45 protein-coding genes are annotated in these 50727 nt (G+C 43.4%); 20 read left to right on the forward strand and 25 right to left on the reverse strand.

Annotated features, from left to right (window positions below; genetic code table 11):
* Window positions 1–707: 707 nt before the first annotated feature.
* Both F891_RS15455 and tyrS read right to left on the reverse strand, forming a co-directional pair.
* A complete protein-coding gene (locus tag F891_RS15455; protein WP_005104912.1) occupies window positions 708–1001 on the reverse strand; it encodes a hypothetical protein in 294 nt (97 codons plus the stop codon).
* Between the two features lie 531 nt (window positions 1002–1532).
* Window positions 1533–2747: a tyrosine--tRNA ligase gene (tyrS, locus tag F891_RS15460; RefSeq protein WP_005264466.1), complete on the reverse strand. Its 1215-nt coding sequence runs from the start codon at window positions 2745–2747 to the stop codon at window positions 1533–1535.
* An 80-nt stretch (window positions 2748–2827) separates the two neighbouring features.
* Here tyrS and F891_RS15465 point away from each other — a divergent pair, with 80 nt between their 5' ends.
* Entirely contained in the window at window positions 2828–3955 is a 1128-nt protein-coding gene (locus F891_RS15465; RefSeq protein ID WP_005094877.1) for an anhydro-N-acetylmuramic acid kinase, read from the forward strand.
* 102 nt (window positions 3956–4057) lie between these two features.
* Here F891_RS15465 and F891_RS15470 read toward each other — a convergent pair whose 3' ends face one another.
* From F891_RS15470 to F891_RS15485, 4 genes are all read right to left on the reverse strand, one after another.
* The gene (locus F891_RS15470) at window positions 4058–5350 is read right to left on the reverse strand and encodes a lytic murein transglycosylase (protein ID WP_005104915.1); all 1293 of its coding nucleotides are present in this window, start codon (window positions 5348–5350) and stop codon (window positions 4058–4060) included.
* A 714-nt stretch (window positions 5351–6064) separates the two neighbouring features.
* Window positions 6065–7186 carry a 5-(carboxyamino)imidazole ribonucleotide synthase gene (locus F891_RS15475; RefSeq protein WP_004281903.1) on the reverse strand — a complete coding sequence of 374 codons (1122 nt, stop codon included), beginning with the start codon at window positions 7184–7186 and terminating at the stop codon, window positions 6065–6067.
* Between the two features lie 15 nt (window positions 7187–7201).
* A complete protein-coding gene (purE, locus tag F891_RS15480; RefSeq protein WP_005104916.1) occupies window positions 7202–7714 on the reverse strand; it encodes a 5-(carboxyamino)imidazole ribonucleotide mutase in 513 nt (170 codons plus the stop codon).
* Between the two features lie 198 nt (window positions 7715–7912).
* Complete coding sequence (locus F891_RS15485) at window positions 7913–8254, reverse strand: DMT family protein (protein WP_004647146.1); 342 nt, start codon at window positions 8252–8254, stop codon at window positions 7913–7915.
* Between the two features lie 242 nt (window positions 8255–8496).
* Here F891_RS15485 and mpl point away from each other — a divergent pair, with 242 nt between their 5' ends.
* Window positions 8497–9861 (forward strand): UDP-N-acetylmuramate:L-alanyl-gamma-D-glutamyl-meso-diaminopimelate ligase, encoded by a 1365-nt coding sequence (gene mpl / locus F891_RS15490; protein WP_005264469.1) that lies wholly within the window; start codon window positions 8497–8499, stop codon window positions 9859–9861.
* 358 nt (window positions 9862–10219) lie between these two features.
* Window positions 10220–11302 carry a zinc-dependent alcohol dehydrogenase family protein gene (locus F891_RS15495; protein ID WP_004281911.1) on the forward strand — a complete coding sequence of 361 codons (1083 nt, stop codon included), beginning with the start codon at window positions 10220–10222 and terminating at the stop codon, window positions 11300–11302.
* A 62-nt stretch (window positions 11303–11364) separates the two neighbouring features.
* On the opposite strand, the gene F891_RS15500 is transcribed toward F891_RS15495, so the two are convergent.
* Window positions 11365–11838 (reverse strand): BLUF domain-containing protein, encoded by a 474-nt coding sequence (locus F891_RS15500; protein ID WP_005104921.1) that lies wholly within the window; start codon window positions 11836–11838, stop codon window positions 11365–11367.
* Window positions 11839–12034: 196 nt separating this feature from the next.
* Here F891_RS15500 and F891_RS15505 point away from each other — a divergent pair, with 196 nt between their 5' ends.
* Window positions 12035–12382 (forward strand): hypothetical protein, encoded by a 348-nt coding sequence (locus F891_RS15505; protein ID WP_005264472.1) that lies wholly within the window; start codon window positions 12035–12037, stop codon window positions 12380–12382.
* Here the strand turns inward: F891_RS15505 and F891_RS15510 are convergent.
* Window positions 12375–12665: a GNAT family N-acetyltransferase gene (locus F891_RS15510; protein WP_004281917.1), complete on the reverse strand. Its 291-nt coding sequence runs from the start codon at window positions 12663–12665 to the stop codon at window positions 12375–12377. The genes F891_RS15505 and F891_RS15510 overlap by 8 nt on opposite strands.
* Window positions 12666–12696: 31 nt before the next feature.
* Window positions 12697–12975, reverse strand: coding sequence for a GNAT family N-acetyltransferase (locus tag F891_RS15515; protein WP_005264474.1), 279 nt, complete (start codon window positions 12973–12975; stop codon window positions 12697–12699).
* A gap of 155 nt (window positions 12976–13130) precedes the next feature.
* Between F891_RS15515 and F891_RS15520 the strand changes: the two genes are divergently transcribed.
* Together F891_RS15520 and F891_RS15525 are read left to right on the forward strand one after the other, a co-directional pair.
* On the forward strand, window positions 13131–14324 hold the full coding sequence (locus F891_RS15520) for a sugar transporter (RefSeq protein WP_005264476.1): 1194 nt from the start codon (window positions 13131–13133) through the stop codon (window positions 14322–14324).
* A 331-nt stretch (window positions 14325–14655) separates the two neighbouring features.
* Window positions 14656–15621 (forward strand): TerC family protein, encoded by a 966-nt coding sequence (locus tag F891_RS15525; RefSeq protein ID WP_005264479.1) that lies wholly within the window; start codon window positions 14656–14658, stop codon window positions 15619–15621.
* 39 nt (window positions 15622–15660) lie between these two features.
* On the opposite strand, the gene F891_RS15530 is transcribed toward F891_RS15525, so the two are convergent.
* Window positions 15661–16233, reverse strand: a complete 573-nt coding sequence (locus F891_RS15530) for a nucleotidyltransferase family protein (protein WP_005264480.1) — start codon at window positions 16231–16233, stop codon at window positions 15661–15663.
* 98 nt (window positions 16234–16331) lie between these two features.
* On the opposite strand from F891_RS15530, the gene guaD reads away from it, so the two are divergent.
* The 3 genes from guaD to F891_RS15545 all read left to right on the forward strand — a co-directional run bounded on the left by guaD (window position 16332) and on the right by F891_RS15545 (window position 18841).
* Window positions 16332–17660 carry a guanine deaminase gene (gene guaD, locus F891_RS15535; RefSeq protein ID WP_005264481.1) on the forward strand — a complete coding sequence of 443 codons (1329 nt, stop codon included), beginning with the start codon at window positions 16332–16334 and terminating at the stop codon, window positions 17658–17660.
* Window positions 17661–17884: 224 nt separating this feature from the next.
* Window positions 17885–18412: a hypoxanthine phosphoribosyltransferase gene (gene hpt / locus F891_RS15540; RefSeq protein ID WP_004647133.1), complete on the forward strand. Its 528-nt coding sequence runs from the start codon at window positions 17885–17887 to the stop codon at window positions 18410–18412.
* 171 nt (window positions 18413–18583) lie between these two features.
* On the forward strand, window positions 18584–18841 hold the full coding sequence (locus tag F891_RS15545; RefSeq protein ID WP_004281926.1) for a GlsB/YeaQ/YmgE family stress response membrane protein: 258 nt from the start codon (window positions 18584–18586) through the stop codon (window positions 18839–18841).
* A 99-nt stretch (window positions 18842–18940) separates the two neighbouring features.
* Here the strand turns inward: F891_RS15545 and F891_RS15550 are convergent, their stop codons facing one another.
* Window positions 18941–19642 carry a DsbC family protein gene (locus F891_RS15550; protein WP_005264483.1) on the reverse strand — a complete coding sequence of 234 codons (702 nt, stop codon included), beginning with the start codon at window positions 19640–19642 and terminating at the stop codon, window positions 18941–18943.
* A gap of 379 nt (window positions 19643–20021) precedes the next feature.
* On the opposite strand from F891_RS15550, the gene F891_RS15555 reads away from it, so the two are divergent.
* Complete coding sequence (locus F891_RS15555; RefSeq protein WP_005264484.1) at window positions 20022–21167, forward strand: MFS transporter; 1146 nt, start codon at window positions 20022–20024, stop codon at window positions 21165–21167.
* Between the two features lie 44 nt (window positions 21168–21211).
* On the opposite strand, the gene mnmE is transcribed toward F891_RS15555, so the two are convergent.
* From mnmE to rpmH, 5 genes are all read right to left on the reverse strand, one after another.
* Window positions 21212–22570 (reverse strand): tRNA uridine-5-carboxymethylaminomethyl(34) synthesis GTPase MnmE, encoded by a 1359-nt coding sequence (gene mnmE, locus F891_RS15560; RefSeq protein ID WP_005264485.1) that lies wholly within the window; start codon window positions 22568–22570, stop codon window positions 21212–21214.
* A 92-nt stretch (window positions 22571–22662) separates the two neighbouring features.
* Window positions 22663–24426, reverse strand: a complete 1764-nt coding sequence (yidC, locus tag F891_RS15565; protein ID WP_005264486.1) for a membrane protein insertase YidC — start codon at window positions 24424–24426, stop codon at window positions 22663–22665.
* Between the two features lie 5 nt (window positions 24427–24431).
* Window positions 24432–24752, reverse strand: coding sequence for a membrane protein insertion efficiency factor YidD (gene yidD, locus F891_RS17725; protein WP_005245550.1), 321 nt, complete (start codon window positions 24750–24752; stop codon window positions 24432–24434).
* A gap of 9 nt (window positions 24753–24761) precedes the next feature.
* Window positions 24762–25154, reverse strand: a complete 393-nt coding sequence (gene rnpA / locus F891_RS15570) for a ribonuclease P protein component (protein WP_004728981.1) — start codon at window positions 25152–25154, stop codon at window positions 24762–24764.
* Between the two features lie 29 nt (window positions 25155–25183).
* Window positions 25184–25318, reverse strand: coding sequence for a 50S ribosomal protein L34 (gene rpmH / locus F891_RS15575; protein ID WP_000831329.1), 135 nt, complete (start codon window positions 25316–25318; stop codon window positions 25184–25186).
* A gap of 660 nt (window positions 25319–25978) precedes the next feature.
* Here rpmH and dnaA point away from each other — a divergent pair.
* The 4 genes from dnaA (at window position 25979) to gyrB (ending at window position 32248) form a co-directional block, all read left to right on the forward strand.
* A complete protein-coding gene (gene dnaA / locus F891_RS15580) occupies window positions 25979–27355 on the forward strand; it encodes a chromosomal replication initiator protein DnaA (RefSeq protein ID WP_004281934.1) in 1377 nt (458 codons plus the stop codon).
* Window positions 27356–27463: 108 nt separating this feature from the next.
* Entirely contained in the window at window positions 27464–28612 is a 1149-nt protein-coding gene (dnaN, locus tag F891_RS15585; RefSeq protein ID WP_004647129.1) for a DNA polymerase III subunit beta, read from the forward strand.
* 28 nt (window positions 28613–28640) lie between these two features.
* The gene (recF, locus tag F891_RS15590; RefSeq protein ID WP_005264487.1) at window positions 28641–29720 is read left to right on the forward strand and encodes a DNA replication/repair protein RecF; all 1080 of its coding nucleotides are present in this window, start codon (window positions 28641–28643) and stop codon (window positions 29718–29720) included.
* 56 nt (window positions 29721–29776) lie between these two features.
* Window positions 29777–32248 carry a DNA topoisomerase (ATP-hydrolyzing) subunit B gene (gyrB, locus tag F891_RS15595; protein WP_005264488.1) on the forward strand — a complete coding sequence of 824 codons (2472 nt, stop codon included), beginning with the start codon at window positions 29777–29779 and terminating at the stop codon, window positions 32246–32248.
* Window positions 32249–33425: 1177 nt separating this feature from the next.
* On the opposite strand, the gene F891_RS15600 is transcribed toward gyrB, so the two are convergent.
* Window positions 33426–34589, reverse strand: a complete 1164-nt coding sequence (locus F891_RS15600; RefSeq protein WP_004728975.1) for a zinc-dependent alcohol dehydrogenase — start codon at window positions 34587–34589, stop codon at window positions 33426–33428.
* 341 nt (window positions 34590–34930) lie between these two features.
* A complete protein-coding gene (locus tag F891_RS15605; RefSeq protein WP_005264489.1) occupies window positions 34931–36862 on the reverse strand; it encodes an ATP-binding cassette domain-containing protein in 1932 nt (643 codons plus the stop codon).
* Between the two features lie 217 nt (window positions 36863–37079).
* On the opposite strand from F891_RS15605, the gene F891_RS15610 reads away from it, so the two are divergent.
* The 4 genes from F891_RS15610 to erpA all read left to right on the forward strand — a co-directional run bounded on the left by F891_RS15610 (window position 37080) and on the right by erpA (window position 41002).
* Complete coding sequence (locus F891_RS15610; RefSeq protein ID WP_005264491.1) at window positions 37080–38084, forward strand: putative solute-binding protein; 1005 nt, start codon at window positions 37080–37082, stop codon at window positions 38082–38084.
* A gap of 254 nt (window positions 38085–38338) precedes the next feature.
* Window positions 38339–39349, forward strand: a complete 1011-nt coding sequence (locus tag F891_RS15615) for a putative solute-binding protein (protein ID WP_005104963.1) — start codon at window positions 38339–38341, stop codon at window positions 39347–39349.
* A gap of 188 nt (window positions 39350–39537) precedes the next feature.
* Window positions 39538–40545 carry a putative solute-binding protein gene (locus F891_RS15620; protein WP_005264493.1) on the forward strand — a complete coding sequence of 336 codons (1008 nt, stop codon included), beginning with the start codon at window positions 39538–39540 and terminating at the stop codon, window positions 40543–40545.
* Window positions 40546–40666: 121 nt separating this feature from the next.
* Window positions 40667–41002: an iron-sulfur cluster insertion protein ErpA gene (gene erpA, locus F891_RS15625; RefSeq protein WP_004281944.1), complete on the forward strand. Its 336-nt coding sequence runs from the start codon at window positions 40667–40669 to the stop codon at window positions 41000–41002.
* 56 nt (window positions 41003–41058) lie between these two features.
* Here erpA and F891_RS15630 read toward each other — a convergent pair whose 3' ends face one another.
* The 6 genes from F891_RS15630 to F891_RS15655 form a co-directional block, all read right to left on the reverse strand.
* Window positions 41059–41436: a hypothetical protein gene (locus tag F891_RS15630; RefSeq protein WP_162924842.1), complete on the reverse strand. Its 378-nt coding sequence runs from the start codon at window positions 41434–41436 to the stop codon at window positions 41059–41061.
* A 105-nt stretch (window positions 41437–41541) separates the two neighbouring features.
* Entirely contained in the window at window positions 41542–42450 is a 909-nt protein-coding gene (locus F891_RS15635; protein ID WP_005264495.1) for a matrixin family metalloprotease, read from the reverse strand.
* Window positions 42451–42520: 70 nt separating this feature from the next.
* Window positions 42521–43351 (reverse strand): OXA-134 family carbapenem-hydrolyzing class D beta-lactamase OXA-283, encoded by an 831-nt coding sequence (locus F891_RS15640; RefSeq protein WP_004647119.1) that lies wholly within the window; start codon window positions 43349–43351, stop codon window positions 42521–42523.
* A gap of 146 nt (window positions 43352–43497) precedes the next feature.
* Window positions 43498–45438 carry a molecular chaperone DnaK gene (gene dnaK, locus F891_RS15645; protein WP_004647118.1) on the reverse strand — a complete coding sequence of 647 codons (1941 nt, stop codon included), beginning with the start codon at window positions 45436–45438 and terminating at the stop codon, window positions 43498–43500.
* A 118-nt stretch (window positions 45439–45556) separates the two neighbouring features.
* Entirely contained in the window at window positions 45557–46105 is a 549-nt protein-coding gene (grpE, locus tag F891_RS15650; RefSeq protein ID WP_004647116.1) for a nucleotide exchange factor GrpE, read from the reverse strand.
* A gap of 1002 nt (window positions 46106–47107) precedes the next feature.
* Complete coding sequence (locus F891_RS15655) at window positions 47108–47608, reverse strand: hypothetical protein (RefSeq protein WP_004647115.1); 501 nt, start codon at window positions 47606–47608, stop codon at window positions 47108–47110.
* Between the two features lie 217 nt (window positions 47609–47825).
* On the opposite strand from F891_RS15655, the gene F891_RS15660 reads away from it, so the two are divergent.
* Window positions 47826–48896: an alpha/beta hydrolase gene (locus F891_RS15660; protein ID WP_004647114.1), complete on the forward strand. Its 1071-nt coding sequence runs from the start codon at window positions 47826–47828 to the stop codon at window positions 48894–48896.
* Window positions 48897–48967: 71 nt separating this feature from the next.
* On the opposite strand, the gene F891_RS15665 is transcribed toward F891_RS15660, so the two are convergent.
* Entirely contained in the window at window positions 48968–49642 is a 675-nt protein-coding gene (locus tag F891_RS15665) for an acetoacetate decarboxylase family protein (protein ID WP_004647113.1), read from the reverse strand.
* 103 nt (window positions 49643–49745) lie between these two features.
* Between F891_RS15665 and F891_RS15670 the strand changes: the two genes are divergently transcribed.
* Window positions 49746–50318: a peptidylprolyl isomerase A gene (locus F891_RS15670; protein ID WP_004647112.1), complete on the forward strand. Its 573-nt coding sequence runs from the start codon at window positions 49746–49748 to the stop codon at window positions 50316–50318.
* The last annotated feature ends 409 nt before the right edge of the window (window positions 50319–50727 follow it).

Here is a 50727-nt window from a genome sequence, read left to right on the forward strand (position 1 = left end):
CCAATCTTGGCTCATCAATTTTCTGACAAATATTTCTCAAATAAACTTCGAGTAATTTCTACCATCAATCAATGAAAATAATTTCGATCGATCAACCAGTAAAAATCCACACAAGTTGTTCTTCATAATCTCTTAATGATCTTTCTAACACCTCGTCAGTGCTAGAAGCTGGACTTCGATATACTTAACAACTCAGCAATCCGCTTCGTTCGTTTCCGTCTATCTCGTCGGTATGGGTGCATTCTAGAGGATTTCAGAATCATTGCAACCCCCAATTCACTATATTTTTCACGTATGTCTTTTTTTTCTACAAAAATTACTAAAAAATCGCTTTTTTATCTAATTTTTAAGCGTTTTTATGCAATAAACCCACTAAACACTTCATTTTGTTTTTATAACTGAAAATTCATTTAGACCTAAAAACTATCACAATAATATTTAAAACAGTATTTTTAGCCTTTTGATATTGAAATCTTGTCTTTTATTTAAATTAGCTCGTCAAAAGAAAACCAAAATTCCCCTACCTTGCCCAACAAACCGATCTAAATCCTAGACTCCCCAATTGATGAGTTATTTTTGACGTAAAAAGCTTTTATAAAAGCCTATTCTTAGGCTGCTATATAAAAGAAGTATTCATTTTTAGTTTTCGAATCCCAAAACCATGCTTAGATCACTTATATATAGAAGATAAAGTCTGTTATTTTGCATTAAGCGACTTTTTCCTGTTGTTGCTGTCTAAGCCAGTGCTGCATAACTTCTACAATCATGTCTTTCTTGCCCTGATAATCCTCGGCAATAAAGAATAATTTCGCGCGTCGCGGTAACTGCTCTTCAATCAGGGAAAATAAAAAGTAATGCGCGGCCAGATCAAGCTGCATAAATAAAGTATAGACAGATCCATAGAGTTGCTGTTTTTGTTCGACCGGCTGGTATTCAAATAAGAATCGTAATATGCAATCGATCTGTTCATCAAAAATATCTTCTGTTGGAAAGCGATACATTCAATCACCTCTGCTTTAATTTTTTATGTTTTGCACTTTTCTTTTGGAGTCAATTGAAATGAACTCACCCTTAGAGGTCATTCACCTAAGTTCGATTTGCTGATTAATTTTAAGTTTAGTTGTTCAACAAGAAGAGTAGGCATGCAGATTTATATTTTGATTACGCAATCAGAATAAATAAAAAAGGAAGAGATCTCTCCCAAAATCTCCTCCTTAGAATTGAATCTTTACCCGATCCATTATGTCATTATTATAGTTATTCGCTTTAAAGCTTTTAAAAAGAGCCTCTTGGAAAAGAGACTTCTCAGTTGTGGAGTACTATTATTTTTACTACCCTCTAGATGCTCTAAACGAATTCTCTAGATGAATAAATCCTATACATAATAAAGATGAAAAGCAAGTGATTTGGGAAAAATTAACTCTTGTTTTCATAGGGTTTTTTTTGACTTTACTTATTTGATTTTTAAATATAGAACATCAACAAAAAAAGCAGACCGAAGCCTGCTTTTATTTCAATAACTTATCCGCTTTTTAGTCAACAAAAGTGACTTTAGCGATTGCTTTTTTACTGGCCTGAACAATCAAAGTCACGTTCTCTTTCACAGAATAGGTCGTATCTACAGTCTGCCAATCCACTTTCACTGCACCACGGCCTAATGCATCCTTAGCTTGAGCTGCATTTTTGGTTAAGCCTGCTTCACGTAAAATCGAGGTAATAAAGATTTCACCACCAAACTCGCCACGTGAAATGGTCACTTCTGGCGTGCCTTCGGGTAATTCACCTTCAGTAATGATATTACCCGCGCCTTTGTGGGCATTGGCAGCCGCTTCTGTACCATGGAAACGCTCGACCAGCTCCAACGCAAGAATCTTTTTCACTTCTTGAGGATTACGGCCTTCTGCCACTTCTTTTAATAACTGTTGAATTTCTTCAATGGTTTTAAAGCTGAGCAGATCAAAATAACGCTCAATCAATGCATCCGGCATTGAAAGCACTTTCTGGTACATCGCGCCCGGTGCATCAAATACACCAATATAGTTACCTAAAGATTTAGACATCTTGTTGACGCCATCTAAACCCTCAAGGATTGGCACTGTGATACAGACTTGTGCTTCTTGGTTATAACGACCTTGTAAGGTACGACCCATCAACAGGTTAAAGGTTTGGTCTGTACCACCCAATTCAACATCTGCTTCCAGCGCAACAGAGTCATAGCCTTGTACCAATGGGTACAAAAATTCATGAATCGCGATCGGTTGTTGATTGTTATAACGCTTGGTGAAATCATCACGCTCCAACATACGCGCAACCGTTTGCTGTGATGCCAATTGAATTAAATCAGCCGCAGTTTTTTGCGCAAACCACTCCGAGTTAAACACCACTTTGGTTTTGTTGGGATCAAGAATTTTAAATACTTGTTCTTGATATGTTTTAGCGTTCTCTAAAACCTGTTCACGTGACAATGGTGGACGTGTTGCGCTCTTGCCGGTCGGGTCACCGATCATCGCAGTATAATCACCGATCAGAAACAATACTTCATGACCCAAATCCTGGAATACTTTTAACTTATTAATGAGAACCGTGTGGCCCAAGTGCAAATCAGGCGCAGTCGGGTCAAAACCCGCTTTAATTTTTAATGGACGGTTCAATTTTAATTTCTTGAGAAGATCTTCTTCAGAAATAATTTCGTGGGTGCCTCGTTGAATGAGGGCAAGTTGTTCTTCAGCCGGCAGGAAATTTGACATCACAAAATCCAATACATCAGTTACTCAATTTGTGCGATATACTAACACTTTTTCAGCATATTGCAGGCTTAAGAATAACCATGACAGCGATCTATATTGGGGTAATGACCGGCACGAGCATGGATGGTGTCGATATTGTTGCTGCTTCTTTTGATCCACTCCAGCTTCACGCCACACTCACTTTGGCATTTGATCCTGACCTTCGGGATGAACTGATGGCACTGACTTTGCCTGATGACAATGAAATTGACCGCATGGGTAAGGCCGATGTTGCACTGGCACAAATGATTGGTCATGGTATTAATGCGCTGATTGAAAAAAATAACCTCGATAAATCCAGAATTAAGGCGATTGGCTCGCATGGCCAGACTATCCGGCATCGCCCTGAACATGGCTTCACCCTGCAAATTGGTGACCCGAACATCATTACTGAAATTACCCAGATTCCGGTGATTTCAGATTTCCGTCGTCGTGATCTGGCGGCAGGTGGTCAGGGAGCACCTTTAGTTCCGGCATTTCATCAGGATATTTTCCAGCATGACAGCATTCACCGGGTAATTTTAAATCTGGGCGGTATTGCCAATGTCAGCCTGCTACCTGCCGGCAAGCCTGAAGAGGTTTATGGTTTTGATACCGGACCGGCCAATATCCTGATGGATGCTTGGTGTTCCCGTTATACTGGCCAGCCTTTTGATGAAAATGGTAACTGGGCAGCCTATGGCACCCCGATTCGCAGTTTACTCGATCGCTTGCAGTCACACGAATTCTTCTCCAAAGAACCTCCGAAAAGTACTGGTCGTGAAGATTTCAACCTGGAATGGCTGGATGAACAGATTGCTGACTGGCGCAATGACCTGCAATACGATGAACTGGAAGATACCCCGGAAAATGTACAGGCGACTTTATTAAAGCTCACCACCCGTGCCATTAAAAAAGCCATTTACCGCTCCGGCATGGATACCGGACAGGTTTTTGTTTGCGGTGGTGGTGCCTACAACTCACATTTACTAGAGCAGTTGCGCTGGCGCCTGCGCAAACATGAATGGAGCGTACAGACTACCGCCGATCTGGGCCTCAGTCCGACCTGGGTAGAAGCTACTGCCTTTGCCTGGCTGGCCATGCGTTTTATGAATCAGCTGAATGGTAACTTGCCTGCAGTCACTGGTGCCGCTGGCTATCGCGTCCTCGGCACCATTACTGCTGTTTAAATTCAGCGAATTACTATTATCTTGCATGACTATAATAGCTACTCAAAACAGTCATCACAAAAGGTCTGCATGAATGCAGACCTTTTTTCGTTTTCAATATTTTTATTGCATCATGCGTTTGGCATTTTCATTTCTAAAAGCACGCAGAATCTGCTGACCGGCACGACCTGTAGGACTTAAGCCCAAACGCTGCTGTTCCTGACGAATCGCCTGACGGGTTTTATCTCCAATCAGACCATCCACTGCACCAATATCATAGCCACGGTTTAACAGAAATTGCTGGATCTCACGACGTTCTGCACGAGAAGTTCCCGGATCATCAGTAGGCCATGTGGCCATAAATGAACCTTTACCTTGCAGGCGATCGGATAAATGTGCAATCGCCAAGGCATAACTTTCTGCCGCATTATAGCTATAAATGGCATCAAAATTTTTAAATACCAAAAATACTGGGCCACTCGGGCCTGCAGGTGCAAGTAATCCTGCTTGAGAGGATTGTGATAAATTTCCTTGAACTAATGCCGAACCATCGGCACGTACCACCCCTTGATTGATCCAGCTACTCAAGGATTTTTTATTTCTTCGACCTTCACCGGAAACCGACATGCCTTGCGGAATCTTGACTTCAAAGCCCCAAGGTTGCCCGCTCTGCCAGCCACGCTTGCTTAAAAAGTTGGCGGTCGATGCCAGTGCATCAGGAATGCTCGAAACCAGATCACGTCGGCCATCACCATCAAAATCAACTGCAAGTTCATCATAAGTCGATGGCATAAACTGGGTATGACCAAATGCGCCTGCCCAGGAACCCTTTAATTGTTCTTCACGCACATCGCCACGCTGTAACAGTTTCATTGTGGTAAAAAACTCACCACGAAAATAACTCTGGCGACGACCTTCACAGCTCAAAGTTCCCAAAGCCTGTAATAAAGGATATTTCCCCGAAATATCACCAAAATTACTTTCGACACCCCATACCGCAACTACCGTTTCTGCAGGTACACCATAGGTAGCAGCAACACGATTGAGCACCTCACGATGTTGGTGTAGTTTTTGCCGGCCGAGCTGAACCCGTTCTTCATCCACCAAACCAGATAGATAATCCCAAATCGGGGTAGAAAATTCAGGCTGGTAATTCAGGCGTTCAATCACTGAATAATCCGGGTTTAAGTTCTGGGTATAACGATCATAGGTACTGCCGCTTACACCTCTAGCAACAGCTTGACTGCGCAAATTAGCGAGACAGTTTTGAAAATTATTTTGGGAGGCATAATTCGGGATATTTGAACTAGAGGTCAAATCAGTCGGCGTGACACGTTGACCATTAATAATAAGTTCAGCCTGTGCCTGTGAAGCAGCCAAGACCACAGAACCAATAAAAAGTGCAAGCCGTTGCATAAGACCCTTGAATATTTAGATTTTGAATTATGCTTCTACCTTAGCAGCTCATGATGAAAATTAAAGCGCCAATGCGTAAATTTAAATTCATAATTCCTACACTTTTAAATTCATTTTGTAATCTTTAAATTTAAACACGAGTTATCCACAAGCTTGTTTTAAATTCAAATCAGCAGGATTTTTAAATTTAAATTCAAAACATTTGGAATTATTTTTGAATTTAAAAAATTACTGGGGATAACTTGTTTCAGGAAAAGCGAGTCACGATCATCAACATGCTCTAATTACACTCGTTTTTGTTTTAAATTCATTTGAATAATGGGCTAATATTTTTAAATTCAAAAACTTTGAATTCATTTATCCAGTTTTAAATTTGAATTCATATTTTTTGAATTTAAAAGCGTAAGTTTAAATTCAAAGTGCGATTTAAATTTGAATTTATTTTTATGAATTTAAATTCAAAACTGCTTTCCAGTTTTAAATTCAAACTTTGATTTCAAGCTTATCTACAAGTGAATATGGCAAAATTCAGCTGTAAAAAAGGTTTTATTGGATTGTTATATTTATACTCAATTGATCAGTTTATAAGCAATTGATTTAAAAACTGATCCGACCAATGGCAGGTATTTTTGAAGAGGCGCAATCATGCCTGAAAGCAGACAAATAAAAAAGCGATCACCGAAGTGATCGCTTTTTTTATCAGCAAGTTAAAGCCTAGATGGTCATATCTTCGCTCAATGCCAATGGATTCGGTAAAATTTTCGCCAGTTGGCGGCAAAGTACAGACAATTGCGCGCTGTCATTTGGCATCAGGGTAATGTGACCAATCTTGCGGCCTTCGCGCTCTGACTTATTGTAAAGATGCAAATGTGCACCTTCCAGAGCAAGTACATCTGCAGATTTCGGATGCTGACCAATGATGTTCACCAAGACAGTTGGGCGGATCACTTCAGTTGAACCTAAAGGTAAACCTGCCACGGCACGCACATGGTTTTCAAACTGCGAACATACTGCACCTTCAATCGACCAGTGACCCGAGTTATGCACACGTGGTGCCATCTCGTTGGCATATAGGCCATTGTCTGTCACAAACAGCTCAAGGGTCAGCACACCGACATAGTTCAGATGATTCAGCAGGCGAGTGATGTATTCTTGTGCTACCGGCTGCAAGTCAGTACTGTCCGGTGCTGGCACAATCGAGTGCGACAGAATGCCGTCATGATGATGATTTTCCGCCAATGGCCAGGTTTTTACATCACCATCTTGGCCGCGTACTGCAATGATTGAAACTTCACGCGAGAAAGTCACGAAACTTTCAGCAATCAGTTCACCCGCAGGGCCCAATTCTGCCCAGGCCTGATCCATCTGATCAGCCGAACGTAAAACAAATTGACCTTTGCCATCATAACCGCCACGCGAAGTTTTCAGTACGATCGGCAAGCCCAGTTCAGCTACAGCAGCCTGTAAGCTTTCCAGTGAAGTGACCGCTTTGTACGGTGCAACCGGAATAGCCAGTTCATCAAACAAGGCTTTTTCAGACAGACGATGCTGGGCAATCGCCAAAGCCTGACGCGGCGGATGCAGTTGCTTGCTTTGCGTCAGTACATCAACATCTGCAAGTGGCGTATTTTCAAACTCAAGGCTAAATACATCTGCACTGTTAATAAAGTCTTGCAGACCATTTTCAGCTTGGCTCGAAATCACCGGACCCAAAGCAGCAGAAGGACAGTCTGTGCTGGCTTCAAAAAATGTACATTGAATATTTAATGGAAGTGCCGCTTGCGCCATCATACGACCCAGCTGACCGCCACCAAAAATACCGATGGTTTTATCCATAATCTGTGTCTCGACTTAAGCTTGGCCTGGAATATTGTTGCTTGCCACTTTATCTGTTTGCGCTGCACGGAAATCTGCAACATTTTTTGCGATCTCTGGACGGGTCAAACCCAGAATTTGCGCAGCCATAATGGCAGCATTGGTGGCACCGGCAGGACCAATAGCCAAGGTACCAACCGCAATCCCGGCTGGCATTTGCACAATAGACAGCAATGAATCAATACCGTTTAAAATCGAAGATTTCACAGGTACACCCAAAACTGGAAGATCAGTTTTCGCCGCACACATACCCGGTAAATGCGCTGCACCACCTGCACCAGCAATAATCACCTGAATACCACGATCACGCGCTTGCTCAGCATATTCAAACAGGCGGTCTGGAGTACGATGTGCAGAAACAACTTCGGCTTCAAATGGGACACCAAGCTGCTTGAGCATATTGGCAGTGTGTTCGAGAGTTGCCCAATCTGATTGAGAACCCATGATAATACCTACGAGAGGAGTATCTTGTGCAGCAGCCGCATTCATTGCAAATTTTCCAGAGATTAAAGTGAGAAAAGATAAATCTCGACGAGAGAGCCAAGCTTGAATAGGAGTGCGTATTATAGACTGAAAACTCAGCTTCATAAAATTTAACGGTTAAAGCAAGGCTCGATTTTTCTTGTTTTTTTATCGAATTTTCAAAAACTGGAATAAAAATAGGGGAGTAGCCGCAGTTACAGCTATTCAGGAACTGCGGAATACAAAATAGACACATCCACACAGACATAAAGCAGCCCAGAGATAATCCAGTTTAAAGGGCTGTTTAAACATAAAAATCATAAAAGGAACAAAGACTAGTAAGGTCACGACTTCCTGGGTGATTTTCATTTGACCGACTGCCAGGCCTTGCTGCGCCAGTAATTTGGTCGCTGGAATCATCAGACTATATTCAAACAGGGCAATGGCCCAGCTGAACAAAATCGCTTGCCAGAGCGGTGCATCATGCGGCAAAAATTTTAAATGCCCATACCAGGCCAGGGTCATAAAACAGTTGGCAATTACCAGAAGAAATAAAGCCGGCAGCATTTGCATGCACTCTGCAAAAAAGTCGAACTTATTTTACGGTTTATTTGGCGAAAAGATATTGCATCGCTTTGAAATTTTCTTTGAATTTATCCGTGAAACAGGATTTAAAAAATCCCACAACAAGGCCAGAATTTTCACTATCTTTTCAGCTAAAGCCTTGCTATCGTTGCTTGCAAATTGAATAAATCATGACAACAGCACCAATATAAAGTGATGGGTCAGACAGGAACGGAGTAAAGTAGATGCATCTGCATATTTTGGGTATTTGTGGCACCTTTATGGGCTCGTTAGCGCTACTTGCACGCGATCTGGGCCACCAGGTAACAGGTTCAGACCTGAATGTGTATCCACCCATGTCGACCCAACTTGAAAATGCGGGCATCACTTTAATGCAGGGTTATGACCGCAGTCATTTACAGCCTCATCCGGATCTGGTGATCGTCGGCAATGCCATGAAGCGTGGTATTGATGCAGTCGAATATATGCTGAATGCAGGTCTGCCTTATATTTCAGGTCCGCAGTTCCTGGCTGATCATGTTCTGCAAGGTAAACACGTGCTGGGTGTCGCCGGAACACATGGTAAAACCACGACCACCACGATGCTGGCTTGGGTACTGGATCAAGCCGGTCTGGAGCCAGGTTTTCTGATTGGCGGTGTGCCATTGGGCTTTTCGGAAAGTGCGCGTCTCGGTGGTGGGAAATATTTCTGTGTCGAAGCCGATGAATACGATTCTGCTTTCTTCGACAAGCGTTCCAAGTTCGTGCATTACCATCCAAAAACCGCAATTTTAAATAACCTGGAATTTGACCATGCCGATATCTTCGATGATCTAGCCGCAATTCAAAAGCAGTTCCATCATCTAGTTCGTACCATTCCAAGTGAAGGCCGGATTATCGCGCCGATTACTGAAAGCAATATTGATGAAGTGCTGGAGCAGGGCTGCTGGACACCTGTAGTGCGCACCAGTCTGGATGCCAATGAAAAAGCTGAGCTGTATGCAGAACAATTGTCAGCAGATGGTTCACATTTCAAAGTGCTGCAACAGGGCGTGGTCAAAGGCGAAGTACAATGGAATATGACTGGACAGCATTCGGTGGCCAATGCCTTGGCCACGATTGCTGCCGCTGAACATGTCGGCGTATCGATTGAAACTGCCTGTGAAGCACTATCGAATTTTGGTGGGGTGAAACGCCGTATGGAACTGTTAGGCACAGTCCGTGGTATCGAGGTTTATGATGATTTCGCCCATCATCCGACGGCGATTGATACGACCTTAGAAGGTGCGCGCAAACGTCTAGGGGAACGCAAACTCTGGGCAATTATTGAACCACGTTCCAATACCATGCGCATGGGCAGTCATAAAGATGGCTTGGCTCATTCAGCACGTCTGGCCGATGAAGTGATCTGGTATCAACCGGAAGGACTGGACTGGGATCTGCAACCGGTCATTGAGGCTGCGCCAAACAAGGCCAAAGTTGCACGCACACTGGATGACATCATTCAGACCGTGGTAGCAGAGGCAGGCGAGGGCGATGCCGTAGTAATTATGTCGAATGGTGGTTTTGGTGGTTTGCATCAGAAGCTGATTACTGTTTTACAAGCATAAAACAGATTTAAGTGAAGTGAAGAAGCCCGCCTAGCGGGCTTTTTTTAGCATATTAAAACGTTGATTGAGAAAAAGTGAACCGTTGTTCTGATCCTGCAATCCTATGATTTAAATATTGACCCAAATAGCAGATTTATCTCTGAACCCTCCCTGATGATCTTTTGTTGCAATCTGTACACAAGACTCATTGCAGCGCCATATCACTCAAGGCACAATCGAGAAGAACACAGGTATCTATAGGCCTGAAAGCCAGATCATAAATCAGCCCATCGCTGTCACTATATAAAAGCAATCGAGGCGTTCATTATTCTCGCTGAGTCAGGTCATTCTCATTCCTCATTCCATTAGGAGATGTGTCATGACAACGATGAAAGCGATGGTCTATTACGGCGCAAATGATATCCGCTTTGAAGACCGCCCAGTTCCCACCATTTTGCATCCCAGCGATGCCATCATTAAACTGGAAAAAGTTACCATCTGCGGTACCGACTTGGGTATCTGGAAAGGTAAAAACCCGGAAATTGAGCAGGAGGCTACGCGTAAAGAGGGCAGCTTTAAGGGACGTATTTTAGGTCACGAAGGTATTGGCATTGTGGAAGAAGTTGGTTCCGCCGTGCAAAACTTTAAAAAGGGCGACCGGGTGATTATTTCCTGTGTCAGCCGCTGCGGAACCTGTGAAAACTGCCAGAAACAGCTCTATGCCCATTGTCGCAATGAAGGCGGCTGGATCATGGGTTATATGATTGATGGCACCCATGCCGAATATGTACGCACGCCCTTTGCCGATACCTCACTCTATCATTTACCCGATGGCCTGAATCAAGATGTGGCCGTATTCCTCTCAGATATCCTGCCAACTTCACATGAAATTGGGGTGCAATATGGCGATGTCAAACCAGGCGACAATGTCGCGATTGTCGGGGCAGGGCCAATCGGCATGAGTTGTCTGCTCACCGCACAGTTTTATTCACCCGCCAATATTATTATGGTGGATATGGATGATAATCGGCTGGAATTTGCCAAGACTGTCGGCGCGACGCATATCATCAACTCTGCCAAAGAAGATGCCATTCAAAAGATTCTAGAGATTACCGATGGACGCGGGGTCGACTGTGCCATTGAAGCAGTGGGGGTGGAGCCTACCTGGAATATTTGCCAGCATGTCGTGAAGGAGGGCGGGCATATTGCCAACGTCGGCGTACATGGTAAACCGGTGAGTTTTGAACTGAACAAACTCTGGATTAAAAACCTGACCATCACCACCGGCCTGGTGAATGCCAATACCACAGGGATGTTGCTGAAAACCTGCTGTTCCGGCAAATTGCCCCTAGAAAAACTGGCGACCCATCATTTTAAATTTTCCGATTTTGAAAAAGCCTATGATGTCTTTAAACATGCCTCTGATGAAAAGGCCTTAAAAGTCATGATTGACATGACCTAATCCACATCAGACAAAAAAGTCCGCCATGCGGACTTTTTTATTTTCAGCTTTGATCCATCAGATCAAAAATAGGGGACATAACCACGCTGCTTATAACCTTTTGGCGATGCCAGACTGGCCTGATTTTCTTCCAGGCGATACAGTACTTTGAGGAATTCGGCAATTCCTGACTGCTGTAAGGCATGCGGATCAAATTGCTTCAAACCTAAACGTGAAAATAAAGAAGAAATTTCACTGTGTTTATGCACATATTTCATTGACCATTCCGAGAAATGGGAATGCTCTACCAGCGCATCTGCAAAACGCAAGATATTGTGATGGCGGGGATCCCGACAAATGCTCTGAAATAAACTTTCCACTACTTCAGCCTGACCTTCAAGGCACTGGAAAAATTTGCCATGGGAATAATACAACACCCCATGAATCTGATGCTGAACATTGAACTTCCGGGCAGTGGCCAAAATATCGCTCAGATCTTGTAACAACTCTTGTTCAGATTCTATGCGTTCACTGGCATAGCAAAGCTGTAGCATCATGCCATCTCACTAGAGGGAAGAATTAAAACCACAATTTAATCAATAATTTTAATTTAAGTCGACCATTTTTTAAGCAAATATCCGTTTTTGCTTACATGGTTTTCAGTTTGCATTTCGGGATTAAACTTTTAACAATAGTGCCTAAATTATTAAACGAATATTTTCATACACCTACCACAAGCATAAGGATTACTTGATGTTAAAAGATCTGATTTTAACCCTCGCCTTGTTATGTGTGTGTTTTATCCTGATGATCACTTTAAATAACTGGCAATTCAGTGCTCAAACCAATTTGCTGATCAGTTCAATTTTTATTAGCTGGACGATCTTGAAATTTGTTGGGCATCGTATTTATTTTCATGCCAGTTACCTGCTGATCATGGCAATTTTAGTGATGCTGCAACAGTTTGAAGAAATTTTCTGGGCGATGACCGGGGTGATGGCAGGTTTCGGTTTATATACCCTGTTACAGGTTATATTGATTCCTGCCTTGAAAGAAAAACTGCATTTATCTTTCGGGAAATCCTCTTGGGTAGTTAAATAGCCGTTGCTGCGACATCTGCCAGACTTCGGTCACGTTTAAACATGACATCCACATAGGAACATTGCGGGATGATGGTTAAACTTTTTTCACGGGCAAAATCAACCAGTACATCCAGCATTTTTCGGGCAATACCTTGGCCACGCAGGGAATCATCGACCCAGGTATGATCGGCAATGATGACGGCATCGCCCCGCCATTGATAAGTAATCTCCGCCAGGCGGCGTCCTTGATCTTCCATAAAAAATACACCACCACGTTTTGAATCTTGATATTTAATTTCCATACAAATCTAAACCTTTGTTGTCATTTTAAAATTATAAAACATCATTAAAGCGAGGCTCTCGCTCGAACACGGATTTGGCAAAAGGGCATTTTGGAATAATCCTGATGCCGTGTTCATGGGCAAAATTCACAGCGGCCTCGACCAGATAATACCCGACGTGCTGGCCGCGTAGACTGTCATCGACCCAGGTGTGTTCAATCACTAATTGATCTTCATTTACTCTGGAATAACTCATTTCTGCCAGACGTTTTTCATTTGGCTCTACAAACCATAAACCTCCAGTGTCCTGTTGCTGATGCTCGATCAACATGCCGATCCTCTCCTTGTTTTTAAGCCAGACTGACATATTTTTCCCTGCTCTATTGTTAGATTTCTTTTAAAGGATTGTGAATCTGTCCTTCTGACCAATACCGCATTTTGCTCAACAGGTTTAAACTGCCGGCCGGTTCTTTTTATCAGATATGTATGTCTAGCTCTTCTTCCACCTCTTCGGTGACACGTCAATGGGTTTGTGTGATTGCTTTAGCCTCTGCTGCCTTTATTTTCAATACCACCGAATTTATCCCGGTGGCGCTATTAAGTGATATTGGTACCAGTTTTGCCATGTCACCGACCCAGGTCGGGTGGATGCTGACAATTTATGCCTGGGTCGTGGCGCTGCTTTCTTTGCCAATGATGTTACTGACCAAAAATATTGAACGGCGTTTTCTGCTGATGGCTTTATTTGCGGTGTTTATTTTCAGTCATGTACTGTCCTATTTTGCCTGGAGTTTTAGTATTCTGGTGCTGAGCCGGATTGGTATTGCCGTGGCGCATGCACTGTTCTGGTCAATTACGGCGTCGCTTGCCGTGCGGGTTGCGCCAAAGGGCAAAGAGTTTCAGGCACTGGGCTTATTGGCTACCGGTACCGCCATGGCGATGGTTCTGGGAATTCCCTTTGGCCGGATGGTCGGGGAGGCCTATGGCTGGCGCAATAGTTTTGCCTTGATCGCAGTTGTGGCGGGCGTAGTCTGCGTACTGCTGGCCAAAACCTTACCTTTATTGCCAAGTGTCAATTCAGGTTCACTCAGCAGTTTAAAGAGCTTGCTGAAACGTCCCAGCCTGATGCTGGTCTTTGCGCTTACCGTGCTTGTGATTAGCGCACAATTTACCGCCTATAGTTATATTGAACCCTTTGCGCTGAATATTGCGCAATTCAGCTCTGCGCAAACCACCAGCTTATTGCTAATTTATGGCGCTGCGGGTCTGATCGGCTCTTACGTATTTGGCCGCTTTGCACCGCATTTTCCCCGACTCACCATTCCGCTATTTACACTCGGGCTAGGGATCTCGCTACTGTTATTGCTGCCACTGTCTCAGGGTGTATTTCAGCTTAATAGCTTGGCGTTAATCTGGGGCATCAGCATTATTGGGTTTAGTCTGGCTCTACAAGCCAAGACCTTAAATCTGGCTTCTGATGCAACCGATGTCGCCATGGCAATTTTTTCAGGTCTGTACAATGTCGGGATTGGTGGCGGTGCCTTACTCGGCGGTCTGGTAACGGCACATATCGGATTACATAGTATTGGCTGGGTAGGAGCAATCCTGGCCAGCTTGGGTTTTCTGATCAGCTTATACCTGATTCAGCGTCCGGATTTCTTAGGTAAGAAAGCGCCTTGAAGCATGATTTTTGTAAATGAAATTGTAGTCTTAGCAAAAATCTGTCATGCTTGCTGCACATTGAGCTACCGCTCAAATAAAATTTAGTTTGAACAAGGGGAGTAGCCTCCTCCAAGCGTTTAAGAATGAAATTTCAATTTTTAAACGTGTCAGAATATCGTCATTACACTTTGCAAAAAGTCGGTATCTGAGCATCTTGAAGTCACACTTTATATAAAAAAGTGGAACAGTAAGATGTAGGCAAGACCTTGATCATGTTGTTATAGATGTTTTTCATCTGGCAACTGGTCAAGGTTTTTTTATGGCTAGTTGTCCGATGTGGAGAATTCACATGGAAACCATTGGTACACTCTGGCTGTATCTCGTCTTTTTCGCGATTGTCGCAGTCATGCTGATAATCGATTTTGTCGGCTTTAAGCATCAGCATGGTCAGGAAGTTAAAGTCCGTACTGCTGCCTACTGGAGTATTGCCTGGGTCAGTGTCGCGACTTTATTTGGTGGCGGCTTATGGCTGTATCTGGAGCAGACCGCAGGCACGGCAATTGCCAATGCCAAGGTCATGGAATACTTTGCCGGTTATCTGCTGGAAAAATCCCTGGCGATTGATAACGTCTTTGTCTGGCTGATGATCTTCGCGGCCTTCGCCATTCCACCCGCACTGCAACGCAAGCTGCTGTTATATGGCGTACTGGGTGCGATTGTGCTCAGAACTATCTTTATTTTTATTGGCGCGTGGTTCGTGCAGGAATTCTCCTGGATTCTATATATCTTCGGTGCGTTCCTGGTGTATACCGGCTTCAAATTCCTGCGTGGTCAGCATGAAGAAGACAGCAATATTGAAGATATGGCGATTCTGAAATGGCTGCGTAAACATATGCGTATCACCCCGCAACTTCAGGGCGACAAATTCTTTGTACGTCAAAATGGTTTGCTCTGGGCAACGCCGTTGTTCCTGGTCCTGATCCTGGTTGAAGCCTCTGATGTGATCTTTGCCGTCGATTCTATTCCGGCTATTTTTGCCGTCACCACCGATCCCTTCATTGTCCTTACTGCAAACTTGATGGCGATTTTAGGCCTGCGCGCGATGTTCTTCCTGCTCTCGGGCGCAGCCTCAAAAATGCATTATCTGCCTTATGGCCTCGGGATCATTCTAGTCTTTATCGGCTTTAAGATGCTGATGCTAGATGTGTTCCATATGCCGATCTGGATTTCTTTGAGCTTTATTGTGATTGTCCTGACTGTGACCGCGATCTTGTCGATTCGTCATAGCAAGAAGCATAACGAAACCACCCTGTAAAAAGTAATCATAAAAAAAGCCTGCATCAGCAGGCTTTTTTTATGGTTCTATCAGGGATAATTTAGGCCATTTTTGCAAAAACTGTTTGCTTAGCATACGTTGTTCGAACACGGCATAACTGACTAAATTCGGATTCCAACGCAGCTTTAACTCAAATAGATCTGCTAAACCGAAAGGGGCGATCAACTCCAACTCATCATCTTTCAGGCGCAGTGCCAAGGCCGTGACAGTTTCTGGCCATAATGACAGCGCATGATCAATTGAAGTTAAAGGCTCACTACTTTCATTTTGATCGGTACGATACCACTCATGTACAAAGGCTTGATTGGTCACATCCCAACTGATATCTGGAAAATAGTCTTTTAACTGATCTGCAAATTGCTGTTCTATAGCGCGAGCCTGCTTATTTTTGTCATAGAAAATTACATCGACCTCAGTATGATTCATTTCATATTTCCATCCATGTAAATGCGCCCAGATCACATGACGTAACACACCCGCTGCGACATAAGCGTCAGAGTGCAATTGTGCCAACTGAAGCAAGATGCGCATTAAGGTCGGCTGCGCACGCACGATCTGTTGAAATTGATCATGATCATTGGATGGGGTCATAGAAGAATCGGGATCGCTATTTAAATATGAATGTTCATACAAACATGGCAATTTTTTCAGCTACAATCAATCGAAAAAATTAAAAGCGTAGGTTTAAAATGTCTTCTGTAATTGCAACGACAGCGATCCGTGGTCGCTTCCTCGACATTCAGAATACAGTTGCCCAAGCACGTGATATACACGACCAAGTGCGATATGTAGAAGATGGTTTAGTCATCATTCAAGAGGGTAAAATCCAGTGGTTTGGTCCTTGGCAAGAAGGGCAGTCACGACTTCCTATCAACGCTGAATTACAGCACTATCCAGATCAATTGATTGTTCCCGGGTTTATCGACACCCATATTCATTTCCCGCAAACCGAAATGATCGGGGCGTATGGTGAACAACTGCTGGAATGGTTAAATACCTATACATTCCCCACTGAAATCCAGTTCCAAGATGCATCCTATAGCGAAAAAATTGCCGAATTTTTCGTGCAGGAATTGCTTAAAAATGGCACCACGACTGCACTGGTCTTTTGTACCGTTCATCCTGAATCCGTAGATGCTTTATTTAATGCCGCAACCACACGCAATATGCGTCTGATCGCAGGTAAAGTCCTGATGGATCGTCATGCACCGGAAGCACTAACAGATACAGCAGAAACAGCTTATACAGACTCTAAAGCACTGATTGAAAAATGGCATGGACATGGGCGGAACCTGTATGCGATTACCCCACGCTTTGCACCGACCTCAACACCTGAACAATTACAAAAAGCTGGGCAGCTCAAAGCCGAATATCCGGATGTGTATGTGCATACCCATTTAAGTGAGAATAAGAATGAAATTGCCTGGGTAAAAGAACTCTTTCCTGAACGTGAAGGTTATCTGGATGTTTATCATCATTATGGTTTAACCGGCAGCAAATCCGTCTTCGCACATTGTGTGCATCTGGAAGATGAGGAGTGGAATTGTATGCATCAGACCGACTCCGCCATTGCCTTTTGTCCGACCTCAAATCTATTCCTGGGCAGTGGCTTATTTCCCCTGAAAAAGACTTGGGACAAAGGGGTCAAAGTCGGCTTAGGTACAGACATTGGGGCGGGGACATCATTTAATCAGCTGCAAACCCTGAATGAAGCCTATAAGGTGCAGCAGTTGCAGGGCGAAAAACTCTCTGCCTTTGAGGCCTTGTATCATGCCACTTTAGGTGGTGCCAAAGCCTTGAGCCTGGATGATCGCCTGGGGAACTTTAATATTGGCAAAGAAGCCGACTTTGTGGTTCTGGATCTCAATGCCACTGCCTTACAGCAGTTACGCCAGAGCAAAGCTAAAAATATTGAAGATGCGTTTTTTGCACTGACCATGCTTGGTGATGACCGTAATATTGCAGCCACCTATGTCTATGGAGCAGCCGTTTATGTCAAAGCAGCAGCCAGTGAATAAAACAAAAAAATCCCGCCGTCGCCAATACTTGATCCTGTCTGCAATGGCACTGGGCTGTGTTTTTTTATTGAAACGCGATTCAGCAGCGGCTAAAAAATGATTACATTTACAGCCAGCAAAACAGGTGCATCTCTGCTAGGGATGTATTAAAATTGCGACGTATTCAGGTGTTGCAGGTCAACACCTTTTTTATTTTGCTATTTTTACTTTTTAGGTATCTACCCATGACCGTTCAAATGAGCGTAATGATTTCCGCTGAAGAAATTCAAGCTAAAGTCAAAGAGCTTGGTGCTCAAATCAATGCACACTATGCCAATAGTGACAAAGAACTTGTGCTCATCGGTTTATTACGTGGTTCAGTGATTTTTATGGCTGATTTATGTCGTGTGATTTCAAAACCGCATGAATTGGATTTCATGACTGTGTCCAGTTATGGCGGTGGCACGGTATCGTCACGTGATGTAAAAATCCTGAAAGATTTAGACGGTGAAATCCGTGGTAAAGATGTGCTGGTGGTTGAAGATATTATTGACTCAGGCAACACCTTAAGCAAGGTACTCGAAATCCTGCAAACCCGTGAACCTAACTCGATTCAACTGTGTACTTTGGTAAGTAAACCATCGCGTCGTGAAATCGATTTGAAGGTCGAATTTATGGGCTTTGAGGTTGAAGATAAATTTATCGTGGGTTATGGCTTGGACTATGACCAGAAGTACCGTCACCTGCCATTTATTGGTGAAATCGGTCTTTAAAATCAGGTTGAAAAAAGTGGCATAAGCCACTTTTTTATACCTAAAATACAGAAAAAACCGGGAACAAAAAATAACATCTCGTTTCAGGATTCAACTTTTTATGATCCTGACTTTGTTTCAAGATGATTAAACAGATGTGAAAACAAAGACATGATAAGAAGGAGTATGCATATGTGGACAATTATTGTGGCGATCGTCATTGGTTTTGTAGCAGGTCTAATTGCACGTGCCATTCATCCGGGTAATGACAAGGCAGGCTTTATCATGACCACCTTGCTGGGTATTGCCGGCTCCTTGTTGGCGACTTTTGGTGGTCGTATGCTCGGTCTTTATTCGGCAGATTCTGCAGCAGGTCTGATTGCTTCTGTGATTGGTGCTGTGATTATTCTGTTTATTTATAATATGGTGACCAAACGCCGTACAGTCTAAACCATTCAGATGTTTCTGAGGCTGATTTGACGACCTGAATAAAAAAGCACCGGAAAAGGTGCTTTTTTATATTGAGCGACTGATAGCTTTATTTAATTTTTATAAATTGAATTCTTTAAAAATCTGCTCAATCTGCTCTGCCGGATAGGCGCCCATCACCTTAAAACCATTGGAAAAAATAATCGCAGGTGTACCATTCACCCCCATAGACTGAGCCAGTTTTTTATTCCGTTCAATCGGATTGGCACAAGTTTTTTTCGATTTAGGTTGAATTCCTTGAGCAATCAGATCTTCCCATGCCTGAGCTGGATTAGACTCGCAATACACCTGTTTTGAAGGAGCAGCCGACTGGGGTTTTAAAGGAAGAATAAAGGTATAAATGGTCAAGTCATTCAGTTTTTTCAGCTCTAGCTCAAGCTTTTTACAATACGGGCAATTTGGGTCAGAAAAGATCGCAATCTGACGTTTACCCGTACCTCTTACACTTTTTACAGCATCCTGAAGCGGTAATTTTTTCCAGTCGATACTATTTTGTTTCAGCATTAAATCACGGGTCAGATTATGTTGATCCTGAATCCGCAGCATTGGGCCGGCAATCAGATGCTTGGCATCTTCATTCAGATAAACCACTTGGCCCTGCATGGAGCCACTATAGATGCCTTTCATCTCCGTAGTCTGAATATTTTCAATTTTTAAATTGGGACTGTTTTTTGCCAAGTTAGTTTGTACCGTATCAATATTGGCAAATGCAAAGCTCGAAATGAATGTACTTAAACTAATGATCAGTGTTTTTTTTAACATGAATGTTCTACATGAATTGGATAGGAATATGCTTCGATTCTAATCGCTCTGCTTTTAAATTTCTCAAACATTTATGTTACTGTTTACACTCAGTTAAATAAGCTCATAATGTTTCACGTGGAACACCATGTATAGCGTTAGCTTGAACTCCAATCCATCTAGAAAACACATCAATATTCATAATAAATAATTGTTTTATATAGCTAAAATATTTTAAATGATAAATATCTTACTCATTCAACCTTGACCGATTTTCTGCATCCATTCTAAACTGCAGACACTTTTTATTTTCCTCGCTACGCCCTGACATGGATTGGCCAAGGATCAACACTATAACGGCATTTTCATGACAATAACGACCAGCTGGCGACCGTTCTTGATGGTCAGCCTGGCTTTAATGATGGGAACGATTGGTACTGCTTTGGCCAGTCCGCTTTATCCGATTTATCAACAGCTCTGGCATTTGCTTCCCAGCCAGATCACCTACATTTTTGTCGCCTATATGTTTGGCTGTCTCTCGACCTTGTTGTTTTTGGGCAGAACCAGTAACAGTATCGGATTTTTACGGACCCTGCAAATTGGTCTGGCCCTGATCACGCTGGGTCTGATCATTTCCGTTTTTGCCCAGAATGCACTGATCCTCTCAATTGGCCGTTTTATTATTGGGATTGCCTCGGGCCTAATGACCACTTCTGCCATGATGGGCTTGATGCATACCATCCCAGAAAGCCATAAACACACTGCACCACAACTGATTTCAATCATCACCGCAATGGGTTTTGGTTTGGGACCCTTGGTCGGTGGTGTGATTGCGCAGTTTTCCGCTGCCCCTTTGGTGATGCCATATTTACCGATTATTCTGGGTGCCGTGCTGTGTCTGATTGGCCTGTTCTGGATCAAAGCACCCAAGTTTGAGGCACAGCCCTTTAGCATGGCGCCTAAACTGCAACGACCTGAAGCGCAGTTTCATCGGGTATTTATGATTATTGCAGTGACGGCTTTTAGTGCCTTTGCCGCTTTTAGCCTGTTTGCTTCACTGTCGCCGTCCTTTGTCCGCAATATTTTACCTTGGCATGGTCCTCTGGTCAGTGGGCTGGCCATTACCAGTATTTTAGTAGTCTCAGTGATCGTGCAGTTTATGGCCAAAGCCGTCGCAGCCTCTAAATGTCTGAATATCGGCCTGATGATGATGTGCTTGAGCCTGATGATTTTGGCGCTATGTATGTATTCGAAAATCAGCCTGCTATTTTTTATCAGTGATATTTTCTTTGGGATCGGCCATGGTTTTGCCTTAATGGGAGCTTTTGCACTGATCCATCAAATGACCAGCTTAGACAATCGTGCAGCCGTCATGTCAACCTATCTGTTTATTGCCTATCTGGGCACTATTGTTCCCATCATTGCCGTGGGTTATCTGGCCGATCACTGGGGACTGGATTTCGCCGTGATCAGCTTTTGTATCGCGATCAGTCTATTGTGTTTTGCGCTGTGGTGGGCGTATCAAAAATCCCGCCTACTAGCCTAAAAAAAGCCCTCAGTTGAGGGCTTTTTTGATGTTTTATTAAATAATTATTTACCAATACAAAATGAACCGAAGATCTTGCCCAGCAGGTCATCTGCACTGAAATCACCCGTGATCTCACCCAAAGCATTTTGCGCCAGACGTAAGGATTCCGCTACCAGTTCACCGGCGTTATACACCACCAGTTGCTCACGCGCTTCAGCCAGATAGAGCTGAGTGCGCTTCATTGCGTCTAAATGACGGGTACGTGCGATAAAGGTGTCTTCCTCAGGCTGGAAGCCTGCATGCGCTGTAATCGCTTCTATGAGCGCCTGAACGCCAGTTTCCTGCTTGGCAGAGACTGCGATATGCCGGAAACCATTTAAATCTCCAATCACGGCTTCAGCACCGGTCAGGTCGCATTTATTGCCAATCAGCATCAAACGTTTCGGTTCTATATGTTCAGCAAAATATTCCTGGGCGAGTTGCAGCGGATCTTCGCCCTGGCTTAAGTCATAGACCAAGAGCAATAAATCGGCCTGTTCGATTTCTTTAATTGCGCGGCGGATCCCTTCTTTTTCCACGATATCGCCAGTTTTACGCAAGCCCGCAGTATCGGTGAGGGTAATCGGCAGACCATTTAAGGTAATTTTTTCATGCAGGACATCACGGGTGGTACCGGCAATATCGGTCACAATCGCGCGTTCAATTCCAGCTAATGCATTCAGTAAGGAAGATTTACCGGCATTCGGTTTACCTGCAATTACCACCTGTAAACCTTCACGTAACAATTGACCTTGACGTGCGGATTGCTGTACTTGAGTGACTGCACTGGATACGCCATCCAGCAGATTTAAAATTTTGCCATCTGCGAGAAAATCAATTTCTTCTTCCGGAAAATCAATTGCAGCTTCCACATGCAAACGCAGGTGAATCAGCTGCTCAAGGACTGCATTGACTTTGGTCGAGAAAGCCCCTTGCAGTGAACGTACCGCAGAACGTGCAGCCGCTTGCGAAGTTGCATCAATCAGGTCGGCAATTGCTTCAGCTTGTACCAGATCCAGCTTGCCATTTTCAAAGGCACGCATCGAGAACTCACCGGCTTTAGCCGCTGTAGCTCCGAGCTCCAGCAAACGGCCAAGCAGGGCATTCTGAATCACCGGACCGCCATGACCTTGCAACTCGACCACATCTTCGCCGGTAAAAGAGTTTGGATTCGGGAAGCAAATCGCCAGTCCTTCATCCATGACTTCACCGGCTGCATCATAGAACTGGCGGAAACCGGCAAAACGCGCTTTAGGCAGCGCTTTTTGGGTCAGTTGCTGGGCAATCTCATAGGATTTTGGACCAGACAGGCGAATCACCCCAACGCCGCCACGTCCTGGTGGAGTTGCAATCGCAGCAATAGTTGTGGTTCGGTTGAGCATAAAATTCACCTGCAAAGACTCAAAAGTACAGCCAAAAAAAATCCGCCTAAGATTACCATCTTAAGCGGATTTATTCAGCCTATCCGTACAACTTAGTTGACTGGAGTGGCCTCATCACGTTTCGCGCGATCTTTGGCAACAGACTTGTTAATCAAAGTTTGTTGCAGAATCGTGATCAAGTTGTTGACGATCCAGTACAGAACCAAGCCTGCCGGGAAGAACAACAAGAATACGGTAAAGATAATCGGCATAAACTTGAAGACTTTTGCCTGCATTGGATCCGTCGGTTGTGGATTTAACGACTGTTGGATATACATCGTCAAGCCCATCAACAACGGCAGGATGAACCAAGGATCCATTGAAGACAAATCCTGAATCCACAGCATCCATGGCGCATGACGCAGTTCCACAGATTCCATCAATACCCAGTACAAGGCCAGGAAAATCGGCATTTGTAATAACAGCGGTAAACAGCCGGCAAGCGGATTGACCTGTTCACGTTTGTACAATGCCATCATTTCTTGAGAGAAGCGCATGCGGTCTTCACCGAACTCTTCTTTCATGCGTTGCATTTCTGGCGCAATCACACGCATTTTCGCCATCGAGCGATAGCTCTTCGACGACAATGGCCACAGGATCAGTTTCACCAGAACGGTCAACAGAATAATTGCCCAGCCCCAGTTACCCACCAGACCATGGAAGAATTCAAGACCCACGAACAGTAATTTCGCGATTGGCCATAACCAGCCATAATCAACGGTCTGGTTTAAACCTGCAGCCAAATCTTTCAGTTCTGACTGGATTTTTGGACCTGAATAGAAAGTCGCATCAATTTCAGCCACTGTACCTGCAGGCACATTAAATGTCGGTGAGGTAAAACCGATGATGTTCATGTTATCGGTTGATTTACGTGATTCAAGCTTGGCGCTATAAGCTTCGCCATTGCCTTGAGTCAACTTCAGCTGACCTGGAACCCATGCACTGACAAAGTAGTGCTGTACCATTGCCACCCAACCACCTGTCGCTTCAGTACTGACTTTTTCTTCAACAAAGTTGTCGAATTTAAGCTTGTTGTACTGCTCGTCCGGGGTACCCCATGCACCGCCCAGGAATGTTCCCAGCGTGAAGATCCCCTGATCGGATTTGCCTGGATCTTCCGAGTTATCGCGTTTGATCTGACCGAACATCTGACCTTGCCAGGTCTGGCCACTGCGGTTAACCACTTTGTGATTTACCACGACCGGATATTCACCTTCAGTGAAATTGAAGGTCTTGATAATCTCGATCCCGTCAGCGGTTTTAAACACTAGCGGTACAGACAATACTTTCAGGTTTTCACCATCTTTGGATTTGACTGTTTTCGCATCTGCCAGGGTATAAGCAGTTTTTTCCAGCTCATACATTGGACGGCCGTTACGGCTGCTGTCCGGTCCATTCAGACCGATCAGGCCAGACTGGGCGACATAAGTACGTTTCGCATCGCTTTCCAGCATCACGAACGGCTCATCGCTGTCTTTGTTCTTGTCATGATTGAGTAATTCAATACGAACAATATCACCACCCTTAGGATTGATCCAAAGGTGATAAAGGTCAGTTTGTACTGAAATAAGCTGCTGACTTACAGGTGCTGTGGCATCCGTGGCTTGCTGTGCTGGCACATTTGCTTGTGGCAGATCAGAGGCAACTGTAGCCGTCTGACCATTTGGCAAATCTGCAGATACGTCATGCGAAACAACAGCAGTTTCCTGCTGCGGTTTTGTTTCAGCATTTCCATAATCTTTTTGCCACGCCAAAATGAGCAAATATGCGACAACAAACATGGCTCCGAGAATTGCAATCCTGGCCCATTGTTGCATATGTATTACCCCAAGTGGTGAGAGTGATTTTGGTTCAATAAACGATCACGAAAGGGTACAGCAACGTGAAGCGTTTGAGAATCTATTTGCTGAAATGAAATAAAACGAATCGCTTTTGAGGGAACAGGATCATATCCCCAGCCCCCCCACGGATGACAACGGCAAATACGCTTAGTAGCCAGCCACACTCCACGCCCAGCGCCATGCATCTGGACTGCTTCCAAGGAATATTGAGAACAAGTTGGAATATAACGACAGCGCGGTCCAAGAAGAGGACTAATCGCAATCTGATAGAAACGGATCAACCAATGCAGTAAACGTACCATTGGCCAACTCTACTTTTGTGGGGAGGGGGCTATTTTTGAATGCTTTTTGGCAAGACGGTTCAGTTTCTGCCAGGCAAATTGTAATTGCTGGTGCAATTCTGCATTAGGCACTGCTTCAACACCCATTTTTGGCATGATTACAATGTCTAAGTCATCTAATTGCTGTTGATGCAGGCGAAAACTTTCGCGAGCAAGTCGTTTTACTCGATTTCTTTCGTGTGCACGTCGCACTTTCTTCTTGGCAACAACTAAACCCAAACGGCTATTTGGCAGTTCGGAATGTTTTGCAAGAAATAAGAAATGGGGTTGATGCACTTTAAAAAGCGCACCATCAAAGACACCTTTATAATCGGCAGCACAGCGTAATCGGAACTCTGTGCCAAAACTATAAAGTTTTGTCATAACACCCAAAATCGTCTTAGCGTAACTGATTAAACAGTTAAGCTATGACGACCTTTTGCACGACGGCGAGCTAATACTTGACGACCAGCTTTAGTAGCCATACGAGCACGGAAACCATGAACACGCTTACGCTTTAATTCAGACGGTTGGAATGTACGTTTCATATTGAAACTCCAAAAAATGATCTTTCTGTGAAGGTCCGCGATTTTAGTGCTCATTGCTTGAGCTGTCAATGCAAAAGCGGTTTTCTTTTAAAATAAGATCAAAAAAGATAAAGACCCTGGTTTTTCAAAGAACTGAATAAAAAATAGTTCAATTCAAGTTAATCACAAATTAAGTTATTGTTATATAAATATATATAAGTTATAAACAACTCTATCAACAAAGTTATCCACATGTTATCCAGAGTTTAAATTTAACTTACGGTTTTGAATTTAAATTTGAAGTTTTTTGAGTTATCCACAAAAACTAGTGATCCTATAAATAAATTCAAATTTATAAATTTAAATTTATTACTATTAGGGAGCACTTTTTCTATGGATAAGCCACTTTTTATTTAATTAAACATAAACTTATATTGTGGATAAAACTGTTTCTATTAATTTTATACTTTGTGGATAACTTTATGATATATTTTATCCACAGCTTGCGGATAAACTTATCCACACTGGGTTTTAAATTTAAATTCATACATGTTGATTTCTTTTTGCACAGTTTTTGTGGAAATTGCCATGACAGATGTGGATAACTTGGTTAGAATGGCGACCCGCTTTTGGTCGCGGTCATCTTTTTTGAATGAACAATGGAATGAATAGGGGATTCACATGCTTTGGACGGACTGCTTAAATCGCCTGCGACAAGAGCTCTCTGGAAATGTCTTTACAATGTGGATTCGCCCATTGGTTGCAGAAGAGCTGGAAGACAGCTTGCGTTTGTATGCACCTAATCCTTACTGGACGCGTTACATTCAAGAACATCATCTGGAACTGATCACGATTTTGGCAGAGCAATTGTCTGAAGGACGGGTACGCAAGGTCGAAATTTTGGTCGATTCACGTCCAGGGGCGATTTTATCTGCCAGTGAACAACCGGCAACTACGACTGCGGCATTGACCTCGACACCGATGCCGGTGCCGAAACCGAAGAAAGAAAAAGAAGACAGCGGCAAAAATAGCCGTAGACGTCAGTTGAATCCATTGTTTACCTTCTCGCTGTTTGTGGAAGGCCGATCTAACCAGATGGCGGCAGAAACCTGTCGCAAGGTACTGACCCAGCTGGGTGCTTCACAGCACAACCCGTTATTTTTATATGGTCCGACCGGTCTGGGTAAAACCCACTTGATGCAGGCTGTGGGCAATGCATTGTTGCAGGCCAAGCCGAATGCCCGAGTCATGTACATGACTGCAGAAAGTTTTGTGCAGGATTTTGTCAGTTCGTTGCAGCAGGGCAAAGTCGAAGAGTTTAAGAAAAACTGCCGTTCTCTGGATTTATTACTGGTTGATGATATTCACTTGCTGGCCGGTAAAGAGGCCAGTCTGGTCGAATTTTTCTACACCTTTAACGCACTTTTGGATGAATCCAAGCAAATTATTTTGACTTCGGATCGTTATCCTAAAGAGCTGACAGAGCTGGATCCACGTCTGGTTTCACGTTTTTCTTGGGGCTTGTCGGTCGGGGTTGAACCGCCAGATATTGAAACCCGAATTGAAATTCTGCTGAAAAAAGCAGAAAGCAACCAGGTCGATTTACCACGTAACTGTGCGCTGTTTATTGCCCAGCAGGTGGTGGCTAACGTGCGTGAGCTGGAAGGTGCGCTGAACAAAGTGGTGGCGATTTCACGTTTTAAAGGTACGCCAATTGATCTGGATGTGGTGCGTGAATCTTTAAAAGATGTGCTGGCAATTCGTGCCCGTACCATCAGTACTGAAAATATTCAGCGTGTGGTGAGTGAGTATTTCCGGATTCCACTGAAAGAACTGGTCGGTCCAAAACGTACCCGGATTTATGCCCGCCCACGTCAGCTGGCGATGGGGCTGGCACGTGAATTAACCGGCGACAGTTTTCCGGAAATTGGCATGGCTTTTGGCGGTCGTGATCACAGTACCGTGATGCATGCCTGCGAGAAAGTACAAAGCCTGCGTGAAGAAGATCCGATCTTTAACGAAGACTATAAAAACCTGCAGCGTCTGTTGCAAAGTTGACCTAAATCGCTCAAATTCTATTCTTGCTATGCGGCTGCTTTTGCCGCATAGTAAACCGTCAAAAAATCACTTTTTCTATATTAATCTTCAGCTTTAGAGGAATGCACTGTGCGTTTAAAAATCGCGAAAGAAAGCTTACTGAATGTTCTCTCACATGTCGTAGGAGCGGTTGAACGTCGCCATACCTTGAATATCCTGTCTAACCTGAAAATTCAGGTGACTACGCAAGCATTGACCGTGACCGGTTCCGACCTGGAAGTCGAACTGGTGGCGAGTACAGCACTGGCTGAAGGTGCATGTCTGCAGGAAGGCGAGACCACAGTTCCTGCACGTAAGCTGATTGATATCTGTAAGTCACTTCCTTCAGCGGCATTGGTGGATTTGCATATTACTGAAGATCAGCGCTGCATCCTTAAATCAGGCAACAGTCGTTTTGTACTGGGTACCTTGCCTGCTGATGATTATCCATTACTGAACACTGAAAACACCCAAGGCACGCAAGTGACGGTGACACAGCGTGAACTTAAACGCCTGTTCGAAAAAACCGCCTTTGCCATGGCAGTTCAGGATGTGCGTTTTTACCTGACCGGTACTTTGCTGGAAATTGATGCCAATCAGCTACGTGCTGTGACCACCGATGGCCACCGCCTAGCACTGTGTGAAACAGCAGCACAATCCACTGCAGCACAGCCGATTCAGGCAATTGTGCCACGTAAGGCCGTTGCAGAATTACAGCGCCTGCTCAGCGTTGAAGATGAGCAATTATCTCTATTGATTGGTCGTGAACTGCTCAATGTGACCATCAATATGCCAAGCCGTGACAAGGAACAGGCGAACATTACCGTGCGTTTCACTACCAAGCTGATTGATGGTAAGTTCCCGGACTACCGCCGTGTGATTCCACGTGGGGGCGACAAAGTCGTGATGATCGCACATGACGTGTTCAAGCAGTCTTTGCAGCGTGTGGCGATTTTAAGTAATGAAAAACTTCGCGGTGTGTTTCTGAACTTCAATGCTGATTCTTTGCAACTTCGTGCCAATAACCCGGAGCAGGATGAAGCGATTGAAGACCTGGCGATTCAATATGCCGATTCACCGCTAGAAATGTCCTTCAATGCGCAGTATCTGATTGAAGTCCTCGGTGTGCTGGATGGCGATGATGTGTCAATGACTATGACTGAAGCGAATCAGTCTGTCTTAGTACAAGACCCGGCGCATACTGATCAGACTTATGTCGTCATGCCGATGCGTGTTTAAGCCGCGGCTTCTGATATTCATATAAGACATGCATATTACGCGTTTACATATTGAGCGTGTGCGGAATTTAAAGACGGTTGCTCTCCACGGATTGCAGCCGTTTAATGTTTTTTATGGGCAAAATGGTTCAGGTAAAACCTCGATTTTAGAGGCGATTCATTTACTGGCTGCCGGTCGTTCCTTCCGTACTCATATTCCCAAAAATTATATCCAGCATGGCGCGCAGGATGCGATTGTATTTGCACAGTCTGCGACTGAAAAAATTGGCATGCAAAAAATGGCCAGCGGGGAGCAACTGATCAAGGTCAATGGTGATCTGGTCGCAACCCAGGGACAGCTGGCCAAACTGTTGCCCTTGCAGCTGATTGATCCGCAAAGCACCGATATTATCGATCATGGTGCTAAACCACGACGCCAACTCCTTGACTGGTTAATGTTCCACGTGGAACCAGAGTTTTATCATGCCTGGCAATATTATTCTCGTGCGCTGAAACAGCGAAATAGTTTGCTCAAAAGCAAACGCTTTCTCAGTCTGTCAGATCTGGAACCGTGGAACCAGATGCTCAGTGAATATGGTGAAATTTTACATTCGCAACGTGTCGGGATCGTGGAACAATGGAAGCCCTTTTTTGAAGATGACCTGAAACAGTTATTACCTGATTTGCAAGTCAGTCTGGAATACAGTCCGGGCTTTCACAGTGAAACTGGCCTGCTGAATGATCTGACCAACCAGCATGAAAAAGACTGTGAGCGACGCTACACCGAATATGGTCCACATCGCGCAGATTTGCGTTTAAAGACCCCGATGGGGGATGCTGATGTGATCCTGTCGCGCGGACAGAAAAAGCTGCTGATGATCGCACTAAAACTGTCGCAAATCGCAATGCTCCATTCTTGTAATAAGGAAACTGTGGTATTATTAGATGATGTGACAGCAGAATTAGATTTAACCGCACAACAACGTTTAATTGAGCGATTGAGCCAACTTGGTAGTCAAGTTTTTATTACCACCTTAGACCATGAATCAGTACAAAAGCACTTACATGATTTGTCTATCTCATATCAGTTATTCAGTGTTGAAAACGGTATAGTTCAAGTTGTGCAATAATATTTTTTGAGTTTTACCCATCTTTGGATAGACCTATTTTTCACTAGGGAGAAACCATGAGTTCAGAAGATCAAGCTGCTTCTCAAACAGAACAAACCATTGAAAAGGCTTATGATTCCTCTAGCATCAAGGTATTACGTGGTTTAGACGCAGTCCGTAAGCGTCCGGGCATGTACATTGGTGATACAGACGATGGTACCGGCCTGCACCACATGGTGTTTGAAGTAGTCGACAACTCGATTGATGAAGCCTTGGCAGGCCACTGTGATGAAATTATAGTGACGATCCATGAAGATGAATCGGTTTCAGTATCTGATAATGGTCGTGGTATTCCGACCGATATTCACCCTGAAGAAGGCGTGTCTGCAGCAGAAGTAATTTTAACCATTCTGCATGCCGGTGGTAAGTTCGACGACAACAGTTATAAAGTCTCTGGCGGTCTGCATGGCGTTGGTGTTTCAGTAGTGAATGCGCTGTCTGAAAAACTGCTATTAAATATTAGCCGTGCGGGCAAAACTTATGAACAGGAATACCGTCATGGTGATCCTGCTTATAAATTACGTGAAACAGGTACAACTGATAAATCGGGTACAACAGTACGTTTCTACCCAAGTGCTGAAACCTTTAGTCAAACCATTTTCAATGTTGATATTTTAGCGCGTCGTTTACGTGAATTGTCATTCTTAAACGCGGGTGTACGTATTGTCCTGCGTGATGAACGCGTCAATCTTGAGAATGTTTATGACTACGAAGGTGGTTTATCTGAGTTCGTTAAATATATTAACGAAGGCAAAACTCACCTGAATGATATCTTCCATTTCACTGCTGCACAGGCCGACAACGGTATTACGGTAGAAGTTGCATTACAGTGGAATGATTCTTATCAGGAAAATGTGCGTTGTTTTACCAATAATATCCCGCAAAAGGATGGTGGTACGCATTTGGCTGGTTTCCGTGCTGCGTTGACCCGTGGTTTGAACAACTACATGGACAGCGAAAATATCCTGAAAAAGGAAAAAGTTGCGGTATCGGGTGATGATGCGCGTGAAGGCCTGACTGCCATCGTGTCAGTCAAAGTACCTGATCCGAAATTCTCTTCACAGACCAAAGAAAAACTGGTATCGAGTGAAGTAAAAACCGCTGTCGAACAGGCCATGAACAAGGCATTTTCTGAATATTTATTGGAAAATCCACAAGCAGCCAAGGCAATTGCCGGCAAGATTATTGATGCAGCACGTGCGCGTGATGCAGCGCGTAAAGCACGTGAAATGACACGTCGTAAAAGTGCGCTGGATATTGCCGGTCTTCCAGGTAAACTGGCCGATTGTCAGGAAAAAGATCCAGCTTTGTCTGAGCTGTACCTAGTCGAGGGTGATTCTGCAGGTGGTTCAGCCAAGCAAGGTCGTAACCGTAAAATGCAGGCGATTTTACCGCTGAAAGGTAAGATCCTGAACGTAGAGCGTGCCCGTTTTGACCGCATGATTTCGTCTGCTGAAGTCGGTACGCTGATTACCGCACTGGGCTGTGGTATTGGTCGTGAAGAATATAATCCAGACAAGCTGCGTTATCACAAAATCATCATCATGACCGATGCTGACGTGGATGGTTCACACATCCGTACGCTGCTGTTGACCTTCTTCTTCCGTCAAATGCCGGAACTTGTGGAACGTGGTCATATTTATATCGCACAGCCACCGCTGTACAAGCTGAAAAAAGGCAAGCAGGAACAGTACATCAAGGACAATGATGCACTGGAAACTTACCTGATTTCGAATGCGATTGATGAGTTGGAGTTGCATATCAGTGCAGAAGCGCCTGCGATTCGTGGTGAAGCACTGGCGAATGTGATTGCCGATTATCAGACTTCCCAGAAGAGCTTGGCACGTTTGACTCAGCGTTATCCTGCGAGTCTGCTCGATGCGCTGCTGTCACTGGAAGGCTTTAAGCTGGATCAGCTGGAAGACAAAACCTATGTGGAAACATGGGGTGAGAATCTACGTGCAGCGATTGAAGCCATTCAGCCAACATTACGTCCAGAATTAACTCTGGAGCGTTTTGAAAAAGAACTGGCAGATGGTCAAAAAACTGCAAGCTGGTTGCCACGCATTACCATTTATGTGCATAACTTGCCACATAGCTACTTGTTAGACTCTGTGCTTCTAGGTTCAAGTGAATATGTACGTTTATTGAAGAACTCGAAGAGCTGGTTCAGCCTGCTTGAAGAGGGTGCATATTTACAGAAAGGCGACCGCAAGATTCAGGTCAACAATTTCCATCAGGTTTGGCAGCATATCTTGCAGGACTCACGTCGTGGCATGATGATCCAGCGTTATAAAGGTCTGGGTGAGATGAATGCGGAACAGCTGTGGGAAACCACTATGGATCCAGACAATCGTAATATGCTGCAAGTAACGGTAACGGATGCGATTGAAGCCGATCGTATGTTCTCTTGCTTGATGGGCGATGACGTAGAACCACGTCGTGCTTTCATTGAAGAAAATGCCTTGAATGCAGACATTGATGCCTGATTCCTCAGGATAAAATCAAACATAAAAAAAGCGCCTTTCGAGGCGCTTTTTTTAGACCAATTTTTTACTCATATCCTGTGAGCTAGGCAGAATAAAGTAATTTTGGACAGATTTTTAGATATAGGATGGAGTTCATTTTAGTTGTTAAAAGCCAAGTTGAATAAGCCAGACTGGCTTCAAGTAAGGCTATATGTATAGATCACCAGCTCGAAAAATATGTGAAATCTGAAGCGAGTGTATTGTGATAAACACGATGAGTTTCAGAACTTCTAAGATAATTTTTGAATAGGAAAGTGAGGTGGAAGAACGCTCTTTATACGATGAAGAGTGTGTACGCAGTCCAGAATGCTTGGTGAAAACTATATTAGTCAAAGTGATATTTAAAGATACGGGTAATAAAAACAGATCGAATACGTCATGTGGATTCGACTAAAAAATAATAAATAGCCTATTCAGAAGATCCAATATCTCAAAAATAAATAAAAAGCTGCTAAAACCAACTTCTAAATTTTCAATCACTTATAAGAAATTTGGTCTAATAAGCTAAATAATACCTAAATAATATTGCTTTTAAGTATATAGCAAGCCTGATCAGATATGTGGATAAGTCTGGAGTTATCCATAGTTTTTATGTGAATAATATATTATTTTTCCACAAGCTTTAATCCACGTATTGATTCTTTATTTTAAATTCAAATTTAAACCCTAGTGTCTTGTGGATAAGTGTTTTTAAATTTAAAATAGCATTTTAAATTTAAAAGGGATTTGGCGAGATATCGCTAGTATGACCAGACAATTCCTTGGATTGGTTTTAAAATAAAAAATTATTATGAATTATATACTTGTAAATATAGTGTAGTTTCTCTAATCATTGGTGTGGAACATATTTTTAATTAAAAATTTAGGGTGTAGCTAAACTACATAATCAATTTAACAATCAAGTGAACTTTCATTTTTATTTAAAATTATACTTTTATCGATTTTTGCTTAACTTTTTTAATTCTAATTTTTTATTTATTTTTTGATTTCATTATTGAAAATCTGGCACTTCTTTTATTACTCGATAGAAAAGAGAGAGGGTCGCTGAAATCTTATTGCTTAGAAACAGGAAAAAGAGGATTGATAAAATGATGATAAAAAATAAAAAAGCGCCTGACGGCGCTTTTTTAAATAATATTTATGGCGTCAGAATCACTTTACGGCAGTCTTCTTCCTTTTTATCAAAAATACGGTAACCTTCCGCAGCATCTTCCAGTTTCATGCGATGGGTAATAATCAAATCTGGAGACAGATCTCCATTTTCAATATGTTCTAGCAACTGCGGCAAGTAGTTATGCACATGGGTTTGTCCCATTTTAAAGGTTAAACCTTTGTCAAAGGCATCACCAAACAGGAAGCCATGAATTGGACCAGCATAAACTCCAGGTACACTCACCACACCGCCGCGGCGGACCGCTGCAATACATTGTCTTAGCGCTGAACCACTCGAACCTTCTAATTTCAGGTTGGTCATTACGGTTTCCAGCATGCTGCCTTTGGCTTCAAAACCGACCGCATCAATGACGGCATCGACTCCACGATAACCCGTGGTATTTTGAATGATAAATTCAGCGGCATCGACTTCATCAAAATTGACCGGAATTACTCCATAGGTTTGATGTGCGAAACGCAGACGGTAAGGATGGTGATCGACCATGAAGATCTGCTCGGCACCGAGCATCCGCGCACAGGCAGCAGCCAGCAGACCGACCGGGCCAGCACCATAAATGGCGACACTGGAACCTCGACCAACTTGGGCATTGTTCACTGCTTGCCACGCAGTTGGCAGAATATCGGTCAGGAATAATACTTTTTCATCAGGCAGGGAACCCGGCACTTTAAATGGTCCGACATTGCCCTTGGGAATCCGCACATATTCGGCCTGACCACCTGGTATACCACCATACAGATGGCTAAAGCCAAATAAAGCTGCGCCGGGTGGAATCTGTTTTTTATTCAGGATCGCACCACGACCGCTATTGGTATTTTCACAGGCAGCCATCAGTTCATGTTCACAGAAAAAACAGTGACCGCATGCAATCACAAAGGGAATAATCACCCGGTCACCTTTTTTGACTTCGGTTACTTCTGGGCCGACTTCTTCTACAATTCCCATAAATTCATGGCCGAAAATATCACCGTCTTCAGTGGCCGGAATTTTCCCCCGGTATAAATGCAGATCTGAGCCACAGATGGCGGTGGCTGTCACCCTTAAAATAACATCATCTGGTTCCTGAATCACTGGATCTGGAACGGATTCAACTCGTACATCCCGAGCACCATGATAGGTAAGAGCACGCATGCGGATTTCCTCTCTCTAGTTCAACATTAAACAGACTCGTAGCAAGGCTGCCAAAAATTAAAAAACACTTGTATTAGAGCCTTAGGATGAAACAGCGCGCTGTAAATTAATGTATGAAATAAGGCATCCAATTGTTTAAAAAATAAACTTATATAGGGTTTGCGTAATTCATGACCTTATGTGTCGAATGAATAGAAAAGAACAGAATTAAAGAAACATCTAGACGTAGATGAAAAAATACAGGGGGGAAAATGGAAGAGAAAACATTAAAAATAGTGAATAAAAAAGAGATGAACAACGTTGGTCATTCATCTCTTATCTTAAATCTTACTAAAAGAGCTTTAGAACGTCTGTTCCAGACTTTCCAGTTCCATCATCAGTTCTAGCATTTGCTCTTCGGCTGTTTCCAGTTTGGCTTTTAGCTCGGTTTGCTCATTCATCAGTTTCAGCAAATCATTTTTACGTGATGCTTCGTATAAAGCACTGTCACCCAGCAGGTTTTCAATTTCAATCAGTCGCGGCTGTAGTTTGGCCATCTGTGCTTCGCATTTTTCAATATTCTTGCGAATCGGACGACTTAGTTCCCGCTGGCGAGCAGCTTCCTTACGTTGTGCTTCCTTGTCCAGTTTGGAAATAGTCGGTTTGACTTCGACTTGGGATTTCACCGGTTCTGCTGGCTTTTGCCCATTTTTAATCATCTCAATACGGGCTTGGCGTAACCAGTCAGCATAGGCAGTAAGATCACCATCAAACTCACGGCATTGACCATTATGTACCAGTAGCAGTTCATCACAGACGCTGGCGATGAGCTGACGTTCATGCGAAACCAGAACCACCGCACCCTGAAAATCTTGCAAGGCCATAGTCAGTGCATGACGCATATCCAGGTCTAAATGGTTGGTCGGTTCATCCAGAATCAGTACATTCGGACGCTGCCAAACAATCAGCGCCAGAGCCAAACGTGCACGTTCACCACCCGAAAAACTTTCACTCGGCGTATCCATACGTTCGCCGCTAAAACCAAAGCTGCCTAAAAATGAACGTAGACTGGCTTCACTGATTTTTTTATCGGCGATACGTGCCAGCTGTAACATCGGGCTGGCATTGCCATCCAGTGCATCCATCTGATGCTGGGCAAAATAACCAATATTCAGTAGCTCTGAATCTTTACGCACGCCTTGAATCAGTTTCAGGTCACCGACCAGCGATTTAATCAGCGTGGATTTACCAGCACCATTCATCCCGAGTAAACCGATCCGGCTGTTTGGCGTGATCTGTAAATTTACATTGGTCACAATCAGCTTGTCGCCATAACCAATATCGGCATGTTCCAGTTGCAATAACGGTGAACTCATTTTGGTCGGTTCACGGAAACTGAAGGTAAATGGTGTATCGACATGCGCAGCAGACAGTTCCTGCATGCGTTCCAGTTGCTTGATCCGGCTCTGTGCCTGTTTGGCTTTGGTCGCTTGCGCTTTAAAACGGTCAATATATTTTTGCAGATGCGCGCGGGTTTCCAGCTGCTTTTCATACGCCTGTTGCTGCTGCGCCAGACGTTCACTGCGGGTACGCTCGAAAGTCGAGTAGTTGCCGGTATATAAAGTCAGTTCCTGATTTTCGATATGTAAAATGTGATCGGTAATCGCATCGAGGAAATCCCGGTCATGCGAAATCAGCACCAGCGTACCTTCATAAGCCTTGAGCCAGTCTTCGAGCCAGAGAATCGCATCCAAGTCCAGATGGTTGGTCGGTTCATCGAGGAGCAGTAAGTCTGAGCGGCTCATTAGGGTACGTGCCAGATTCAGACGCATACGCCAGCCACCGGAAAAACTTGAAACATCCAGTTGTGATTGATGTTCAAAGAAGCCCAGACCCGCCATCAATTGCGAGGCTTTGGCAGGAGCCGAATAACCTGAAATTTCATCAAAACGGCCATATAAATGCCCTAGTTCTGCATCATCCAGTTGATCTGGTTGCTCAAGTTTCTGCTGAATATCCCAGTATTCTTCATCGCCCGACAATACGAAATCAATCGCTTTCATATCCAGTGCTTTAATTTCCTGAGCCATATGCGCCACGGTCCATACCGCAGGTCGGGTCAATGAACCCGTATCTGACTCCATGCCGCCGAGCAAGGCTGAAAACAGGGTGGATTTTCCAGCACCATTGACACCGGTTAGGCCAATTTTCCATCCTGGGTGTAACTGCATCGACGCTTTTTGAAATAAAACACGTCCACCGCGACGTATAGATAACTGGTCTAACTGAATCATTGAGAAATCAAAGCTAAGAAATAAGATGCGCCTATTCTAAAGGAAAGCCCTGTGAAAATGAAAAATCTTGCGACTTTTACTGAAATAAGCCAGCTTTTAAATTCTGTAAATTTATATATTATTGACCAATAAGTTGAGTATAAGCTCTATTTTCAGCATTAACAGTTGTTTATAGTAGAACCTGATCGAGCAAAAAATACGATAGAGTAAAATAAAAATGAAAAAGGGATTTTTAGTTTTATCTGCACTGGGTCTTTTGGTGTCGACTTCAACTCAAGCCAGAGTGAATGTCTGTGTGTTTGATTTGCTGGGGAAATCTGGTGAGTCTTACAAGCTGCTGGAAGAATGGGCACTGGCAGCAAAAGGCTGGGGTGCCGAAATTCAGTTAAGCGCCTATCAGGATGAAGCCAAGGTCGATCAGGACGTTAAAGCCGGGAAATGTGATGCCTTCTATATGACCTCAATGCGTGCCCGCGCCTATAACAAATTTGCCGGATCGATTGATGCAATTGGCGGCGTGCCGAATAATGACATTGCCATGAAAGCCATCAGCTATGTGCTGGATAAACGCAATAGCAAACGCCTGATCACCCAGATTGGCAAAGAAAAATTCGAAGTAGCAGGCATCGGCCAGATTGGGCCGGCCTATATTTTTGTTCGTGACCGTACTCTAAATAAACTGGAACAGGTCAAAGGCAAGAAATTTGCTGTCCTGCATTATGATTATGCGCAAAAAATCATGGTCAATCGGATTGAAGCGGTACCGGTCATGTCAGAAATTTCCAATTTTATTCGCAAGTTTAATCAGGGCGAAGTGGATCTTGTGGCTGCACCGGCTTATGCCTTTAAACCGCTCGAACTGGAAAAAGGTCTGGGTAGTAAAGGTGCCATGATTAATTTTCCGGTGATTAATGTCACTGCCGATCTGATTATTCGTCAGGAGAAGTTTCCGGCAAGCTTTGCGGCACAATCCCGAAACTGGTTTGTCAAACAGTTACCGCGCAGCTTTGCGATGGTCAAGCGCATGGAAGCTGAAATTCCAAGCAAATATATTTTGAATCTAAGCCGTGAAGACCGCCTCGCCTATCAGAAGATTTTGCGCGAAGGCCGCATCGATTTAACTCGACAAGGTATTTATGATCCCGGCATGATGACGGTATTGAAGCGTGCCCGCTGTACGGTAGAAAGAACTAATTTTGAGTGTTCGATTAGTGGAGAATAAATCTGCAAAGATGTATATCTTTGTAACTATAACTGGCTTAATGTAATTATAAGAAAGTAGTCTTAAATATTAAAACATTGATATTTAATTATATATTTAAAAATAACTGAGACAACTCCTGCTGATTTATCTTTATAGGCCAAAATGCCGGCTTTAAATGGAGTAAATGCTCTATTTTTTTTAATTAAACTTGCTTAATATTTGTCCCGTGTACGGACACTCAGCGAATAACAAGATTTCAAAGGATCACTACAATGAAAAAAACACTCTTATCATTGGCTGCATTTTCTGCATTTGGTTTTGCAAGTGCGGCGCATGCAGAAAAAGTCGATATCTGTGTGTTTGACTTACTGGGTAAATCCGGTGAGTCTTTCCAGATGGCGCAAGAATGGGCACTGGCTGCAAAAGGCTGGGGCGCAGAAATCAATCTGATTGCCCGTCAGGATGAAGCGGTTGCCGACAATGATTTTAAGGCAGGTAAATGTGATGGTGTATTTATGACCGCCATGCGTGCCCGTCAATACAATAAATTTGCCGGTTCTATTGACGCACTGGGCGGCGCACCAAGTAATGCCATTGCCCAGCGTGCAATCAGTTTTGCTCTGGACAAACGTAATGCCGCGAAAATGGTAACCAATATGGGCGGCAAAAAATATGAAATTGCCGGTATTTCGCCTTTAGGTTCGGCATTTATTTTCGTCCGTGACAAGAATATCAATTCGATTGAAAAAGCCGCAGGCAAGAAATTCGCAGTACTCGGCTATGACGATGCCCAGAAAATCATGGTACAGCGCGTCGGTGCACAGGCCGTGATTTCCGATGTGTCCAACTTTGTGGCCAAATTTAACAATGGTCAGGTGGATATGGTGGGTGCGCCTGCCTATGCCTACAAGCCATTAGAAATCTATAAAGGTCTGGGTAATAACGGCGCGATGTTTAATTTCCCGGTGCTGCATGTGACGTCTGATTTTGTGATTCGTCCAGAAAAATTCCCCGCAGGTTTTGGACAGAAATCGCGTGACTGGTTTATCAAAAACCTGCCAAAGAGCATGGCCATGATCAAACGTCTGGAAGCCGGTATTCCGTCGAAATATAAAATGAACCTGAACGTTGAAGATAAAACCAAGTATCAGAAAATGTTACGTGATGGCCGGATGGACATGACCAAACGTGGAATCTATGATGCCAGCATGATGTCGGTCTTAAAACGTGCCCGTTGTTCTGTCGATAAGGCCAACTTTGAATGTTCAATGGCTGGCGAATAATCTGATTTTTAAAGCAAAAAGCTTAGAGTGATCTAGGCTTTTTTTATGGCTGAACCAGGTCAGATCTGCCATTGTGCAGCGAATAAAATAGCTTAATCTAAATATTAAATTCGAATGTTTCATATAAAAAACAATCACATGTGACTAAAACTTCAATAACAAAAACAAGCGATAAGGAAATGAGGATGATGCATAGAGGATGGAAAGTACTGGCATTGGCTACAGCGACACTGGCTGTTTCAGGTCTGGCGCAAGCCAAACAGGTGATTTGCGTATTTGATCTGGTCGGTAAAAACGGTGATGTCTATAGTGTGATGAAAGACTATCAGTTGGCGGCCAAAAACTGGGGGGCAGATATCGAATTGCGGGTGAATACCAATGAAGCCGTGGTCGCAGAAGATTTTAAAGCCGGAAAATGTGACGGCATTAGTGTCACTGGTATGCGTGGCCGTCAATTTAACAAGTTTACCGGATCGCTGGATGCAATCGGGGCTATCACCGATCTGAATCTGGCGGTTAAAGTCATGCAGGGCCTGGCCAGTCCCACCTTCGCCAAACAAATGCTGCAAGGTAAATATGAAATTGTTGGAGTGATTCCGGTAGGTGATGCTTTTCTGTTAGTGAACGACCGCAGTATTAATACCGTTGCCAAAGCAGCCGGCAAGAAAATTGCGGTACTAAGCCATGACGAAGCACAAAAAATCATGGTACAGCAGGTTGGTGCACAAGCAGTGAGTGCCGAAATCAGCAATTTTGCCAGTATGTTTAACAATGGTCAGGTGGATATTATCGGTGCACCAGCTGCAGCATTTAAGCCTTTAGAATTACATAAAGGGTTAGGTAGTAAGGGTGCGATTGTGAATTATCCGGTATTGCAGGTCACAGGCAATATCATTATCCGTCCAGATAAATTCCCGGCAGGATACGGGCAAAAATCACGTGAATGGGTCAAGAGCCAGTTACCACGTGCCTTTGGTATTTTGGGTAAAATGAAAGTGGATATTCCATCGAAATACTGGATGGATATTCCTGCGGCAGATAAACCAGGTTATCAGAAAATGATGCGGGATTCCCGAATTGACCTGACCAAACGCGGCGTTTATGACAAACGCATGATGAAATTGCTGTGGCAATTCCGCTGCAAACAGAATCCGACAAATTTTGAATGTGCCTTACAGGATGAGAACTACAAATAATCCTGATAAAATTACTCTGATTTGACTTTTAATCTGTAGAGACTGACCATATATTGAGTGTGCTATACTTAAATATGGTCTTTTCTTTTTAAAGACATTCCATTCAACAGAGGAATCCGCCATGAATGCCCAAGCGCTTGTGCTCACCGACAATGCCGCAAATAAAGTACGCCAGTTGCGTGACAGTGAAGGTAACCAAGACTTAATGCTCCGTGTCTATGTGACCGGTGGCGGCTGTTCAGGTTTCTCTTATGGCTTTAACTTTGCAGAAAGCCAGAATGAAGATGATGCAGAATTCGCCAATGGCGATGTTAAAGTCCTGGTCGATTCACTGAGTTATCAGTATCTGGTTGGTTCGGTAGTAGATTATTTAGAAGGTCTGGAAGGCTCACGTTTCGTGGTACAAAACCCGAATGCGACCACGACCTGTGGTTGTGGATCTTCATTCTCGATCTAAATCCATGCATAAAAAAAGTCCTCTCAATGAGGACTTTTTTTATGCATGGAAAAAGTTTAGCTATCCAGTTTTACCGCTTCAAGCAGGTCAAAGATCACGCTGGTGACATCCTGACTCAACTCGCGGTTATTAAAAATTTCATAGGCGCTAATGGTAATGTCGGTATCACTTGGTAACAGACGCTGTTCTTCTTCGATCAGGTCATTAATCGGCAATAAGGTCTGTTTGATTTCCAAATGCAGAATATCTTTATATTCCAGATTTTCATCGTCGAGTTCAATCAGTTGTTCATTGAAATAAGGCAGCAAAATCGAATGAAGATAGGGTTGGATGTCCTCGATATCAAAGATCTCGATATCACGGGTTTCATCAATCGTACTAATGTGGTCATTTACTTCAATTAAAATATGGTAGTAACTCACACGAATCTCCAAAGATGGCCTAAACAATGTAGCCAATCACAATAACATGAAATCAGAATAGAGTGTTTTTTATAATACTTATACACTTAAATTAATTAAGGAATTCAAGCTGATCACTTAACGGTTATAAAGCAAGGTCTTGTCTGCAGGTCGTAGCTGAAAGTGTTGCAGATTTTGTTTACCCAGCACCGGATACATCAGTGCTTCCGGGTCATTATGGTGATACAAACCCAAGGCATGTCCGAGTTCATGTGCCAGAGTCAGGCGGAGATCATCTTCTGCATCAAATTGATAAACCTGAATTTGATTGCCCATAAACACGCCCTTATGAAATTCGCGGGCAGGGAAACGCTGTTGGGCTTGAATGATATTCTGTTGATGATTTTGCAGACCATGTTGATGCATGGAAACATTCATATTAAAGGAACTTTGCTGTTCCTGCAGGTATTGAAGTTCCCGTTGAAAATTTTCCGATTTACGCTGTAAAGCCAAAACTTCATATTCAATCTGCTCACGCTCATACGCAGATAAATTCGGCTGACGGCGTCGTTGCTGTAAGGCCTGAAATTCACTATTCATCTGATCTCTTTGCTGGATCAGGCGTTGCTGCTGACTTTCCAGATGCTGATGGGATGCTTCCAGATTTTTGACCTGACGTTGATACTTGGCGTCATCTGCCAGCAACTGTTTTTCGACTTTCTTTAAGGCATCATAGTCTTGCTGGCGTTGATCATAGATCAGGTGAATACTCAGCCTGGCATTTTCATCATAGACCATCAAATCATCACGATTGCTTCCCTGATGCCAGATCTCGATGGCTTCCTTACTCAGTTGAATGACCTGATCTTTACTGAGTCCAAAGCCTGAATCGACCTGATCAATCCGGAAGCGTAAGCGGGTATCGAAAGGATGAGCAAAACGATCAGCCAGCGAGTTATAGCGCAGTTGAGGATGGGTTTTGGCCTGCATATGCAGATAGGCAGACATGATCAATCCCACTACGAGCAGACAGAGCAGAAGACGCATATTTTTTATTTAAATGTCTATTTTTTAAAAATATAGCTTAATTTTAATGCCTTTCCCATGCTTATTTGCATCATCCTTCAGCTTTTGGATAAAGCCCTAATTCGGCCAAAGCCTGCTGCAAAATTTCAAGGCGGATCGCCGGATCCATACCATTTCGCATCTGCATATTCAGTGAAAATGCCACGATCTCGGCTTGCGGTGTTTCAACCCAGCCGGTGAGCCAGCCGACTTGCGGTTCCACATCCATGCCCCAACCGGATTTGACATATAGTCGATAAGCTTTCCGCTCCTGTAAAAATAACATGGCTTTGACTTGTTGCTGGACTTGAGGATCAAAGGCCAGTTGCTCTCGGGCCAACGCAGAAACAAATTGGACTTCCTGTTTTGGAGTAACTTTCAAAGGGCCTACCAACCAGAAGTTATCGACCTGTTGACCAATCTGCTGATTACCAAATTGGATGCGTTGTACTTCCTGTTGCATCAATTCAAGGCCAATGCGACGTGCCAGTTCCTGATACACGGGTACAGCAGAAGCTTGCATGGCTTCGCCGAGAGTCATGTCTTTTTCCCAGGCTGCAAAACTGCGTTTCTTGCCATCCCATTTAAAAATTTCATTGGTTGTGGCTTTGCCATGTTGCAGGCCAATCAGGGCATTGAGCATTTTAAAAGTAGAGGCGGGAACATATTCGGTATCTGCACGGCTTAAATCATTACCATAAACCTGTATCTGTTGACCACGCTGAATCACTAGAACACCCGCGCTTTGCGCCTGATCAAATAATTGGGCAATGGCTTGAGTCGATTGAGTCGAAGTGCTTTGAGATAGGAGAGATGAAACGGGCAGGCTACACGCTGTCAGGCCCAAGCAACTAAGTAAAGGCAGCAAAATTAGAATTTTCATGGGTTCAGGGTATTTTAATGTTGGATTTAACTTAAACAGCTTTTCCTGAAAATACGATCAAATTTTAGTAATTTTTATTTTATTCTTTTAAGTCGAGACATAAAAAAACCGCGCTTTCGCGCGGTTTTTTCAGTTAAAGCGACAAATTATTTTTTGTCATCTTTCACTTCAGTGAACTCAGCATCTACAACGCCGTCGTCCGCTTTTTGAGATTGACCTTCGCCGCCTTGGAATGCATTCGGGTCAAAACCTTGCGCACCACCTTGGCCTTGAGCAGCTTCATATGCACGTTGTGTAATTGGCATGATGATATTTTGCAGCGCTTCAGTTTTCGCTTTGATTTCTTCAACGTCATTTTCTTTAGTTGCAGCTTCAAGCTCAGAAACCGCCGTTTCAACAGCAGTTTTTTCGTCAGCTGTTACTTGTTCACCAAGATCTTTCACTGCTTTTTGTGAAGAAGCAACTAAAGCATCCGCTTCGTTGCGTGCTTTTGCAAGCTCTTCAAATTTACGGTCTTCTTCAGCATTCGCTTCAGCATCTTTGATCATTGCTTCGATTTCAGCATCAGACAAACCTGAGTTTGCTTTAATCTGGATCGATTGCTCTTTACCAGTGCTCTTGTCTTTCGCAGATACTTTCAAGATACCATCAGCATTGATGTCGAAAGATACTTCAATTTGTGGCACACCACGTGGCGCAGGTGGGATGTCGCCTAACTGGAAGTTACCCAACAATTTGTTTTGCTGCGCCATTTTACGTTCACCTTGGTAAACTGAAATGTCTACAGCAGGCTGGTTGTCCGCAGCGGTTGAGAACACTTGAGATTTCTTCGCAGGAATCGTGGTGTTTTTCTCGATGATTGCAGTCAACACGCCGCCCATGGTTTCAATACCAAGTGTCAACGGAGTTACGTCAAGTAGAAGTACGTCAGTTTTGTCACCTGAAAGTACCGCACCTTGAATCGCAGCACCCATTGCGACTGCTTCATCAGGGTTTACGTCTTTACGTGGCTCTTTACCGAAGAACTCTTGAACCTTTTGTTGAACCATTGGCATACGAGACTGACCACCTACCAGGATCACGTCAGAGATGTCAGAAGTCGAAAGACCTGCATCTTTAAGCGCAATACGGCAAGGTTCAATGGTACGCGCAACCAGGTCAGCAACCAGACCTTCAAGTTTTGCACGTGTTACGTTGATCACTAAGTGTTTAGGACCAGTCGCATCAGCAGTGATGTATGGAAGGTTGATTTCAGTTGCATTTGAAGAAGAAAGCTCGATTTTCGCTTTCTCCGCAGCTTCTTTTAAACGCTGTAACGCCAGTGGATCTTGTTTCAGGTTAAAGTTTTGTTCTTTCTTGAACTCTTCAACCAGGAACTCGATTAACGCGTTATCGAAGTCTTCACCACCTAGGAACGTATCACCGTTAGTCGACAATACTTCGATTTGCTGGTCACCATCAAGGTCAGCAATTTCAATGATTGAAACGTCGAAAGTACCACCACCCAAGTCGTAAACCGCGATTTTACGGTCGCCTTCTTTCTTGTCCATACCGAACGCAAGTGCCGCAGCAGTTGGCTCGTTGATGATACGTTTAACTTCTAAACCTGCAATTTTACCTGCATCTTTAGTTGCTTGACGTTGTGCATCGTTGAAGTAAGCAGGAACAGTAATAACAGCTTCAGTTACGGTTTCGCCCAGGTAATCTTCAGCAGTTTTCTTCATCTTTTTCAAGATTTCAGCAGAAACCTGTTGTGGCGCCAATTTTTTGTCGTTGACATCAACCCAAGCATCACCGTTGTCTGCTTTGATGATTTTGTAAGGAACTAAACCGATATCTTTTTGTACCGCTTGGTCTTCATAACGACGACCGATCAAACGTTTGATCGCGAACAATGTGTTTTTCGGATTTGTTACTGCTTGACGCTTTGCAGATTGACCTACCAGAATTTCGCCATCTTTATAGGCAATAATAGATGGAGTGGTACGTGCGCCTTCAGCGTTTTCGATTACTTTAACTTTGTCGCCTTCAAGTACTGCAACACATGAGTTTGTAGTACCTAAGTCAATACCAATGATTTTAGCCATTTGGATGTTTCCTCTAAAATTTTTTTGTGATTTACACTTGTTATCCGATATGAGAGCCGTTCGATTTTTTTCAAGTAAATTTTTTGAAAAATTTCACAAACTCCCGAAATTATTTGGCTTAAGCGCCGACCATCACCATAGCAGGACGCAATAAGCGACTGTTGAGCGTGTAGCCCTTTTGCAAAACAGTCCCAATTTCATTGGCTTTGGCATTTGGATCAATCCCGACTGCCTGGTGCAGGTCAGCATTGAAACCGTTGTTGGTGTCTACTGCCACAACCCCGAATTTCTCCAAGGTATGCAATAACGATTTAAGGGTCAGTTCAACGCCTTCACGCAATGGTGTTTGCTCTTCACCTGCAGCCACAATGGCACGCTCCAGATTGTCGACTGTTTCTAGAAGCTCTTTAGAGAACTTTTCCAGAACCGTATCTTTATGCTTTTCAGATTCACGCTGAATACGTTCAACACTTTTTTGTGCTTCATAGACTGCATTGGCGGTACGGGCTTTTTCTAACTTTAAATCACCTTCAAGCTGCGCAATCTGCTCTTGTAAAGACTCAACGGAAACTTCAGCCTGCTCGGTTTCAGCTTGAGTTTGCGCTGTATCTTGTTCCGCTTGCTCTTGCTCAAGTTGTTGAGCTTGCTCGTTTTGCTCAGTCGCCATTGATTTACTCCGTTTAAATGGGTTCTTAAACATGTACAGTCCTTAGGCCTCAGTGTTCACTGCGTTTATGCTGAACTGCCATGGTTGTGAAGTTCTTGATTACCTAAAGAAATCGGGGCAGGGTGTAAAAATTCAAGCGTCGACCCAGATTAAATTTAAGATTTATACAAAATACTGAATCCAGCGGATAGCAGAACAAGCTATTCAGAACACAACAGCAGGATAGGATGAGAATAAAATACACGGACATCAGCAGCGATGAATCCGAATTTTGAACTGAATAGATTCAATTCGCGACTAAATCTAAGAATTAAGTATTTGAATATAAACATAAAAAATGAATAATCGTATTTTTGAATCAAATTAATAATTTTAATCCGTTTTAAGTATTGGTAAAAAAATTGCATCATACTTCTATTAACAGCGACCTTGTTCAGAGGAGAGAGCCGAACCGGGTTGCTGTTGCCCTATTTTAGAATTGCTTTTTTCAAGCTGAGTATCCCCAAAACTCAGCTTTTTTTTGCCTGTTTATTTATTAGACATAAAAACGATTAATATCTAAGCAATAAAGTCTTTCACAATAGATGAACTTTTGATTAATATTTATTCCAGATTCTATCGCTGTAGTTTCTTCTTATTTTGAAATGTGTTTTCGTGGCTTATCCTGTTCTCTAGATAAGCCTTTTTTTGTCCAGAATTTACCTTTTTTGAATTTGTTGGAATCAGTCGTCTCTATTTTAGCGGTTTGTAAGATAAAACTTACAGCTTGGATAGTGAATGTCCGCTTCATGAGAGCAAGTTGATTCGATAGGATAATTTGTGTAGAGAACAGGATGTTCTGGTTGAATTGCTGAGAAGCATAAGCGAAGTGGAAGTTCGTTTAACATAACCCTCTGCAAAGGCCCTAAAGAAATTTTCTTTAGGGTCTTTGTCTATCTGGCAGCTACCTTTTTCATTAAAAAAGCCCAGTCTGGGCTTTTAATAGAGAGGGTGATTCAAGTCTTAGTCACGACGATCCCGTGAACGTTGTTCCTGATGGCGTCGGTTGTCATTCCAGCGTTGATTAGAACGATTTTGCTGGACTTTTTTACTGCGCTGATCTGTTGCACGTTTACGCTCCAGATCCTGACGACGCTTGCGTTCTGCTTCTGCCTGTTTTTGCCGTTGCGTCATGATATTTTTACGTTGCTGTTCATGGCGCTGCCGTTCCAGTTGGCTTTTACGTCGATCAAGCTCTAACTTTCTTTTACGATCCTGCTCCCAATTGCGACGTTGTAATTCCTGTTTACGTCGATCGAGTTCAATACGTTTGTGTTGCTGTTCATATTCCCAGCGTTGCCGCTCATAGCGACGATCTTGTTCATAATGCCGGTCCAGTTCATAGCGACGGTCATAACGCTGATCATAGCGGCCGTCATAATAGCCACCATCTTCAGGAAATGCGACGCAGCCTACAGCTAAAAATGCAGTCGCCAAAGACAGAGCTATAATTTTTCTAGCCATAGGCATCCTCCCGATTTGTAATAAAAAATATACTTAAGCTCGCAAAAGTACGTCAAAAATAACCTTTAAACGGTCAATGATATCTTTTATAAATGAGGGTAACGTATCGAGTAGAAGCTATATGTACATTGATATTAAGACTTATATAAGAATATGGTCACTGAAACACTAATCGTGTAGAAACTATGAAGAATTAAGAGAATAAGGACTAAAAATAATGACTGTGAATCCTCCGGTTCTGAAAAGTGTGATGGAAAAGGGACAAGGGACGGCAGCGCGTATGCTGGACCGCTTACCTGGCATTGCACAGGAAGCATTGGTCAAGGCTCTGGATTATCCTCATGTTTATCCTGATTTAGATCCATTGGTTAAATGCCTGATGGCCATCCAGATAAAACAGGGGCATAGCAGTTTTATTAGTGAGGATCTGGCTCATTCGCGCACATTGTTTGATGCACGTATGAAAGCCATCCGGGCTAGACCGACCGCGGTCAAATTTGTTGAAGAGCTCCGCCTTCCTCTACAGAGTGGCAGCATCTTTGCCCGGCATTATCATCCAGCTCCACAAAAGAAGTTGCCGATGGTGATTTTTTATCATGGCGGTGCATTTATGGTGGGCGGTCTGGACAGCCATGATGAATTCTGTCGCTTGCTGGCAGTACATGCCAAAGTACAGGTGCTAAGCGTAGCTTATCCGCTGACGCCAGAATTTAGCCCCTTGCAGATGGTACAAGTCTGTGAAGATGCCTTGGCGTGGGCACATCAGCATAGCAAGCAGCTAAAAGTCTATAAAAACCGGATTGCCGTGGCAGGGGACAGTGCGGGTGGAAATCTGGCTACTGTCGTGGCACAGCGCAGTGCAGGCAAATCTTATGCTGCACGAGCGCAGCTTTTGCTTTATCCGGCGGTCGACTTTAAAAGCCGCCATCCTTCTTTCTATGCCTATAAAGATGGACTGGTACTTTCAGAGCAGGATATTGATCTGGTGACCTTAATGTATGCCCAAACCCATCAGATTGAACTGGATGATCCGCTGATTTCACCGACCTATGGTGAATTGCAAAACTTGCCGCCAAGTTATGTGATTACAGCACGTCATGATGTCCTGCATGATGAGGGTTCAATCTATGCACACAAGTTGCGTCAGAATGGTGTAGCTGTTCATTATGATGAATATACCGATCAGGCCCATGGTTTTATCAACCTGACCCCGATCTCCCGCCGTGCCAAAAAATATGTGATTGAGATCAGCAAGAACTTCCGCAAATTCTGGGACAAAAATAGTTAAATCGAAAGCATAAATGCAAAAAGGTGTTTCTCATGAAACACCTTTTTTTATAGATAGGTTTTTATCAGTTCTTATACTTTGCTGCTGATCTGCGCTTCAGGAAAGATCAGATTGAATTTGGGGACATAAAAGCTTTGCAGCAATTTGGCTTTGGAAAAGTCTGGAAATATATTCTCGGCATCTTGCCATTCTACTTGCGAGAGTTTGGAGAGGTGACCGCGAAACTGTGGACTAAACTGAAAACGCTGGCCTTTCCAGGCTTGCTGGATTTTCAACATAGACGCTGGAATATGATGACTATTAATATAGAACTGGCGTGCAGATTTGGTTTTCTTCAGCCGAATCGTCATATGCTGGTTCTGGTGTTGAATCTGACACAGTACTTCCTGATCCTTTTCCTGCCATTCAAATTGCGCATGTTCTTTGGGAATGCCCCATAAATGCTGACCGTGTACCACAGACTCATGGGTAGACACATAAATTTTAGGAATCGAGCTGAGGCGCCGTTTACTAATTAAAGGATGATCCAGAATCAGTAACTCTTCATAAGGGCCAATCGGCGAAGTGTGATAACGCACCAATAAGACTTGGACCATACGACCCAGCGGAGAAGGCGCAATACGGAACTGTTTCGCTTGCTCAATAAAGCTTGGGGTCAGCCAATAATTCAGAATAAAACCCTCACCCTGCAAATGCCAAGGTGGAAACTGGTGGATATTTTGCTCCTGTAATAATGCATGCTTCATTCTTATTCTCTTGTCTTTAGTCGGCAGGTCACTGCATTATGAGTTATAAAAGATTAATATATAGTCATTCACAACCATTACTTCTAAGTAGATGAGTTAATAAATGTTAAAGAAATCATTATGTGTCATCGCACTTGCTGCGGTCAGTCTACCAAGCTTCGCTGCAAATACGATTATTGAGATGAAGACTTCATCTGGAAATATTGAAATTGAACTCTTCAATGACAAAGCTCCAATCTCGGCAAAGAACTTCGAAAGCTATGTAAAGAGCAACTTCTATAAGGACACGATTTTTCACCGCGTCATTCCAGGCTTTATGGTGCAGGGTGGTGGCTTTGATGTGAACATGCAAGAAAAAGCCAATACTCAAGCACCCATTAAAAATGAATCATCGAATGGTCTGCAAAATAAACGCGGTACTTTAGCCATGGCGCGTACCAATCAGCCGGATTCTGCCCGAGCACAATTCTTTGTGAACCTGGTCGATAATGATTTCCTGGATCGTTCTGCTAGAAATGCCGGCTATGCGGTATTTGGTAAGGTCACTAAAGGTATGGATATCGTCGATCAGATTGCTAAAGTACCGACCCGAAACTATGGAATGCATCAAAATGTGCCGGTGAACCCTGTAAAAATCACCAGTGTGACGATTAAAGCACCAGTCGTGAAAAACTAGGCATAGAATAAAGCAGAAATATTTAATTTATATTTCTGTTTTAAAAATATGTACTTATGTAATGAATTGTATGGAATTGAACCAATTTGGTGCATAAAAATAAAACACTCGTGATTCCTGTGCGTTAAAAGCGCTTGCACGTGTAAGAAATTGCCCTATAATGAGCACATACCGACGAGATAGACGGAAACGAACGAAGCAGAATGGCGGAGTTGTTGAGTTTATCGAAGTCCAGCTTCTGGCACTGACGAGGTGTTGGAAAGATCATTAAGAGATTATGAAGAACAACTTGTGTGGATTTTTACTGGTTGATTGATCGAAATTATTTTCATTGATTGATGGTAGAAATTACTCGAAGTTTATTTGAGAAATATTTGTCAGAAAATTGATGAGCCAAGATTGGCACCCT

Origin of the sequence: Acinetobacter sp. CIP 101966 (assembly GCF_000369725.1) — a bacterium.
In the GTDB taxonomy this organism is placed as follows: Bacteria; Pseudomonadota; Gammaproteobacteria; order Pseudomonadales; family Moraxellaceae; genus Acinetobacter; species Acinetobacter lwoffii_Q.

What these genes read in the sequence shown, in the direction of transcription:
- F891_RS15475 (WP_004281903.1), bottom strand. Translation starts at nt 7,186, where the DNA reads ATGGATAAAACCATCGGTATTTTTGGTGGCGGTCAGCTGGGTCGTATG.
- mnmE (WP_005264485.1), bottom strand. Translation starts at nt 22,570, where the DNA reads ATGCTCAACCGAACCACAACTATTGCTGCGATTGCAACTCCACCAGGA.
- F891_RS15655 (WP_004647115.1), bottom strand. Translation starts at nt 47,608, where the DNA reads ATGGCTAGAAAAATTATAGCTCTGTCTTTGGCGACTGCATTTTTAGCT.
- hpt (WP_004647133.1), top strand. Translation starts at nt 17,885, where the DNA reads ATGACCGTTCAAATGAGCGTAATGATTTCCGCTGAAGAAATTCAAGCT.
- erpA (WP_004281944.1), top strand. Translation starts at nt 40,667, where the DNA reads ATGAATGCCCAAGCGCTTGTGCTCACCGACAATGCCGCAAATAAAGTA.
- F891_RS15665 (WP_004647113.1), bottom strand. Translation starts at nt 49,642, where the DNA reads ATGAAGCATGCATTATTACAGGAGCAAAATATCCACCAGTTTCCACCT.
- grpE (WP_004647116.1), bottom strand. Translation starts at nt 46,105, where the DNA reads ATGGCGACTGAGCAAAACGAGCAAGCTCAACAACTTGAGCAAGAGCAA.
- rnpA (WP_004728981.1), bottom strand. Translation starts at nt 25,154, where the DNA reads ATGACAAAACTTTATAGTTTTGGCACAGAGTTCCGATTACGCTGTGCT.
- F891_RS15510 (WP_004281917.1), bottom strand. Translation starts at nt 12,665, where the DNA reads ATGGAAATTAAATATCAAGATTCAAAACGTGGTGGTGTATTTTTTATG.
- F891_RS15550 (WP_005264483.1), bottom strand. Translation starts at nt 19,642, where the DNA reads ATGTTAAAAAAAACACTGATCATTAGTTTAAGTACATTCATTTCGAGC.
- F891_RS15600 (WP_004728975.1), bottom strand. Translation starts at nt 34,589, where the DNA reads ATGCGTGCTCTTACCTATCATGGTGCTCGGGATGTACGAGTTGAATCC.
- rpmH (WP_000831329.1), bottom strand. Translation starts at nt 25,318, where the DNA reads ATGAAACGTACATTCCAACCGTCTGAATTAAAGCGTAAGCGTGTTCAT.
- F891_RS15670 (WP_004647112.1), top strand. Translation starts at nt 49,746, where the DNA reads ATGTTAAAGAAATCATTATGTGTCATCGCACTTGCTGCGGTCAGTCTA.
- F891_RS15615 (WP_005104963.1), top strand. Translation starts at nt 38,339, where the DNA reads ATGAAAAAAACACTCTTATCATTGGCTGCATTTTCTGCATTTGGTTTT.
- tyrS (WP_005264466.1), bottom strand. Translation starts at nt 2,747, where the DNA reads ATGTCAAATTTCCTGCCGGCTGAAGAACAACTTGCCCTCATTCAACGA.
- F891_RS15470 (WP_005104915.1), bottom strand. Translation starts at nt 5,350, where the DNA reads ATGCAACGGCTTGCACTTTTTATTGGTTCTGTGGTCTTGGCTGCTTCA.
- F891_RS15505 (WP_005264472.1), top strand. Translation starts at nt 12,035, where the DNA reads ATGTTAAAAGATCTGATTTTAACCCTCGCCTTGTTATGTGTGTGTTTT.
- F891_RS15495 (WP_004281911.1), top strand. Translation starts at nt 10,220, where the DNA reads ATGACAACGATGAAAGCGATGGTCTATTACGGCGCAAATGATATCCGC.
- F891_RS15555 (WP_005264484.1), top strand. Translation starts at nt 20,022, where the DNA reads ATGGTCAGCCTGGCTTTAATGATGGGAACGATTGGTACTGCTTTGGCC.
- F891_RS15500 (WP_005104921.1), bottom strand. Translation starts at nt 11,838, where the DNA reads ATGATGCTACAGCTTTGCTATGCCAGTGAACGCATAGAATCTGAACAA.
- gyrB (WP_005264488.1), top strand. Translation starts at nt 29,777, where the DNA reads ATGAGTTCAGAAGATCAAGCTGCTTCTCAAACAGAACAAACCATTGAA.
- purE (WP_005104916.1), bottom strand. Translation starts at nt 7,714, where the DNA reads ATGAATGCGGCTGCTGCACAAGATACTCCTCTCGTAGGTATTATCATG.
- yidD (WP_005245550.1), bottom strand. Translation starts at nt 24,752, where the DNA reads ATGGTACGTTTACTGCATTGGTTGATCCGTTTCTATCAGATTGCGATT.
- dnaK (WP_004647118.1), bottom strand. Translation starts at nt 45,438, where the DNA reads ATGGCTAAAATCATTGGTATTGACTTAGGTACTACAAACTCATGTGTT.
- F891_RS15465 (WP_005094877.1), top strand. Translation starts at nt 2,828, where the DNA reads ATGACAGCGATCTATATTGGGGTAATGACCGGCACGAGCATGGATGGT.
- dnaA (WP_004281934.1), top strand. Translation starts at nt 25,979, where the DNA reads ATGCTTTGGACGGACTGCTTAAATCGCCTGCGACAAGAGCTCTCTGGA.
- F891_RS15515 (WP_005264474.1), bottom strand. Translation starts at nt 12,975, where the DNA reads ATGTTGATCGAGCATCAGCAACAGGACACTGGAGGTTTATGGTTTGTA.
- F891_RS15610 (WP_005264491.1), top strand. Translation starts at nt 37,080, where the DNA reads ATGAAAAAGGGATTTTTAGTTTTATCTGCACTGGGTCTTTTGGTGTCG.
- F891_RS15525 (WP_005264479.1), top strand. Translation starts at nt 14,656, where the DNA reads ATGGAAACCATTGGTACACTCTGGCTGTATCTCGTCTTTTTCGCGATT.
- F891_RS15640 (WP_004647119.1), bottom strand. Translation starts at nt 43,351, where the DNA reads ATGAAAATTCTAATTTTGCTGCCTTTACTTAGTTGCTTGGGCCTGACA.
- F891_RS15455 (WP_005104912.1), bottom strand. Translation starts at nt 1,001, where the DNA reads ATGTATCGCTTTCCAACAGAAGATATTTTTGATGAACAGATCGATTGC.
- yidC (WP_005264486.1), bottom strand. Translation starts at nt 24,426, where the DNA reads ATGCAACAATGGGCCAGGATTGCAATTCTCGGAGCCATGTTTGTTGTC.
- F891_RS15520 (WP_005264476.1), top strand. Translation starts at nt 13,131, where the DNA reads ATGTCTAGCTCTTCTTCCACCTCTTCGGTGACACGTCAATGGGTTTGT.
- F891_RS15545 (WP_004281926.1), top strand. Translation starts at nt 18,584, where the DNA reads ATGTGGACAATTATTGTGGCGATCGTCATTGGTTTTGTAGCAGGTCTA.
- F891_RS15485 (WP_004647146.1), bottom strand. Translation starts at nt 8,254, where the DNA reads ATGCTGCCGGCTTTATTTCTTCTGGTAATTGCCAACTGTTTTATGACC.
- F891_RS15620 (WP_005264493.1), top strand. Translation starts at nt 39,538, where the DNA reads ATGCATAGAGGATGGAAAGTACTGGCATTGGCTACAGCGACACTGGCT.
- F891_RS15605 (WP_005264489.1), bottom strand. Translation starts at nt 36,862, where the DNA reads ATGATTCAGTTAGACCAGTTATCTATACGTCGCGGTGGACGTGTTTTA.
- F891_RS15660 (WP_004647114.1), top strand. Translation starts at nt 47,826, where the DNA reads ATGACTGTGAATCCTCCGGTTCTGAAAAGTGTGATGGAAAAGGGACAA.
- guaD (WP_005264481.1), top strand. Translation starts at nt 16,332, where the DNA reads ATGTCTTCTGTAATTGCAACGACAGCGATCCGTGGTCGCTTCCTCGAC.
- recF (WP_005264487.1), top strand. Translation starts at nt 28,641, where the DNA reads ATGCATATTACGCGTTTACATATTGAGCGTGTGCGGAATTTAAAGACG.
- F891_RS15635 (WP_005264495.1), bottom strand. Translation starts at nt 42,450, where the DNA reads ATGCGTCTTCTGCTCTGTCTGCTCGTAGTGGGATTGATCATGTCTGCC.
- mpl (WP_005264469.1), top strand. Translation starts at nt 8,497, where the DNA reads ATGCATCTGCATATTTTGGGTATTTGTGGCACCTTTATGGGCTCGTTA.
- F891_RS15530 (WP_005264480.1), bottom strand. Translation starts at nt 16,233, where the DNA reads ATGACCCCATCCAATGATCATGATCAATTTCAACAGATCGTGCGTGCG.